The organism is Arthrobacter sp. Cr_A7 (assembly GCF_029222765.1).
Taxonomy (GTDB): domain Bacteria; phylum Actinomycetota; class Actinomycetes; order Actinomycetales; family Micrococcaceae; genus Arthrobacter.
Genome location: NZ_JARHXQ010000059.1, coordinates 1 through 41,269 on the forward strand (window position 1 = coordinate 1; position 41,269 = coordinate 41,269).

At 65.3% G+C, this 41,269-nt stretch carries 38 protein-coding genes; 20 read left to right on the forward strand and 18 right to left on the reverse strand.

The genetic code is table 11. The features are described 5' to 3' along the window. Positions 1–129: 129 nt before the first annotated feature. Positions 130–1,176 carry a beta-propeller fold lactonase family protein gene (locus P2Q66_RS03325; protein ID WP_275725547.1) on the reverse strand — a complete coding sequence of 349 codons (1,047 nt, stop codon included), beginning with the start codon at positions 1,174–1,176 and terminating at the stop codon, positions 130–132. A 195-nt stretch (positions 1,177–1,371) separates the two neighbouring features. Between P2Q66_RS03325 and P2Q66_RS03330 the strand changes: the two genes are divergently transcribed. Then, positions 1,372–2,208 (forward strand): putative protein N(5)-glutamine methyltransferase, encoded by an 837-nt coding sequence (locus P2Q66_RS03330; protein WP_275725549.1) that lies wholly within the window; start codon positions 1,372–1,374, stop codon positions 2,206–2,208. A gap of 260 nt (positions 2,209–2,468) precedes the next feature. Here P2Q66_RS03330 and P2Q66_RS03335 read toward each other — a convergent pair whose 3' ends face one another. Continuing rightward, positions 2,469–4,790, reverse strand: coding sequence for a DUF222 domain-containing protein (locus P2Q66_RS03335; protein ID WP_275725550.1), 2,322 nt, complete (start codon positions 4,788–4,790; stop codon positions 2,469–2,471). Between the two features lie 264 nt (positions 4,791–5,054). Between P2Q66_RS03335 and P2Q66_RS03340 the strand changes: the two genes are divergently transcribed. Next, the gene (locus tag P2Q66_RS03340; RefSeq protein ID WP_275725552.1) at positions 5,055–5,612 is read left to right on the forward strand and encodes a DM13 domain-containing protein; all 558 of its coding nucleotides are present in this window, start codon (positions 5,055–5,057) and stop codon (positions 5,610–5,612) included. 160 nt (positions 5,613–5,772) lie between these two features. Here P2Q66_RS03340 and P2Q66_RS03345 read toward each other — a convergent pair whose 3' ends face one another. The 7 genes from P2Q66_RS03345 to P2Q66_RS03375 form a co-directional block, all read right to left on the reverse strand. Next, a complete protein-coding gene (locus tag P2Q66_RS03345) occupies positions 5,773–6,345 on the reverse strand; it encodes a hypothetical protein (protein WP_275725554.1) in 573 nt (190 codons plus the stop codon). Between the two features lie 113 nt (positions 6,346–6,458). Next, positions 6,459–6,725: a GlsB/YeaQ/YmgE family stress response membrane protein gene (locus P2Q66_RS03350; RefSeq protein WP_079598656.1), complete on the reverse strand. Its 267-nt coding sequence runs from the start codon at positions 6,723–6,725 to the stop codon at positions 6,459–6,461. A gap of 133 nt (positions 6,726–6,858) precedes the next feature. Then, positions 6,859–7,692: an aldo/keto reductase gene (locus P2Q66_RS03355; RefSeq protein ID WP_275725557.1), complete on the reverse strand. Its 834-nt coding sequence runs from the start codon at positions 7,690–7,692 to the stop codon at positions 6,859–6,861. A gap of 28 nt (positions 7,693–7,720) precedes the next feature. Next, positions 7,721–10,273, reverse strand: coding sequence for a rhamnogalacturonan lyase (locus tag P2Q66_RS03360; RefSeq protein WP_275725559.1), 2,553 nt, complete (start codon positions 10,271–10,273; stop codon positions 7,721–7,723). Positions 10,274–10,420: 147 nt separating this feature from the next. Beyond that, complete coding sequence (locus P2Q66_RS03365; protein WP_275725561.1) at positions 10,421–11,446, reverse strand: NAD-dependent epimerase/dehydratase family protein; 1,026 nt, start codon at positions 11,444–11,446, stop codon at positions 10,421–10,423. Next, complete coding sequence (locus tag P2Q66_RS03370; RefSeq protein ID WP_115524061.1) at positions 11,440–12,411, reverse strand: aldo/keto reductase; 972 nt, start codon at positions 12,409–12,411, stop codon at positions 11,440–11,442. The genes P2Q66_RS03365 and P2Q66_RS03370 overlap by 7 nt, the downstream gene beginning before the upstream one ends. 69 nt (positions 12,412–12,480) lie before the next feature. Continuing rightward, entirely contained in the window at positions 12,481–13,302 is an 822-nt protein-coding gene (locus tag P2Q66_RS03375) for an aldo/keto reductase (RefSeq protein ID WP_275725563.1), read from the reverse strand. 206 nt (positions 13,303–13,508) lie between these two features. Here P2Q66_RS03375 and P2Q66_RS03380 point away from each other — a divergent pair, with 206 nt between their 5' ends. Together P2Q66_RS03380 and P2Q66_RS03385 are read left to right on the forward strand one after the other, a co-directional pair. Then, complete coding sequence (locus P2Q66_RS03380) at positions 13,509–14,420, forward strand: helix-turn-helix transcriptional regulator (protein ID WP_275725564.1); 912 nt, start codon at positions 13,509–13,511, stop codon at positions 14,418–14,420. A gap of 128 nt (positions 14,421–14,548) precedes the next feature. After that, positions 14,549–14,767, forward strand: a complete 219-nt coding sequence (locus tag P2Q66_RS03385; protein WP_275725566.1) for a hypothetical protein — start codon at positions 14,549–14,551, stop codon at positions 14,765–14,767. An 85-nt stretch (positions 14,768–14,852) separates the two neighbouring features. Here P2Q66_RS03385 and P2Q66_RS03390 read toward each other — a convergent pair whose 3' ends face one another. The 6 genes from P2Q66_RS03390 to P2Q66_RS03415 all read right to left on the reverse strand — a co-directional run bounded on the left by P2Q66_RS03390 (position 14,853) and on the right by P2Q66_RS03415 (position 21,887). Continuing rightward, positions 14,853–15,065: a dodecin gene (locus tag P2Q66_RS03390; RefSeq protein WP_275725568.1), complete on the reverse strand. Its 213-nt coding sequence runs from the start codon at positions 15,063–15,065 to the stop codon at positions 14,853–14,855. A gap of 139 nt (positions 15,066–15,204) precedes the next feature. Then, a complete protein-coding gene (locus tag P2Q66_RS03395; RefSeq protein ID WP_275725569.1) occupies positions 15,205–16,506 on the reverse strand; it encodes a pectate lyase in 1,302 nt (433 codons plus the stop codon). A gap of 36 nt (positions 16,507–16,542) precedes the next feature. Further along, on the reverse strand, positions 16,543–18,555 hold the full coding sequence (locus P2Q66_RS03400) for a pectinesterase family protein (protein ID WP_275725570.1): 2,013 nt from the start codon (positions 18,553–18,555) through the stop codon (positions 16,543–16,545). A gap of 102 nt (positions 18,556–18,657) precedes the next feature. Further along, positions 18,658–19,563: a carbohydrate ABC transporter permease gene (locus tag P2Q66_RS03405; protein ID WP_275725571.1), complete on the reverse strand. Its 906-nt coding sequence runs from the start codon at positions 19,561–19,563 to the stop codon at positions 18,658–18,660. Between the two features lie 10 nt (positions 19,564–19,573). Continuing rightward, complete coding sequence (locus tag P2Q66_RS03410) at positions 19,574–20,527, reverse strand: sugar ABC transporter permease (RefSeq protein WP_275725573.1); 954 nt, start codon at positions 20,525–20,527, stop codon at positions 19,574–19,576. A gap of 55 nt (positions 20,528–20,582) precedes the next feature. Then, entirely contained in the window at positions 20,583–21,887 is a 1,305-nt protein-coding gene (locus P2Q66_RS03415) for an extracellular solute-binding protein (protein ID WP_275725576.1), read from the reverse strand. A 292-nt stretch (positions 21,888–22,179) separates the two neighbouring features. Here P2Q66_RS03415 and P2Q66_RS03420 point away from each other — a divergent pair, with 292 nt between their 5' ends. From P2Q66_RS03420 to map, 4 genes are all read left to right on the forward strand, one after another. Then, on the forward strand, positions 22,180–23,064 hold the full coding sequence (locus P2Q66_RS03420; RefSeq protein WP_275725577.1) for a DUF6807 family protein: 885 nt from the start codon (positions 22,180–22,182) through the stop codon (positions 23,062–23,064). Then, positions 23,061–24,638, forward strand: coding sequence for a glycoside hydrolase 43 family protein (locus P2Q66_RS03425; RefSeq protein ID WP_275725579.1), 1,578 nt, complete (start codon positions 23,061–23,063; stop codon positions 24,636–24,638). Before P2Q66_RS03420 ends, P2Q66_RS03425 begins: the two co-directional genes overlap by 4 nt. 17 nt (positions 24,639–24,655) lie before the next feature. After that, positions 24,656–25,681: a LacI family DNA-binding transcriptional regulator gene (locus P2Q66_RS03430; protein WP_275725580.1), complete on the forward strand. Its 1,026-nt coding sequence runs from the start codon at positions 24,656–24,658 to the stop codon at positions 25,679–25,681. Between the two features lie 64 nt (positions 25,682–25,745). Next, on the forward strand, positions 25,746–26,513 hold the full coding sequence (gene map, locus P2Q66_RS03435; protein WP_275725581.1) for a type I methionyl aminopeptidase: 768 nt from the start codon (positions 25,746–25,748) through the stop codon (positions 26,511–26,513). 94 nt (positions 26,514–26,607) lie between these two features. On the opposite strand, the gene P2Q66_RS03440 is transcribed toward map, so the two are convergent. After that, the gene (locus P2Q66_RS03440) at positions 26,608–27,312 is read right to left on the reverse strand and encodes a FadR/GntR family transcriptional regulator (RefSeq protein WP_079598642.1); all 705 of its coding nucleotides are present in this window, start codon (positions 27,310–27,312) and stop codon (positions 26,608–26,610) included. Between the two features lie 171 nt (positions 27,313–27,483). On the opposite strand from P2Q66_RS03440, the gene P2Q66_RS03445 reads away from it, so the two are divergent. The 7 genes from P2Q66_RS03445 (at position 27,484) to P2Q66_RS03475 (ending at position 34,299) form a co-directional block, all read left to right on the forward strand. After that, positions 27,484–28,980, forward strand: coding sequence for a four-carbon acid sugar kinase family protein (locus P2Q66_RS03445; protein ID WP_275725582.1), 1,497 nt, complete (start codon positions 27,484–27,486; stop codon positions 28,978–28,980). Positions 28,981–29,010: 30 nt separating this feature from the next. Continuing rightward, positions 29,011–29,913 carry an NAD(P)-dependent oxidoreductase gene (locus tag P2Q66_RS03450; protein WP_275725583.1) on the forward strand — a complete coding sequence of 301 codons (903 nt, stop codon included), beginning with the start codon at positions 29,011–29,013 and terminating at the stop codon, positions 29,911–29,913. 136 nt (positions 29,914–30,049) lie between these two features. Continuing rightward, on the forward strand, positions 30,050–31,516 hold the full coding sequence (locus tag P2Q66_RS03455) for a GntP family transporter (protein WP_275725585.1): 1,467 nt from the start codon (positions 30,050–30,052) through the stop codon (positions 31,514–31,516). Next, positions 31,516–32,367: a class II fructose-bisphosphate aldolase gene (locus P2Q66_RS03460; RefSeq protein WP_275725586.1), complete on the forward strand. Its 852-nt coding sequence runs from the start codon at positions 31,516–31,518 to the stop codon at positions 32,365–32,367. The genes P2Q66_RS03455 and P2Q66_RS03460 overlap by 1 nt, the downstream gene beginning before the upstream one ends. Before the next feature lie 58 nt (positions 32,368–32,425). After that, the gene (locus P2Q66_RS03465; RefSeq protein ID WP_275725588.1) at positions 32,426–32,845 is read left to right on the forward strand and encodes a DUF1304 domain-containing protein; all 420 of its coding nucleotides are present in this window, start codon (positions 32,426–32,428) and stop codon (positions 32,843–32,845) included. 82 nt (positions 32,846–32,927) lie between these two features. Further along, the gene (locus P2Q66_RS03470; protein WP_115524074.1) at positions 32,928–33,254 is read left to right on the forward strand and encodes a GNAT family N-acetyltransferase; all 327 of its coding nucleotides are present in this window, start codon (positions 32,928–32,930) and stop codon (positions 33,252–33,254) included. Between the two features lie 88 nt (positions 33,255–33,342). After that, the gene (locus P2Q66_RS03475; protein WP_275725591.1) at positions 33,343–34,299 is read left to right on the forward strand and encodes an NAD(P)/FAD-dependent oxidoreductase; all 957 of its coding nucleotides are present in this window, start codon (positions 33,343–33,345) and stop codon (positions 34,297–34,299) included. 75 nt (positions 34,300–34,374) lie between these two features. Here the strand turns inward: P2Q66_RS03475 and P2Q66_RS03480 are convergent, their stop codons facing one another. Together P2Q66_RS03480 and P2Q66_RS03485 are read right to left on the reverse strand one after the other, a co-directional pair. Then, positions 34,375–34,758, reverse strand: coding sequence for a hypothetical protein (locus P2Q66_RS03480; RefSeq protein ID WP_275725593.1), 384 nt, complete (start codon positions 34,756–34,758; stop codon positions 34,375–34,377). A gap of 217 nt (positions 34,759–34,975) precedes the next feature. Next, positions 34,976–35,320, reverse strand: a complete 345-nt coding sequence (locus P2Q66_RS03485) for a hypothetical protein (RefSeq protein WP_275725594.1) — start codon at positions 35,318–35,320, stop codon at positions 34,976–34,978. A 274-nt stretch (positions 35,321–35,594) separates the two neighbouring features. Between P2Q66_RS03485 and P2Q66_RS03490 the strand changes: the two genes are divergently transcribed. The 5 genes from P2Q66_RS03490 to P2Q66_RS03510 all read left to right on the forward strand — a co-directional run. Next, entirely contained in the window at positions 35,595–37,193 is a 1,599-nt protein-coding gene (locus P2Q66_RS03490) for an aspartate aminotransferase family protein (RefSeq protein WP_275725599.1), read from the forward strand. Further along, positions 37,190–38,557 (forward strand): lysine N(6)-hydroxylase/L-ornithine N(5)-oxygenase family protein, encoded by a 1,368-nt coding sequence (locus P2Q66_RS03495; RefSeq protein ID WP_275725595.1) that lies wholly within the window; start codon positions 37,190–37,192, stop codon positions 38,555–38,557. The genes P2Q66_RS03490 and P2Q66_RS03495 overlap by 4 nt, the downstream gene beginning before the upstream one ends. Then, on the forward strand, positions 38,554–39,123 hold the full coding sequence (locus P2Q66_RS03500) for a GNAT family N-acetyltransferase (protein ID WP_275725597.1): 570 nt from the start codon (positions 38,554–38,556) through the stop codon (positions 39,121–39,123). Before P2Q66_RS03495 ends, P2Q66_RS03500 begins: the two co-directional genes overlap by 4 nt. A gap of 20 nt (positions 39,124–39,143) precedes the next feature. Continuing rightward, a complete protein-coding gene (locus tag P2Q66_RS03505; RefSeq protein ID WP_275725601.1) occupies positions 39,144–41,000 on the forward strand; it encodes an IucA/IucC family siderophore biosynthesis protein in 1,857 nt (618 codons plus the stop codon). A gap of 45 nt (positions 41,001–41,045) precedes the next feature. Next, a partial coding sequence (locus tag P2Q66_RS03510; protein WP_275725598.1) for an SDR family NAD(P)-dependent oxidoreductase occupies positions 41,046–41,269 on the forward strand: 224 nt, incomplete at its 3' end.

A 41,269-nucleotide genomic window follows, 5' to 3' on the forward strand; every position in this document is an offset into this window, starting at 1 on the left:
ATAACTCCAGCGTTTAGGCAATGACCTTCCGCGGTGGGATACTCACCAGTGTTGAGCGTGTTTCCAGCCCTTCGGGGCCATCGGCACGTGTGCTTTCAGCGCCGTCCGGACCAGCGGCAGGGCGGGCAATCAGCCGGCGGGCACCAATGCGGTGGGCGATGGCGCGTGCACATCGTGGATCACGGGACCGGGCAGTCCGGTGACCGGGTCCAAGGCGAAGGTGGCAACGTTGTCTGAGCGTTCATGGGCCACATGCAGCCACGTTCCCCGCACCAGGTGATGACGAGGCCAGTCGCCGCCGCTGGGTGTGTCCTGCACAGGCAGCAGTTCGGTGCCGCCGGCGCCGACCTCCAGGGTGCTGATGATGTTGGTGCCGCGGACGCCGGCATAGGCGTAGCTGCCGTCCTGGCTGAGGCAGATCTCGGCCGCGGAGTCGCCCTGCTGGCTGCCGCCCGATGTGGCCGGGCCCCGGAATACAAGTTCGAAGGTGCCCGCTTCGGGCCGGACGATGAAGACCTCCACGGAGTACTCGGAGACCACAAAGACGCTGCCGCTCGAGTGCTGCACAAGGTGCCGGGGGCCGCTGCCGAACGGGAGGGCCACTTCGTGGTCTGCGACCAGGCCTCTGCCGGGCACATAGTTCCAGACGCGAAGGATGTCATGGCCCAGATCAGTGGTCATGATGCGTCCATCCTGGAGCATCAGGCTGGCATGCGCCCGGCTTTGCCGTGGTTCGCCGGGAGAAAGGCTGGCATGCGGGTCCGCCGACGGTGGGGCGGGGAAGCGCCCTGTTATGCCGCCGTCGGAATCCAGCTCGTAGAGAAGGACCTGGCCGTCGCCCCAGCAGGCGGCGGTGACGAAGCGTCCATGTGGGTCAACGGCAACATGGCAGGTGGCCTCGCCTGCCGGCTGCGGTGCCCCATGGGGCTCCAGGCCAATTTCTCCAGCCCTGCGGTAGGCCTGAACCATCTTCCGCTGCTCCGCCACGGCGTACACAATGGGCACCGTGGGGTGCACGGCAACGAACGACGGCGACTGCGCGGCCACCGCGGTGCCCAGCCATTCAAGGCTGCCGTCCTGGTGCGCGCGGAGGGCGCCGATGCCCTCGGCCCGGCCACCTCCGTCCGGGGTGTAGGTGCCGGTCCAGATGATGGTGTTGTCCGTGGCGGAGGTCATGGTTCCATCCTGCCAATAATTCTGCTTCCTTCGGGTGCAACCCGGCGTCCGTTAGCATGGAATTTCCAGCCACGGCAGAAGGAGGTGAGTCCGATTACCGCTGTACCAGTTTCGGGTTCACCCTTCCACCGCTGTCCGGTCCGCTTGGCCTAGATCATGTGCGGGGTGCCCATCGGCTCACCGAAAGGGCGTTCCATGCCGGCTCCTGAATCATCTACCGCTTCCCCTGCTTTTGCCCGTATCGTCTCCGAACTGCGGCGCGCCGGCTGCGTTTTCGCCGAGGAGGAGGCGGAACTCCTCATAGCTGAGGCTTCCGACCCAGTGGAACTTGAGGGCGATGTCCGGCGCAGGGCCGCCGGCATCCCGCTGGAGTACATCCTGGGCTGGGCCTGGTTTGCCGGACGGCGCGTCATGGTGGAACCCGGCGTTTTTGTGCCGCGCCGCAGAACCGAATTGCTGGTGAACGAGGCCGTCGTAATTCTCGAGGCCGCTGGTGCTTCGCAACCCCGTGTGGTGCTGGACCTCTGCTGTGGATCCGGGGCGGTGGGCGTCGCCCTTGCCATGCGTGTCCCGGGGCTCGAGCTGCACGCCACGGACATCGACCCTGTCGCTGTCAGGTGTGCCAGAGGAAACGTCGAGCCTATGGGCGGCCACGTACACGAGGGCGATCTCTTCGGAGCACTCCCGCTGCTGCTCCGCGGCCGCGTGCAAGTGCTCGCCGTAAACGCACCGTATGTTCCCACCAGGGCCATCCGGACCATGCCGCCGGAAGCCCGGCTCCATGAATCAAGACTCTCCCTTGACGGCGGTGCGGACGGTCTCGATGTCCACCGGCGGGTGGCCGCTGCTGCCCCCGAATGGCTTGGTCCTGCAGGTCATCTGCTCATCGAAACGAGCGAGCAGCAGGCCTTGGCAACCGCCTCGATTGTGTCTGCTGCGGGCTTCACAGTGAGGATCGTCCGCTCAGAGGAGTTGGACGGCACGGTTGTTGTTGGGGTGCTGCCTGACTTTGCCGGAGCACTGCCGCGCTAGTTCCGGGGTTTCCTCCCGGCAGTGTTCGGTACATGTCCTCCGCGCACACCTATTCAGGGAGGGGCATCTCCTCCGCATATCCAAGGAGCGGCATCGGTTGGAGTTCAGCTCCCCGGATAACATGTCACGCTCGCTCTCCCATGACCGCCCACTTGGGATGATTCCGGTGCCGTGCCTCAACGCACGCCTTGGCGGTCTGCGGAATCAGTCTTTTGCTTCGGTGCGCGACGTCAGCCCACTGCTCCTTCGGGTTCCCCGCTTTATTCCCTGGGGTGGGGTGGTGGTGGGGGTTTGAAGTAGTGATTTTGTTGAGGTTTTTGGGTGGGGTCGATGTGGGGTGGGGGGATGAATGTTGGGGTGCCGTGGGTGGTGGTGATGGTCCATTGTTCTTTGTGGATGAGGTGGTGGTGGTGTGTGCAGAGGAGTGCGCCGTTGGTGGTGGTGGTTGGTCCGCCGTGTGACCAGTAGGTGATGTGGTGGGCTTCGCACCAGGGTGCTGGAATGGTGCAGTTGGGGAAGGTGCAGCCTTGGTCGCGGGCGGTGAGGGCGAGGCGTTGGGCGGGGGTGAAGAGGCGTGTTTTGCGGCCGAGGTCGAGGATTTCGCCGTTGGTGCCCAGGAGGGCGGGGATGATGTCCGCGTCGCAGGCGATTTTGCGCAGGGTGGCGGCCGCGACGGGTCCGGTGAACACGAACGCCCCGGTCCCGGCCCGGGCGCTGGTGTAAGCGCCCGTTTCACTTCCGGCCCCGGTTGCGTTGCTGGTCTTACCTCCGGTGGCGGCACCTGTCTCTTTTCCGAACCTCGTCTCATCGCCGGCGCCGGTTGTGTTGTTGGTGTTTGTCGTCGTGCTGGTGGCCCTTGCGCCGGTGTCTGTGGGTGTTCCGGGGCGTGAGGTGGTGCGGGGTCCGGTGGCTGTGTCTGTGGTTGACCAGGGGTTGTTGGTGGGGTTGGGGAGGTGGGGGAGGAGGTCTTGGTAGTTAATGGTCGCGATGATTTGGGGGCGGTTGCCGCCGGTGGTGGGCAGCAGGTTGGTGGTGAGGGCTGCTTTGACGGCGGAGACGAGTCCGTCGAGTTGTTGCTGTGCCCGGGTGCGTCGTTCCAGGTCCACTCCGGCTTCCCGGCCCAGGTCCACGCTGGCCTCCCGCCCGGGGTTGGCGCGTTCGTCCGGGTCAGGGTCCGGGGCAGGGTCGGGGTTTGTGGTGCTGGTGTTGGGGGTGGCGGTGCGGGGGTTGGTGGCGGTGTTCATCACGGTGAGGAGGTGTTCGTATTGGTCGGTGGTGGCGAAGATTTCGAGGCGGTGCAGGCCGTGACGGGGTTTGCGGATGAACGCGCCTTGGGTGTGGCGGAGGGCTTCTTCGGTGGGTTCGGTGCCGTCGGCGTCGATGGTGTCGTTCCAGCGTTGGGCCAGGCGGGTGAGGAAGTCCGGGTCGGCGGTGACGGCGGTGGTGGTGAGGTGCTGTTCGATCCGGTCGAGGGTGTCGGGGGTGGTGTGGTGCTGGAGCCGGTCCAGGGTGGCGGTGATGATGGTCGCGGCGTGTGAGGAGAGCACCGGCCCCGCGATCATGCCCGGATCAGTGGTGGTGTGGGCGGGTTCGCCGGTGGTGGTGTTGGTGGGGGTGAGGGCTGTGGTGAGGTGTTCGCGTGCCGGCGGGAGGGGTTCGCCGGTGAGGCTGGTGCCGGGCAGGGCCTGATGGGCGAGGGTGAGGCGGCGGCGGGCTTCGCGGAGGGGGATCCGGAGCCGGAGCCTCAGGAACTCGGCGGTGTTCCTGCACCCGTCATCGGCCGGCGACGTCACCACAGGCGCTGTCACCACCGACGAGGTCAGCACGGGGCGGTCGATCCCGGCTGCGGGTGTGGATCGATGAGCCGCTGCGGCGCCGCTGGTGGTTGCGGGGTCGCTGGTGGGTGCGGGGCTGCCGGTGGGTGCGGGCCAGTTCGCGTCGGTCTCGTTCAGTGTCTCGACGCCGTTGGCGTCCCAGCCGGTTACCCAGCCCCGGCCCGGTCGCCCAAGTCGGCCCGCCCTGGCCTGGCTGGTGCGGGCAGCGTCCGCGGCGGTAATGGCCTGAGTCCGGGTGCGGTCCACGGCAGTGGCGGCGAGAAGTTTCAGATACTCCACTGTCCGGGAAAGGTCCTCGACCTGCCCGGCGAAATTGGCCGCTGAAACGTAGTCCGCCCTGGCCAGTTCATCTTGGGCGGCAACAGCAGCCGCCACCAGCAGGGCTCCGATCCCGGCCAGGCCAACCGGATCTTCGACGATGGGTGCAGGGGTGGGATCGGGTGCGCTCGGTGACCTGTATGTCCCAGTGCCAGCGGATGCCGAAAAAGGGGCGGTTTTGGATTCAGTCGCAGCGCTGCCGGGGTCAGGTTCGGAGGCAGTTGGGCCGGCGCCGGGGCAGGGGCGTGGGCCCGGAACGAGAATGTCAGGAGCCGTCGTGGCCGGGATGGCGTGAAGGCGCCCGGACAGCCTCAGCGGGGCGTCGCCGTCGTACCCGTCATGCCGGGAACCACCGCCAGGGTGGAGAACCCGCGGGAGCGCGCCGGCGGGACTGCCGAACTCCGCAAACTGCTCCCCAATGGCCTCCATGGGACAACTCTGCCAGTGACCACTGACAAAACATCCGGCCCGAAGCCGCTATGTGGAAAACCGGATGCATCCGGCTGTCATCCCTCCGTCACTTCACCAGAACTGACCGGATTGCGAGAGCAGCGGGTCCTAAATCTGTTGGTGTGGCCGTTTGAATCGCTGGTTGGACCATCGTGGCCTCGTTGCTTCAATGAACCAATGCGCGGACCATGAAGGCATGCGCAGAACCAATAGTCCTGGCCGCCGGCGGCTGGGGCGCTGACAGTGGCGGTTGCCAGCCTGGGCGTGGTGATTGGGCTTGTGGTGTTCAAGCCCTGGCTCCTCTTCGTGGATGTGCGCGTGGATGAGCAGCTCCCGATCGCCGCGAGTGCGCCTGCCGGGACGCAATCCGCCGTTGCCGAACCGGTGCCGCCTGCCACAACTCCGGCTGGTTCTGCTGACACTGCGCAGGGGTCCTCGCCGCCTGCCGGTCCGCAGCAACTGGCGGTGGGCGCGTTGGTCAGTCACGAACACACGACGACGGGCACGGTGCGTATCGTCCAGCAGCCGAATGGCTCCCGCTTCCTTACGCTGGAAAACCTCGACACCTCTAACGGGCCCGATGTGCACGTCTGGTTAAGCGCGGCCCAACTGGTCGAGGGGCCGGACGGGTGGTTCACAGCAGGCTCTGCCGAACATTACGACCTGGGCCTCATCAAGGGAAACCAAGGTAACCAGGTTTATGAGATACCCGCCGGAGTGGACCTCTCAAAATACCGGTCAGTGGATCTATGGTGCGTGCAGTTCAGCGTATCTTTCGGTGCTGCTGAACTGGGGGCCTGAGGACTGGGAAACCCGCGCCCAGTCAGCGGAAACGCCGCCGGCCGCCGCGTCCCCCAAGGATCGCGACGGCCGACAATGCGATTCAGTTGTAACACAGAGTTCCAGCAGCCCCCGTGTCAAGAAAGGCTTCCGCGTCATGAAACGGAAGCCGTGGCTTCAACTAGGGCTTGGAGCCAGCTTCACCGGAGGTGCCCAAGTTGGTTGTTTCCGGGTGGGTGCTGTGGGCGGGGATGTGGTCCTCGCCAAGCTCGCTGTCGTCGCTGAGCGTTCCGGAGGTCCCGGCCGCACCGGTAGTCCCGGCGGCGGACGTGCCAAGGGTGCCCGACGTGCCAAGGGTGGCTGACGTCCCGAGCGTATCCGTAGTGCCGGCAGTGCCCGACGTGCCGAACCCGCCCGATGTACCTGAAGTACCAGCAGCACCGGTGCCGGAGGCACCCGCGGAAGTGGCGTCGTCGGAGGTTGTGGACTTGGCGCCGCCCGGGGAGCTGTCACGGTGCATGGCAGAGCCGATGACGGTGCCTGCCCGCCGTGCCGCCTCGGTCAGCTGGTCGGCAACATCAGGTGCCTTTTCCTTGATGGCTTCGGTTGCAACAGCTACTTTGTCCTGGACAGGCTTGCTGTCCCAGATGCCCGCTGCCCGCGCCTTGAGCTTGTCGTAAGCGGCGCGGCCGGACCGCGATCCGAGGACGTAGCCTGCGGCAATTCCAACGCCCAAAAGAAGTTTGTTTTTCACGATGAACTCCTGCTCCGTGAGAAGGTTTTCAGTTCCGGCCTCGTGGCCGGGAAAGTGAAAACCGGCCTGGGGGATTGTGGTCCCCAGGCCGGTTTCCTGGCTTGCGCGCCGTGTTAGCCGCGCACGCTGCGCTTGGTGATCATGCCGTACACCAGCAGCACGATGAGCGCGCCACCGATGGCCAGCAGCCACGTCTGCAGGGAGAAGAACTCCTGCAGTCCGGTGCCGAAGATCATGCCGCCGATCCAGCCGCCGAGGAGGGCCCCAACGACGCCGAGCACGAGGGTGATGAGCCAGCCGCCACCCTGCCTGCCCGGAAGGATCGCCTTAGCGATCGCACCAGCAATAAGTCCGAGAATCAGAAATGCAATAAATCCCATTTTTCGTTCCTCTTCCTAAGTAAAGGAGGCCTCCGGATCCCGGAAGCACTTCATCCTTCTGCATCAATAGTAATCATGCTTACTATCTCTTTGCCAACCCCGAAGATAACAAAAAGCGCACTTCAGGCCTGTTTTAGTGCCCGGTTACGTCGGAATCATTGCCGGCCCCGGGACCCTCGTCGAGGATGGACAATTCCGCGAGATCCTGCGGATCCAGGGCGAAATCAAAGATGTCCAGGTTCTCCCTCATCCGGTCCGGATCAGCAGTTTTCGGAATCGTTACAAGTCCATGCTGAATATGCCATCTCAGGACCAGTTGGCCGGGCGTTTTTCCATGCTTTTCAGCGAGCTGCGTCAGGATGGGAGCGCCCAGCAGCCTGGCCCCGGATCCGCCAAGCGGGCTATAGGACTGGGTGACAATCCCATGCTTTTCGTGGAACTCCCGCTCGGCGGCCCGCGTAATGGCCGGAGTGAGCTGAATCTGGTTGACCGCCGGGACCACGTTGGTCTCCGCCATCAGCCGTTCCAGGTGGGCGGGCTTGAAGTTTGAGACCCCGATGGACCGGACTTTACCCTCCGCCTGCAGCCGTTCGAATGTTTTCCACGTGGAGATGTACTCATCCCGTGCAGGCAGCGGCCAATGGATCAGCAGCAGGTCCACGTACTCCAGCCCAAGCCGTCTCAGCGAGCCCTCCAGGCCCTCCACCGCCCTGTCCTTGCCCTGGAACTGGCCGTCCAGCTTGGTGGTGACGAAGACGTCAGATCGGTCCACGCCGCTGGCACGGATGCCGTTGCCGACACCGCGTTCATTGCCGTACTTCACGGCGGTATCGATGTGCCGGTAGCCGGCTTCCAAGGCCTGCACGACGGCGGTGGCCGCCTGATCGTCATCCAGCGGCCAGGTGCCAAGACCCAGCTGCGGGATGGAGTATCCGTCATTGAGTTTGATGAGCGGTGCAAGTGTCATTTGAACAGTCTCTCCCGTAGAAGGCGTCCTAGCCCCCAAAAGCCCGGAGAATATTCTCCGCATTGTGGTTCAGCACCACCCGGGCAGTGTCCGATACCGTGTCCGGACCCTTCTGCTGGGCAAGGAAGTCCACAAAGCGCTGGACGGTCCGGGCGGCCTTACCGGCGTCGCCATCCTCCACCGCCTTGCCTGCCTGCTGCACGCTGGCAGCCAGCTGGCTGGCCACCGGTCCGGCAACATCACCTGAATCCACGAGGTCCTCCAGGACGTGCTCCAGTGCCTTGACGCTGCCGGGCAGCCAGGCGGCGCGCAGCGGGACGTTGGCGAAGTCCATATCGGAGGCGAAATAGAAGTCGGTGTAGGACGGCTGGTTGTAGGTGGTGTTCTGCCGGGCAACTTCGGCGCGGTACTGCGGATCGTGCATGAGCGTGTACAGCTTGTGGCTGGTCACTTCCGTGCTCATGTACATCCGCAGGGCGGAACTGTCGGCAGTGCGGACCAGCATTTCCTCGCGCCAGTCGCCCACCACGTCCGCCACCAGGCTGGGCGTGCCCTTGGTGCCGTTGTTGGTCCGGGTGCCATCCGCGGTCAGCAGCCGGCCGCGCTTCCAGTCGTCGATGGTGGGGGTCTGGTCTCCGGAGCCGTTGATGATCTGGGTGGTCATGTCCGCCGCCCACTTGATGCTCATGTTGGTGCCGGGCCCGGTGGAGGAGAGCTTGTCGCCGTCGGCGGACTGCATGCCGATGGCCCAGTTCTCGATGCCGGGTACGGCCGGATCCACGTCACCGATCATGCCGCGGCCGGTGTCCTTTCCGGAGTAGGCACCGAACAGCACTTCGCCGTTGGCGGCGTCGCGCATGGCGTAGCCGTAGGGCGCGTAGGTGGCGCCCTCGTGGACCGTGAAGATCTCCTTGCCGGGCCGTGCCGGATCGATGTCCGTCACGTGCATCGCATCGCCGTGGCCCAGCCGCGCCTCTTCGCCGGGCGCGGCGCTGCCGGCCGGCAGGGTGCCGAACGAGCTGTACAGCAGCGAGCCGTCGTCGTCAATCGTTGCGGAGCCGTAGACGATCTCCTGCTTGCCGTCGCCGTCCACGTCCGATGCGCTCAGCGAGTGGAAGCCCTGCGTGGTCAGCTTCCCGTACTCCGGATCGGTTCCGTCGCGGCCGTGCGGCGAATCGTTGAATGGGTTGGTCATGGGTGTCCAGCCCGAGTCGATGTTCCACACGGGGGAGAGGTTCGTCCCGTCCCAGGTGTAGGCGGCCAGGGTGGTGCGGGTGTAGTAGCCCCGGGCGAAGACCGCCGCGGGCTTCTTGCCATCAAGGTAGGCCACGCCGGCGAGGAACCGGTCCACGCGGTTGCCAGGCTCGATGCGGCCCATGGCGTAGTCGCCCCACATCAACCCGTCGTCATGCCTGCCGGGCTCGTAGGCTACCGTCTTCAGCTCCTTGCCCGTGGCACCCTCGAAAACGGTGAGGTACTCCGGCCCGGACACGATGAAGCCCTCGAAAGCGCGCAGGTTGTTCCGGGCGCTGCGCGAGGGGGCATAGACGTCCATGAAGTGGTTGGTCAGCGCCTCCGCGTCGGCCTTGGACAGTGGGTATTGGTACTGGGGAGCGATGCCGAACGCCTCCTCCAGTGTGGCGGGCCAGTTGCCGGCCTTGACCTCCGGGTGCTCGGTCCAGCCTTGGAACGTCTTGACCATGTGCTGGTAGTAGTCCGCCGCGCTCATCCGGTAGTCGTCCGTGTTGGCGTAGCCGGCGTCGACGTCGGACTGCAGCAGGGTGATGAACGCGCTGGAGGCAATGCTGCCGTCCGCGTTGTAGTTGGTGCTCTTGGTTCCAGGTGCGGTCTTCATCATCATCTCGGCGCGCCCGTCGCCGTCGAAATCGTTGACCAGCAGTTGCGTGTAATGCGCGCCGGAGCGGATGTTCACGCCCAGGTCGATCCGGTGCAGGAGCGTGCCGTCCGCTTTGTAGGTGTCCACGTAGGTGTTGCCCGTGTAGCCTACCTGTGAGACGTCCTTGGAGTTGTTCGGGTCCCATTTGACGATGAACTCATACTGGCCGTCGCCGTCCACGTCGCCCACCGACGCGTCATTGGCCGCGTAGGTGTAGGCCTGTCCGGACGGCGTGACACCGTCGGCCGGCGTCTTCAGCGGGATGTCCTTGAAGTTGCCGCCCCAGGATGTGGCGGTTGCGCTGCGGTCCAGTTCAACGCCCCCGACGACGGCCCGCACCTGGTACTCCGACGCTGCGGTTCCAGCGGGGTCAAGGTAGTTGGTGCTGTCGGTGACGGTGGCGAGCTTCTGGCCGTCACGGTACACGTTGAAGTCGGTGCCGGTAAGGCCGGTGGCTGAGGACCCGGTGGCTTCATGCCCCAGGAGGCGCCAGCTCAGGAAGACGCCCTCGGACGTTTCGGCGGCCACCAGTCCACGGTCGAGGTGGTCCAGCTGGACGGCGGGGTTGGCGGGCTTGGCGGAAGGTCCGACGGCGGACGCAGGGGCGGCGAGGCAGCCGATGGTCAGTGCGAGGCCGACGGCCCCTACCGAGAGAAGGCGCAGGGGAGTCCTGTGGGGATTCATCGATGAATCCTTTCAATCGTGAGACGGGAAAACGCTTCCCCAGTAACTTAGAGTGGGGGAGGGTACAAAACAAGCCCTTGCCAGAGTTGCCGGAAGAGGGTATTTAGAACGTTGTAGAAACGCCCGATACCAAGCCCGGAGTCGCCCTTATACTCCCTTGCGGGCCCACCCGGTAAGGCGGTCGCTGAGGTCCATGTAGCTCCGGTCCACCACCTGCAGTCCGGGGTTGGCGTCATACCAACGAACAATTTCGCGTGCACCGTCCGCGAAGGGGATGGTGGCCGTGTAATCCGGAACCAAGGATTTGATCTTGCTGTTATCGAAAATTACCGAATGGGACCGGTCGCCGAGCAGGTTGGAGCCAAGTTCAGGGCTGTGCGCAGCGATGGTTTCGGACGCAACGTGGACGAGGTCAGGCTCAGGGGTGCCCGCGGCCCGCGCGAACAGCCGGTAAATCTGGTTCCAGGGCAAGTACTCGTCCGACGTGATGGTGTAGCTCTCACCCACCGCCTGCGGCCTGCCGAGCAGCCCCACGAAAGCCTTGGCGAAGTCGCGGCTGTGGGTGAGCGTCCAGAGGGATGTGCCGTCGCCGTGCACCATGACCGGCAGCCCGGAGCGCATCCGGTGGATGTCGGTCCAGCCGCCCACCATGGCGATCTTGGTGCGGTCGTAGGTATGCGAGGGACGCACCACCGTGAGTGGAAAGTCTTCCTCCCGGTAGGCCCGGTAGAGCAGTTCTTCGCAGGCGATCTTGTCCCGCGAATATTGCCAGAAGGGATTCTTCAGCGGCGTGGACTCCCGGATCGGCAGGCGGGAGGGCGGCTTTTGGTAGGCCGAAGCGGAGCTGATGAAGACGTACTGCCCCGTCCGGCCCCTGAACAGGTCCAGGCTGGTTTGCGCCTGATCCGGAGTGTACGCAATAAAGTCGGCAACGGCGTCGAACTCCCGCCCGCCCAGCACGTCCCGGACGGAGGCTGCGTCACGGACGTCGGCGGCCAGGACCTCCACCCCTTCCGGGACAGGCCGCGTGGACCGGCCCCGGTTAAGGATGGTCAGCCGGTGGCCCAGCGCGGCGGCCCGTTCGGCCGCCGCCGTGCTGATGACCCCGGTGCCGCCGAGAAACAGGATTGTCCTCGGCGCCACCGTATCGGCTGCGTGCAAAGGGTCTACCACGCGTAGTCTTCCGGGGCCGTCCGGTGCCCGGGGAAGATGTCGTCCAGCCGCTTGAGGGCGTCGGCGTCCAGGGTGACATCAAGGGCGCGGATGGCGGCGTCCAGCTGTTCCTGCGTCCGCGGACCCACAATGGGCGCCGTGACCGCAGGCTGGTGCAGCAGCCAGGCCAGGGCCACGTCCCCGGGTTCGTGCCCCAGTTCGTCCGCAAAGTCCTCGTATTGGCGGATCTGGTCCTCATGCTTCTTCAGCGTCTCCGCTGCCCGTCCCTCGGTGCGGCGGACGCCGTCGCGCTCTTTCTTCAGCACCCCGCCCAGAAGCCCGCCCTGCAGCGGTGACCATGGAATAAGGCCGAGGCCGTACTGCTGAGCGGCCGGGATGACCTCGAGTTCCACCTGGCGCATGAACAGGTTGTAGATGGACTGTTCGCTCACCAGCCCGGTGTAGTGCCGCCGGCGGGCAGCTTCCTGGGCCTGGGCGATGTGCCAGCCGGCAAAGTTGCTGCTGCCGGAGTACAGGATCTTGCCCTGCTGCACCGCCACTTCGATGGCCTGCCAGATCTCGTCCCAGGGGGTGTCCCGGTCGATGTGGTGGAACTGGTAGACGTCGATGTAGTCCGTCTGCAGCCGCTTGAGGCTGGCATCCAGGGCGCGGCGGATGTTGAGCGCGGACAGCTTGGACTCATTGGGGCGGTCAGTCATGGTGCCGTAAAGCTTGGTGGCCAGCACCGTGTGTTCACGGCGCTCGCCGCCCTTGGCGAACCAGCGCCCGATGATTTCCTCGGTCCACCCGCGATGCCCGGCACCGCCGTAGACGTTGGCGGTATCGAAGAAATTGATGCCGTTGTCATGGGCGGAATCCATGATGCTGTGGGCGTCCGCCTCCTCGGTCTGCGGCCCGAAGTTCATGGTGCCCAGGCAGAGTCGGGAGACTTTCAGGCCGGAGCGGCCCAGATGGGTGTACTGCATTGTTGGATCCTTTCGGTGGTACTGCCTGTTACTGCCTGCCGAACCGGTGGCTGAGCTTCCCGAAACCGGCTAAAGCTGGCTGAAGGAGGCGACGGCGGGATCGGAACCGAGGCGTGCCCCCGACTCGAGGGCGGTGATGGCCGCGAGCTCCTCGCCGGAAAGCGTGAGGGACGAGGCCGCGAAGTTTTCCCGGATGCGGGCCGGATCGACGGACTTCGGGATGACGATGTTTCCGGTGGCGAGGTGCCATGCGAGGACTACCTGGGCGGTGGTGGCGTTGTGCGCGTTCGCGATGGTGGTGACGGCGTTTCCGTTGAGGTCGGCGCCCCGGCCCAACGGACTGTAGGCCTCCACCTCGATGCCCAGGCTCCGGCACTTTGCTGCCAGGTCCGCCTGCTGGTAGCTCGGGTGGAGTTCGATCTGGTTGACGGCGGGGACGATCTCGGCGGACTCAAGCAGGGTGTCCAGGTGTTCGGACAGGAAGTTGGAGACTCCGATGGCCCGGATCTGGTTGTTCTCGTAGAGCCGCTCCATCTCTTTCCACGCCTGGACGTACAGGCCCTGCGAGGGGACCGGCCAGTGGATGAGGTAAAGGTCCACGAAGTCCAGGCCCAGCGCCTTGCGGCTGTTCTGGAAGGCCTCCTGCGCCCGGCCCTGCTCGCCGTTCCGGAGCTTGGTGGTGACAAAGATGTCCTCACGCGGGATGCCCGTAGCGGCAATGGCCGCGCCCACGCCTGCTTCATTCCGGTAGCCGGCGGCGGTGTCGATGTGCCGGTAGCCTGCTTCGAGGGCGTCTTCCACGATCCGCTGGGTGTCCTCGGGCGGGACCTGGAAAACGCCGAGGCCAAGCTGGGGGATGGTGACGCCGTTGTTGAGTGTCAGCTCTGACATGGGTGCTCCTTGCATAGTGCTGGTGCTGTGCTGCTGGGAAGGTGCCGGTTGGTCGACGCCGAGAAAGCGGTTTCCGCTGGCTCATCATTGAGCCTATGCAGTTTTTGTCCCATAGTCAGCAGGTAAGGCTGATTCTGCTTTTCCTAGGATTGCCAGTCCTACCTTCGTTGTAGAAGGGACCACTCTTGCCGGGCACAATGGTCACCATGGGTCAAAGCGCCGAGTTCGGAAAGTTCCTCAAAGCCATGCGGTCCCGGCTAAGCCCGGAGGACGCGGGAGCGGGCCCCACCTCCGGCGCCCGCAGGGTCCCCGGCCTGCGGCGCGAGGAGGTGGCCCGGCTGGCAGGGGTCAGCACCGATTACTACGTCCGACTGGAACAGGGCCGGAATATCCACCCCTCACGCGCCGTGCTCGAGGCCGTGTCACGGGCGCTCCGCCTGGACAGCAGCGAGCATGCGCACATGATGGACCTGCTGGAGAACTGCGCGAACAATCCCCGCACCCCCGGCAGCCCGTCAGTCCAGGGTGTCCGGCCGGCGCTGCGCCACCTCCTGGAGGCTGTGGGCGATGTGCCGGCCATGCTGCTGGGACGTCGCAGCGACGTCCTGGCGGGCAACCGGATGGCGTTCCTTCTCTTTACGGACTTTGCGGCGCTTCCCGCCGGGGAACGGAACCTCACCCGCTGGCTGATCCTCGATCCGGCGGCCAGGACCTTGTTCCGCGATTGGAAAACCGTCGCGGCGGAAGCCGCCGGAGCCCTTCGGATCGACGTAGGGCGGCACCCCAACGACCCCCAGACGAACCAGTTGGTGGGCGAACTCGCGGTGAACAGCGAACACTTCCGGCAATGGTGGGCAGGGCACCGGGTGGCAACCCGGTCCGCCGGCACCGTCAGGCTGCACCACCCGGCCGTTGGCGACCTGGAACTGAACTTTGAGAACCTTGCCCTTCCCGACGAGCCCGACCAGACGCTGCGGGTGTACTCCGCCCGGCCTGGATCGCCGTCGTCGGACGCCCTCGCGCTGCTGGCCAGCCTGGGCGCCGGCCCCGCCCCGGTTGGGGAGCGCAGTATTTCCAGCCCGGATGCGGCGGTCGTCGAACGGGGAGAGGTGTCCTGAGCGCGCCACTCCTGCTGTGCATCTGGCCAAGCCAATACGCCAATTCTGGCCAGCCGTCCATTGGTTGACGATCGTCCTGTTCCTAGGCTGGAGAAACAAGCTTTTCGCCACCAAGGATGGTCTCAACGATGAAACGCATCGCACTGCTCAAGGAACGCCAGGCGGGTAACGCCGGCGCCGCCTCCTCCACGGCCACCGGCTCGCATTGCCCGGTGTCCGGCCTTTGGAGCCCGGACCACGACCCGCACACCGTGCTGTCCTTCTTCGAAGGGCACGTGTTTCCCGCGTTCGACGGCGTTCCCACCGTGTGGCGCCGCCGTTCAGCCGGCACTGTCTCGGCCAACTAGCGCCGCCTTAACCCAAACTGACCCGCAGCCAACCCCGTCAAAACCAGGTTTTGCGACGTTTGACTGCGGGTCAGTTGGCGGGTACTTAGTGCTCTTCGAGCCGGAAACCGAGCTTGATGGTCACCTGCCAGTCAGCGATCTGGCCTTCTTCCAGGTGGCCGCGGATTTCCTTCACCTCAAACCAATCGAGGTTGCGGAGGGTCTGCGATGCCTTGGCGATGCCGTTGCGGACGGCGTCATCCACTCCCTGGGTCGATGTGCCGACAATTTCAGAAATGCTGTACGTGTGGTTGGACAACTTCGCTCCTCTTGATCATCGTTGCTCCCGGTTGCGGGCCGTTCTTGAAGACTAGTAGCACTCCAAGAGCCCTGACCAGCCCTTATCCGCCTGCCCTTTGTGGATATGACGTGGTGTCGTTTCTCCTATGAGGATCGATTCAGTGCGTGACGGATGAATCCAGCTGCCCGGATCCGGCTCCCCGTTCAACCCGTTCTTGTGCGGCCGGTGCGGGTTCAATGGGCAGATGCGGGCCGGGTATGCCCGATACTTCCGGAGCCAGTGATTCGACCGGATTGGCCGCGTTATAGGCGTCCAGTACGCTGACATGGCGCCCGTTCACCCATGTGCCCTCTTCATCTATTCCAGTGCCACCAAAGTTCCGGATGACCTGAGCAGGAGGAATGCCCGCCGCCAGCTCAAAGGTATTGTTCCGCGCGATGATGCTGGACTCCACGCCGACGCCCCAGGAGTACTGGTAGCGGTCAGGGCTGGTTACCCTGTACGCGTTGTTATATACATGGGCCTGCCCAAACCGCACCCGGGGTGCGCGCTGATCAAGATCAATCAATTCGTTGTGGTGCAGCGTAACGCGGAGGCGGCCACGATCGCCGATGGCACCGTCGCCATTGCCCCACAGCAGGGATTTGTCATGCCCCACCATCCTGCTCCACGAAATGGTCACCAGGTCTGCCTGGCGGACGACGTCCAGGAGACCGTCGTGCCGCAGGAAGGGCTCACCAAAATACTCGGGCTGCTCAGCGTCGGCTGTCCCGCCGTCATCCAGTGTCAAGTGGTCCAGCCACACGTGGGTGGAGCCTGACACCACCAGGTTGTCCCACTCCGTTTTCCAGGTGTCCCCGTTCCAACCCGGGAAGCAGTCATAGGCGTCGGACAGGCGGAGATTGCGGACAATCACGTTGTCCACCCCATCAATGTTCAACGTAAAGCCCGTGAGCTGGACATCGCCCAGGCCAACAATGGTTGTGTTGGCGCCGACGTCGATCCGGATTTGCTTCCGCTGGTTTGCGCTTGATGCCTTGCGGGCATCTTCGAGGGGGCCGGATGCCTGCCCCGCCCAGTGTGCCGGATCGAAAGCTGCGAGGTAGGCGTCCAGGGAGTAGCCGTCCACGCCGTAGTCTTCGCAGGCAATCGGAGTCCCGTCCGGGGCGGTATTTGCGTTGATGTGCTGTTCTACGTACACAATCTTGGGCTCGTTTCCGGCCACTGCCGCGGCAAGTTCATCCCTCGTTGAAACCTTGTGCACGGCTTCCGGCGCTGCATTGGCACCCCCGGTGGTGCCGCCGTCGGCAGACGCCCATCCGTCACCTGCCGCAAGAGTCTGCCTCCCCAGCTCGGTGGAAATCGGGTTGCGGTCAGCGGCATGCGGCGCTGGTGCGGGAACTGACGAACTGAGGGCAAGACCGGTGGCAATGACGATGGACAGGGGGAAGGACATCATCGTCGATGCTCCTTGGGGTGTTTGCTGCCGGCCATCTCAACCACGTCCCGCCGGGGTCCAGTCGCCAAGGAAGGTTTCCTTGGTGAATTTCGGGGCGTCTTCCGGTGGGAGCTGCGGGTGGAATTCGTTCACATGGGCGCCCGGCCCTGAGTTGTTGTACTCGGCAAACCGTCCCTCCTTCCAGGAGTGGCCGCTCATGTCCGCCCAGCCCTGGACGGCAATATGGCTGCCCAGCACCGAATCCCGGATGACCCCCATGGGGTGCGCCTGCGGATCGCTGCTCGCAAACCATGGGCGGCCCAGGCTGACGGTGCCGGCCGCCGCGTCAGAGGTGAGGGTGCTGTTGATGATCAGGATGCCGTGGGGGTTGGAGTTCTTGGTGCTTGGAGCCACGATGTAACCGTTGTTCGTGCTGCTGCCGCGGTCCAGGGAGTGGACGGTGCAGCCGTCCAGGACAGCAGTTCCCCGGCCGTAGATGAAGTCCACGTCACCTTCGATGTAGCAGTCCTTGAGGTAGGTGCGGGCAGTGGCGTCCCGCCCTGTGGTGTCTGCGAGGTAGGTGTCCTGATTGCCCAGGAAGCGGGTGCCGTCGAACGTTACACGGTCCGCCACGCTCCGGACCGCAAGTGCCTGGCTGCCGCCGTTGGCGGCTTCGTCGTAGGCGTTTTCCACCGTCAGGTTGCGGACGGTGGTGCCCTCGGCGAGGACGTTGAGGGTGGCGCTGCCGCCCGCGCCCCAGGTGCCGCCGAAGAACTTCACGCCGTTGGCCGGAAGGTCGTAGGTGATGACGACGTCGGCCGGGTTGGCTGTTGCGCCCTGGATGGTGAGGTTGGGCCGGTCAGCCCAGATATTGACGGATTCCCGGTACGTGCCGGGCTTGACCGTGATGGTGCGCGGCAGCGTGCTGCCGCTGGGGATCGAGCCGATGGCGGCCTGCAGGCTGCCGAAGTCCCCGGTGCCGTCCAGGGCAACGGTGATCTCCGTCGTCGTATTCGGGGCGCTGTTCCCGCGGGGGCCCGCTCCGGCTGCCACGATTTCCGGCACCCGGGCGGCGTCGTCCTTCTGGTAGCTGTAGTTCTGCGTCGGATCGAAGGCGGATCCCACGTTGTCCTTGCGGCCGCGGGTGCCGTTGAAGACGTTGTCCCGGTTCACTACTTCGGTGGCGGGGTCCTTGGCGACGATGGGGTCCTGCACGGCGCTGAAGCTGTTGCCTTCGAGGACCACCTTGGCGGCGTTGCGGCCCATCATGCCGTACTGGCCAATGTCCTGTAGGAAGTTGTTGTAGACATGCGCCGCCGCAGTGTTGTCCAGGCTGAAGTTGCGCTGAGTGGTGTTCCGGATCCAGTTGTGGTGGATGGTCATCCGGGTCACGGCGTTGGCGGTCCAGCCCACGCCGAGAGCCTTGTTGTTGTCCGCGAACACGTTCCACGAATAGGTGACCAGGTCCGAGTCCTTGCGGGTGTCGATCAGTCCGTCGCCCATCCGCTGGATGGCCATGTGGTCAATCCAGACGTGGTGGCTGGTGTCCAACTGGATGCCGTCGCGGTCGTTGTCCGGGCGTTTGCCGTCCCAGTCGCCGGGGATGTAGGAGTCCCGGATGGTGAAGTTCCGGAAGATGACGTTGGAGACGTTGATGAGTTTGAAGCCGGCATTCACCACTTCCGCGCCCGCCCCCACGCCGATGAAGCTCTTGTTGGCGGCGACGGGAATCTTGACGTAGTCCGTGGCGGCAAGGCTGCCGCTGATGAAGATGACCAGGGGCTCGTCGGCCCCGGCATAGTCCTTGAGTTCCTGGATGGTGGACGCGGTGACCATCCTGCCGGCCTGGCCGCCGGTTGTTCCCGGCAGCCCGTATCCGGGCAGCGCCGCGAAACCGTCCGGCGTCTGCTTCCAGAGCGCTTCCGGAGTGCCTTCTGCCTGGGTGGCGGTAGCGGCAGGCGTGCCGGCTTCCTGTCCGGGACCGGGCGGTGCTGCCTGGGCTGGTGCCGCCGTGAGGCTTCCCAGCATAACGACGGCGGCAGCCGCGCCGAATAGACGTCGCAAACTCATGCAAAACTCCTTTGTTTTGTTCCCGGGCAGCCTCCAGCCCAGGGTTCAATAGGGTGTTCAGTGATGCGCGCGGAAGGGAAAGGGGCTTGCGTCAGCCCCGGGCTATTTCAAACCTGTGGTGGCGATGCCGTTGATGAGGTATTTCTGGCCCGCGATGAAGAAACCAATGATCGGGGCGATTGATACCACCGACATGGCGAACATGGGACCCCACATACTTTGGCCTTCCGAGTCCATGAAGGCGCGCAGCGCCAGGGGAACGGTGTAAAGGTCCTGGTTCTGGATATAGAGCAGCGGACCGAAGAACTCGTTCCAGGTTGAAATGAACGTGAAGATGGCGGTGGTTGCCATGGCGGGAACGCACAGCGGCAGGATGACCCGGAGGAACGTGCGGAAGGGCCCGCATCCGTCGATCTGCGCGGCGTCGTCCAGCTCTTTCGGCAAGGCCTTCATGAACTGGACCATCAGGAAGATGAAGAACGCGTTGGTGGCCATGAAGTTCGGCACGATCAGGGGCAGGTAGGTGTCCAGCCAGCCGAGTTGGGAGAAGATGATGTACTGCGGGACCAGGAGCACATGGCCGGGCAGCATCAGGGTGCCCAGCATCAGTGCGAAGAAAAGCTTCCGGCCCGTGAACTCCATGCGTGCGAACGCATAGGCGGCCAGGGCACAGGAGAAGATGTTGCCCACGATCGAGAACACCACCACGATCATCGAGTTGATCAGGTACACGTGGAACGGCTGGTTCAATGCCGTCCAGCCCTGTTCGTAGTTGCTGAAGTCCCAGTTTTCCGGCCACAGCCCCAGCTGCCGGAAGATGTCATTGCTCGGCTTGAAAGAGCTGGAAACCAGCCAGAGCAACGGGTACAGCATCACCAGGCCAACCAGGCACAGGATCAGGTGGCGGGAAAAGCGGGTGCTGGGTGTCCCCGCCAGGGCGTCTTCCGGGTCCTTCGGCTTGGCGGGCTTGTCTTGTTTGCGCTTCGTGGGTAGTTCGAGGAGTGCCATGGGGGTTGCCTTAATTGTCGTAGAAGACCCAAAACTTGGATGCGATGAAGTTGATGGCGGTGAAAATCGCAATGATCATCAGCAGCAGCCAGGCCATCGCGGAGGCATACCCCATCTCGAATTCCGTGAAGCCCTTTTGGTAGAGGTACAGGTTGTAGAACAGGGTGGAATCCGCCGGTCCGCCGGTTCCGCCGCTCATCACGTAACCCTGCGTGAAGGTCTGGAAGGACCCGATGAGCTGCATGATCAGGTTGAAGAAGATGATGGGGCTGATCAGCGGAATGGTGATGCTGCGGAACTGCCTCCACCTGGACGCACCGTCAATCGAGGCTGCCTCGTAGTACATGGTGGGGACCTGCCGCAGCCCTGCCAGGAAGATCACCATGGGCGAGCCGAAGGTCCAGACATTCAGCACAATAAGGGTGCTCAGCGAGAAGTCGGGGTCAGTGACCCAGGCCGGGCCGGCAATCCCGAACAGGCCCAGGAAGCCGTTGACGATGCCGTCATTCCCGAAGATGTAGCGCCAGAGCATCACGATGGCCACGCTGCCGCCCAGCAGTGAAGGCAGGTAGTAGATGGAACGGTAGATGGCCAGCCCCTGCAGCCCCCGGTTGAGCACCAGGGCGATCAGCAGGGCAACGGCCAGCGAGATGGGCACGGACACGAACGTGTAGATGAACGTGACTTTCAGTGACTGCCAGAGCCGGGGGTCTTCGGTCATGGCCTGGAAGTTCGCCAGGCCCACGAAGTTTGGCTCGGTGAACAGGTTGTAGTCCGTGAACGCCAGGTAGAGGGATGCGAAGAACGGGATGATCGTGAACAGCATGCCCAGGAACCAGGGCAGCAGGAACAGGTATCCCGAGCGCTGGTTCTTCCGCCGGGCAGTTGCCCTCCTGAATTTGCCCGGCCCTCCGGCGACCAGGGCGGCGGCCGCGCCGGGAGCTTGTTTGGTCAGCACTGACATGCGTCAGGCTCCTATCTGCTTCTGGTGGTGCGCTGTCCGGACGGAATGGCCCGGATTACTTGTTGATGGCTGCATTGCTCTTCTCGAGGAAGGTCTTGGCGGCGTCCGCCGGAGTGACACGGCCGAATTCAACCTCGGTGGCAAGCTGCTTGAGGGTGTCAGCCACCACGCTTGCGCCCTTGGGGTACACGTAGGCCGGTGCAAGCTCGTCTTCCTGGATGGCGGCAACCATATCCACGAAGGCGGTGTCGTCCTTGCCAAGCTTGGGTTTGATGGCATCGGCCACATCAGGGTTGATGGGCACGCCGCGCTGGGTAAGCGTCTCCACCGCTCCGTCCGCGTCATTGATGAGGAAGTTCAGCAGTTTGGCAGCTTCCTTGGGGTGCTTGGACTTTGCGGCGATGGACCACAGCATGCTCGGGTCAGCGGAGTAGCCGCGGCGCTCGCCGGTGGTTTCGCCGGGCATGCGGAGCAGCACCAGGTTTCCGCCGGACGCCTCGTTGTAGCCCTTGAAGTTGTTGATGGGAATGATCTGGGAAGCCACCGTTCCCTTGGCAAGGTAGGACTGCGCGGGCGAGCCGCCGATTTGTTCGAAGAAGCCCGCCGGGGGATAGCCGCCGGCATTCCGCAGGTCCACGCTGTACTGGAACCACTCACGGATGGTTTCCTCGCTGACACCGAGCTTGTTGTCCTTGGTGTAGAAGTCCTCGCCGCGCTGCCGGGCAAAAAGGATGGGTCCGGTTTCAGTGGCGACGTCGTACCCGGCCCCGTAGATCTTTCCTCCCGTTTTTTGGGTCACCTCGGTGGCAAATTTTGCGTAATCTTCCCAGCTCCAGGTCTTGTCGTCGGGGATGGTGACGCCGGCCTGGTCCGTGATGGTCTTGTTGACCACCATGCCGATGGTGGTGACGCCGGTGGCCAGCCCGTACAGCTTGCCGTCCACCTCACCACGGCTCTGGATGGTGGCGGGAATGTTGGCGAGGTCGATCTCAGGCAGGGACTTTAGGTCAGCCAGCGTGCCGCGCTGGGCATACTCAAGCAGGCTGCGGTTCGCCATGTTCAGCACGTCCGGCGGGTTGCCGCCCGCGAACCGGGTAGCAAGCTTGTCCGCGTAGGGGCCGCTGTCCTGGTATTCGCTCTTGACGGTGATGCCGGGGTTCTTCTCTTCAAAGATCTTGATGGCCGCGTCGGTCATTTTGGCCCGGTTGGAGTCGCCCCAGTAGACAAAGTTCAGTTCCACGTTCCCGCCTGCCGACGGGGACGACCCACCGCCGCAGCCGCTCAAGGCCAATCCGGCGGCTGTTATGGCCGCGCCCAGGAAGATCCTGCGCGGGACCCCGGTGGTTGCTGTCTTCTTCATTGAATGACGCCTTTCTGTGGCTGCCCGGTGATGGGCAATCGGTACATCCGAACGGAAACTTTCTGATTCTCTTGCGCGAGACACCGCTGAGTTACGGTTGCGGAGCGCGGGTTTTCGGCAAGAGGAAAAGGTGAGTAAACGATTTCTAGCAAGGAAGGACTGTGACTGTCAACACAATTTTCCAAAGCTGCATCACTCCAAATCAGAAACTTTCTTTAGCTATTGCTGATTGTTTCCGCGATGCCTATGCTGTTCTCCATTGCCACGCAGCAACTCAGAGGAAGGAGGCCTGATGGCAGAACGAACTCCCAATCTCAATACCCTGGTGGGCCGGCATAGCGGCCGGGACTTTCCCGGGCACAGCTCACCCCGGCCATACCTTCATCCGGTCCGTTCCCTGGCAGGGGCCATGCTTACGGAGGTGGCACCGGAAGACCATCCTCACCATCTGGGCCTATCGATCGCCTTCGCCGACCTCAACGGCACCAATTTTTGGGGCGGCTCCACCTTCACGCCGGACGGCCCGGCCATACTGCCCAACCATGGGCGCCAAGTGCCCTCGGGCTGGACCGACTCCCCAACCGAAGCTTCCCCAACCGGGGCCGCCGGCACGGTGGTGTGGCGCTCGGAGCAAGGGGTGGACGTGGCCGTTGAACAGCGGAACATCCGCTGCTTCAGCCACCCGCAGCCGGGGACCTGGAGCCTGTCCGTGGAGTCGGTGATGGTTCCCGCCGGCAACGTCGGCCGCCTGGAGGTCTCGTCGTCGGCCGTTAAAGGACGGGCGGGCGCCGGCTACGGCGGGATCTTCTGGCGTTTCCCGGCCCCACGCTCCCAGCCGTTGGTGCTGTCAGCCAACGGTGAAGGAGCTGCGGCTGCCCACGGAAGCCGTTCGCCCTGGCTGGCCATCAGCACCACCGTCGACGGCGCCCCGGTCAGTGTTGTCCTGGGCCAGGGCGGCAGCCTCCGTCCCTGGTTCGTCAGGACAACCGGCTACCTGGGCGCGGGACCTGCCGTCGCGTGGTCTGAAAAGGCCGTCGCCGACGCCGCCAGCCCACTGGCCCAGTCCCTGCATGCCGTCATCCACGACGGGCTGGTGGATACACCAACACAAGCCGTGGAACTCCTTCAGCACCATCCCGGAATCCCGGCCCTCAGCCCTCCCGACAGGACACCATGACATCCCGAAACGCCGTCCCCGTGTACACCAACCCGATCCTCAATGCCGACTGGCCGGACCCGGACGCGGTCCAGGTCCGGGGTTTCTACTACCTCATCGCCTCCAGCTTCAACCGGGTGCCAGGACTGCCCGTCCTGCGTTCCCGGAACCTTGTTGACTGGGAGCACGCCGGGCACGCCCTTCCCCATCTGCCGCAATGCAGCCATTACTCCTTGGTCCGCCATGGCGGCGGGGTGTGGGCTCCCTCCCTGCGCTACCACGACGGGCGCTTCTGGATCTTCTATCCCGATCCGGACCACGGCATCTTCGTCCTGAGCGCCGAAAAGGCGGAAGGCCCGTGGACCGAGCCGCACCTGCTCTACCCCGGACGCGGGCTCATTGACCCGTGCCCGCTCTGGGATGACGACGGCCAGGCGTACCTGGTCCACGGTTGGGCCCACAGCAGGGTGGGGGTCAAGAACCGGCTCACGGTCCACCGCATGAGCCCGGATGCCAGCCGCCTGCTGGACCACGGCACACACGTCATCAACGGCGCGGACCTGCCCGGCTACACCACGCTGGAGGGGCCGAAGTTTTACAAGCGGGACGGCTGGTACTGGATTTTCGCTCCGGCGGGCGGCGTGGCCACCGGCTGGCAGTCGGTGTTCCGCTCCCGCTCCCCGTTCGGTCCCTACGAAGGGCGCCGCGTCCTGGAGCAGGGGGATACCGCGGTGAACGGTCCGCACCAGGGGGCCTGGGTAACCAGTCCACGTGGCGAAGACTGGTTCCTGCATTTCCAGGACCGCGGGCCCTACGGCAGGGTGGTCCACCTGCAACCCATGGGCTGGGATGACGACGGCTGGCCATGGATGGGCGCGCGGGCGTCCGACGGCGGACCGGGCACCCCCGTCTCCAGCCACCCCTACCCGGCGGGTACTTCGCCGAAGGATGCAGCGCCACCTGCCAGCGACGATTTTTCGACGGCGACGCTGGGGCCGCAGTGGCACTGGCAGGCGAATCCGGAGCACGGCTGGGCGCACCAGTGCGGGGGTGGGCACCTTGTGCTCAGGCCAAAAGCCAACGATCCGGTGAACCTGAGGGAGCTTCCCAACGTGCTCGGGCAGATCCTCCCGGGCACGCCCTCCACCTTCACCACGTCCCTTGAACTGCAGGATGTTCCGCTAGGAACGCGTGCCGGCGTGGTGGTACTGGGCCAAAAATACGCCTGGCTGGGAATTGTGCGGACGTCCGAGGGGTACGTCCTGGGAAGCGGCACCGGGGGAGACGGGCCCCACGAGCAGGCGCCGGGCCGGAGGATTGTGCTGCCGGGTTCGAGGATCGAGCTCCAGATCCGCACGGACGGAACACCCCGGTCCACCTTTGCCTGGCGCACCGGCCCGGGTGAGCCGTGGGAAGTCCAGGGCTGGAATTTTGAGGTGGTGGAAGGGAGGTGGATCGGTGCCGAGCTAGGCATCTTCGCCACGTCACCCCTGGGATCGCAGGAAGGCGGCAGTGTTATCGTGGGACCCGTGCGGGTGGACACCGCGCCCGTGCGCCGGGCCACAGCCCCGCAACTCGCCGCCGCAACCACATGACCCCAAGGACTGCACCGTTGACCGCCACCCCGCGTCCCAAGATCGCTGACGTCGCGGCGGCTGCCGGCGTCTCCGTGCCCACCGTGTCCAAGGTGCTCAATGGACGCACCCACGTCTCCGAGGCTACCCGCGCCAAGGTGCAGCAGGCGCTGGAGGAACTCGACTACTCCAAGCGCAACACTCCGGCGGGCCAGCCGGGAATGCTGCAGCTGGTGGTCAACAACTTCGATTCGCCCTGGATCCTGGAAACCATGGCCGGCGTGGAAGCCGCGGCGGACCGCCTGGGCTACGCGGTGGCGTATGCCCGGGCGGAGCACGCCACGGCCGAGCGCTGGCGGAAGCTGCGGGAACCATCGGTGAACCGGCTGGACGGGGTGCTGCTGCTGGCTCCCAGGAAGGGATCCATGCTGGTGACCACCCTTCGGACGCTGAAAATCCCGGCGGTGGCGATCGATCCGGAGGGTGCCGAGGGCCTGCCCATCCCCAGCGTCAGCCCCGCGTCCTTCTCCGGTGCGCTGACCGCCGTCGGACATCTGCTCGAACAGGGCCACCGCCGCATCGGCATCATCACGGGACGGAAACACAGCCCCGGGCACGGCCGTGCGCGGTATGCGGCCTACGCGGCAGCCCTGCACGAGGCAGGCCTTCCCGTGCTGCCCGAGCTGGTGCGGGACGGCGACTTCAGCATTGAGTCCGGCATGCGGCTTGGCGCCGACCTACTGGATCTGCCCGAGCCGCCCACGGCCATCTTCACGGGCAGCGACCTGCAGGCCATGGGAGTGATGAACGCGGCGGGGCAACGCTCGCTGCGGGTCCCGCAGGACCTGAGCATTGTGGGCTTTGACGACATCGCCCAGGCGGCGCTGACATCGCCGCCCCTCACCACCGTCCGCCAGCCGCTGGCGCAACTGGCCTCCATGGCGGTGGGCATCCTGGCCGAACAACAGGACCAGCAGCTTGCCCAGCTGCCTTCTGCCCTCGAAGTGGCAACGGAGCTGGTGGTCCGCGGAACAACGGCCCCACCCGGGCGGCAGGCGCCGTAACGCATCCGGGCCGGCCGATCCGTATGGTTGGAACAGCTATTGGTTGCGTAAGGAAGGCCGCCGCATGATCGAGATCCTGAACCCCGCCGAACTGCTCAGGGCCAAGGAGACGGGCTCGCTGGTCGCCAACATCCTGCAGACCCTAAAAAGCCGGAGTGCGGTGGGCACCAACCTCCTGGACATCAACCGGTGGACCAAGGCAATGATCCTCGACGCCGGAGCGCAGTCCTGCTACGTGGACTACGAGCCCTCCTTCGGACGCGGACCCTTCGGCCACTACATCTGCACGGGCGTCAACGATGCCGTGCTGCACGGGAAGCCGCACGACTACACGCTTGCCGACGGCGACCTGCTGACCCTCGATCTCGCCGTCACCAAGGCCGGAGTTGCTGCAGACGCTGCCATCAGCTTCATCGTGGGCGAATCAAGGCCGGCGGAGAGCGTCGCCCTGATCAGCGCAACCGAACGCGCCTTGAGTGCAGGAATAGCCGCAGCCGGGCCCGGCGCCCGCATCGGCGACATCTCCCATGCCATCGGCTCCGTCCTCAGCGAGGCGGGGTACCCGATCAACACCCAGTTTGGCGGTCACGGCATCGGATCGACCATGCACCAGGACCCCCATGTTCCCAACATCGGACAGCCGGGCCGGGGATACAAACTCCGCCCCGGGTTGCTGCTCGCCCTGGAGCCCTGGGTCATGGAGGATACTGCACAGCTCGTCACCGACCCCGACGGGTGGACGCTCCGAAGTGCCACCGGCTGCCGGACGGCACACACCGAGCACACCATCGCCATCACCCCTGACGGAGCCGAAATCCTCACCCTGCCATAGCAGGCTGCATAAGCGGGCAAGCCATAACGGACCTGTCAGCATCCGAAACGCGCACAGCCCTATTCGCGCCAATCCCCGTTAGCGCCGCCACCGGTTATTTGGCGGGCAGCACCAGGTTCTTCAGGTCATCCAGGGTCTGCTGCATGTGCGCATCCATGGCCTCCCGTGCCCGTGTTGCATCCCGGGACTGGAGTGCATCCGCGATGTTCTCGTGATGCCCAATGGCATGGACCTGGATTTCCGGTACGGCCGAAGTTTCTGCCCGCCGCTTTTCCAGGACCCGGTGCAGCGGCTCGAACAGCACGGATACAAACACGTTGCCCGAGGCACGCAGGATCACGTCGTGGAAGGCAAGGTCGGCCTCGACAAAGGCGGCAACGTCATTGATGGCATGGGCTGCCTTCATGGCTGAAATGTAGGAAAACAGGGACGCGATGTCCGCCTCCGCGATCCTCCCGGCGGCCAGTTCGCAGGCGCCGGTCTCCAGCATCCTGCGGAGCTCGATGAGCTGGACGGAAGATTCGGCCTCGTTCTTGCCCTCGGACGCCGCCCGCAGGACGGCTTCCAGCGAGGTCCAGCGGTTCAGGGGATTGACGAAGGTGCCCCGGCCCCGCTCCACGCTGAGGATCTGCTGGGCCTGCAGGGTTTTCATGGCTTCCCGCACGGTCATCCGGCTTACCTCGTGCCGCGCGCTCAGTTCGTGCTCCCCGGGAACTGTGGCGCCAGGCGGAAATTCGCCTTCGATGATGCGGTCCAACAGCTCGTCGGCCACGACGCCGACCAAAGATTTCCTTGCCATGATGCCCCCGATTCCTGCCCGCGCCCTCGCCCAGCGGATATGTCGGACAAGTCTACTTGCGCGTCTTTATGTCCTATGCCACACTAGCATCAGATGCAAGATGTCAGACATCTTACAGATACATTTACATCAGGATCCGCCACCTCGGATCACTACACAACGGAGTGCACTGTGACGCTTGAAGCAGACCTTCTGGCCGCCTACCCGGCTGAAATCCAGATCCCGGCGGGGCTGGTTGCGGACACGCTGGCCGCGTCCAATGCAGAGGTTCCCCGGGTGCTGGTAGTGCTCGACGACGACCCCACGGGAACGCAGTCCGTGTCGGACCTGCCCGTGCTCACCCGCTGGGAGGTTGAAGACTTCATTTGGGCCTTCGGCCAGGCCAAGCCCGCCGTGTACGTCCTGACCAACACCCGCAGCCTCGATCCGGCCGAAGCAGCCGCCCGCAATACGGAAGTGGTCCGCAACGCCCTCTCCGCCGCCGGCTCGCCGGACGCACTGCGCCTGGGGTTTGTCAGCCGCAGCGATTCCACCCTCCGCGGCCATTACCCGCTGGAACCCGACGTCATCGCCGCCACCGTTGAGGAAGTCAGCGGCGAAACCACCGACGGCGTGGTCCTGGTCCCTGCCTTCCCCGACGCCGGGCGCGTCACTATCGGTGGCGTCCACTACATGCGGGGCACCGGTGACGCCGCCGGGACGCTCACCGCGGTCTCCGAAACCGAGTTCGCCAAGGATGCCACCTTCGGCTTCACCACCTCGGTGATGGCCGAGTACGTCCAGGAGAAGTCGCAGGGCCGCTTCGCGGCAGACTCGGTGATTGTCCTGGACCTCAACATCATCCGCGCTGGTGCCGCAGCAGGGAACCCCACCGAGAGCGCAAAGATCAGCGCCAACGCAATCGCCGACGCCATTGCCGGCGCCAGCCATTCCACTGCGATCGTGGCCGACATCGTCACCGAGAATGACCTCCGCGCCCTGGCCCTGGGACTGGAAGAATCAGAGCGCCGCGGCAAGAAGCTCCTCTACCGCGTGGGCCCGCCCTTCGGACGCGCCAGGATCGGCCAGGAAATCCGCGCCGAACTGACCGGAGCCGAGGCCTACGCCGGCAACACCCCTTCCCATGCGGGCGGCCTGATCGTCGTCGGATCGCACGTGGGAGTCACCACCCGCCAGCTCAAGGCCCTGACCGAACAGCACAGCTCGGCCCGGATCATCGAGATCGACGTCGAAAAGCTGCTGGGCGATGAAGCAGCCGCCGCCAACCACCTGAACCAGACAGTGGACGCCGTTGTGGAGGCCCTCCGCGGCGGAGACGTCATCGTCCACACCAGCCGCCTGCTCATCAAGACCAACGACCCCGCTGAAAGCCTGCGGATCGCCCGCACCGTGTCGGCCGCCGTCGTCGCCGTGGTCAACCGGACCCTGAAGACCTTCCCGCCGCGGTTCGTCATCGCCAAGGGCGGGATCACCTCCTCCGACGTGGCGGCCCACGGCCTGGAAATCCGCCACGCCATCGTCCGCGGCCCCATGCTCCCCGGCATCGTCAGCCTGTGGGAACCGGTGGACGGCCCCGCCAAGGGCATCCCGTACATCGTCTTCGCCGGCAACGTGGGCGATGACCAGTCCCTCGCCGACGTCACCCGCAAGCTCAGCAACACCTTCTAAAAGTCCCGCCAAAATTCAATGGAGAACACCATGACCAGCAACTACACCGTCACCGTCCTGGGCCTCGGCGCCATGGGCCTGCCCATGGCCACCCGCCTCGCCAGCCAGCTGACCGTCCACGGCTTCGACATCGCCGAACCCCGCCTGAAGCTCGCCGAAGAAGCCGGCATCGCCACCTTCGCCACCGCCCGCGAAGCCGCCAAGGGCGCCGACGCCGTCCTGCTCGCCGTCCGCAACGGCGAACAGCTCAACGACGTCCTCTTCGGCGAGAACGGCGTGGCCTCAGTGCTGGAGCCGGGCGCCGTCGTCATCCTCGGCAGCACCGTGGGCACCGAAGCTATCCCCGCCACTGTGGAGAAGCTGGCCGAATACGGCGTGGAACTGGTGGACGCCCCGCTGTCCGGCGGCCCCAAGCGCGCAGGCGAAGGCGACCTGCTGATCGTGGTGGGCGCTTCCCCCGAAGCCCGCGAAAAGGCTGCTCCCGCCCTTGAACTCCTGGCCTCCACCCTGACCGTGGTGGGCGACAAGCCCGGCGATGGCCAGGCCCTCAAGACCGTCAACCAGCTCCTCTGCGGCGTCCACATCGCCGCCGCCGCCGAGGCCATGGCCCTCGCGGACGCGCTGGGACTGGACCAGGCCAAGACGCTCGCCGCCCTCGAAGCCGGTGCCGCCGGATCATTCATGCTCTCCAACCGCGGCCCGCGCATCCTCGAGGCCTACACAGAGGAAGGCGCCGAGGTCCTGTCCCGCCTGGACATCTTCGTCAAGGACATGGGCATCGTGGGCAAGGCCACCCGCGCGGCCGGACTGGCAGCCCCGGTTGCCGCCGCTGCCGAGCAGCTCTACCTCCTGGGCCAGGCCCAGGGACTGGCCGCGGCCGATGACTCCGCCGTCATCAAGGTGGTTGCCCCCGCCAAGCGGACCAAGCAGTAAGCCGCCTTCCCCATAACGTACGACGACGGCGGTCCCCCCTTCGCCGTCGTCGTACCTCCAGCGTTTCCCCCTTAGAAAAAACAAGCGCCTGAGTGCCCGTCTTCTGGAAGACTGGCTCGTCAAAGGAGACACCCTCATGAACCACCTGATAAACCCGCTGATACTGCGGGCGGCCGACGCCCCGGCCATCAAACCCGCAGTTGAGCTCGGCACTCCGCTGCTTCTGACCATCGCAGCCCTCGGCATTGCCGTGCTGCTGGTGATGATCATCCGCTTCAAGATCCAGGCCTTTGTTGCCTTGCTGACCGTCAGCATCATGGTGGCAGTCGCCGCCCAGATCCCGCTCAAGGACGTCTTCACCGTTGTGGCCAACGGCGTGGGCAGCACCATGGGCAAGGTGGCGCTGCTGATCGCACTCGGCGCCGTCCTGGGACGCATGATCGAGGTGTCCGGCGGCGTCCAGTCGCTCGCCTCCCACTTCACCGAGAAGCTCGGCGCCAAGCGCGTGGCCGTGGCGCTCACCGCCGTCGGCTTCCTGGTGGCCATCCCCGTCTTCTTCGAGGTGGGCATCATTGTTCTGGTGCCCATCGTCTACGCCTTTGCCAAGATCGCCAACGTGCACCCCGTGAAGTTCGGCCTTCCCATGGCCGGCATCATGCTGGCCATCCACGTCGCCGTCCCGCCGCACCCCGGCATCGTGGCAGGCGCCGGCGTCTTCGGCGCCGACATCGGACTCATCACCCTCATCTCGCTGGCAATCTGCGTGCCCCTGGGCTTCCTGTCCTACTGGGTGGCGAGCATCATGAACCGCAAGGAATACGAGCTCCTCCCGTCCGTCAAGGCCCAGGTCGAGGAATTCGGCTCAGACTCCCTGGTCAAGGTTGGCCACGACGGCCCCGGTGCCGCCGCGATCGCCCCGCCGCGTCCCGGCCTGATCATCTTCCTGATCGCCGCACCCATCGTGCAGATCCTCCTCGGCACCCTGGGCACCCTCACCATTCCCAAGGACAACTCCTGGTACGGCCTGGCCGCGTTCATCGGCAACCCGTTCTTCGCGCTCCTGGTGGCCGTGGGCCTCTCCTTCTTCCTGCTGGCCGTCCGCCGCAACTGGTCGCTGAAAGAAACCGGCGAAATCTTCGAAGGCGCCCTGCCTCCCATCGCCTCCATCCTGATGGTGGTGGCCGCCGGCGGCGTGTTTGGTGAAGTGCTGCGCACCTCCGGCATCGGCGCCGCGCTCTCCCAGACCCTGGACCACTTGGGCCTGCCCGTCATCGCGCTGGGCTTCGTGATCTCCCTGGCCCTCCGTGCAGCGCAGGGTTCGGCCACCGTTGCCATCGTGACCACCACCGGCCTGCTCACCTCCGCGGTGATGGAAGGCGGGTACAGCCCTGCCCAGATCGCGGTTATCGTGATCGCCATCGGCTTCGGATCGCTCGGCCTGTCCCACGTGACCGACGCCGGATTCTGGACCGTGGTCCGCTACTACGGCCTCACCGTCTCTGACGGCCTGAAGACCTGGACCGTCCTGACCACCATCCTCGGCCTGGCCGGCTTCGCGCTGACCTTCGTCGCCTGGATCCTGGTGGGAGGCCTGGGCGTCTGATGCGCACCCGACTGGACCACCTCGTCACTTCCGCCCTGCAGCAGGGCTCAGCAGTCCCCGCCTTCACCTGCTACGACTTCACCACCGCCCTGGCCGTGGTGGGCGCTGCAGAGGAGTCCGGCCGCGGCGTCATCCTGTTGGTGGCCCCCAAAACCGCCGCCACCCCCAACGGCCTCCGGCTGATCGCCGCGCTCCGCGGCCTGGCCGACGCGGCCTCCGTGCCCGTGTCAGTGCAGCTGGACCATGCCTCGGACCTTGCAGTGATGGCCGACGCCGTCGCGGCCGGGGCGGATTCCGTCCTCGCCGACGGTTCCTCCCTTCCCTATGAGGACAACATTGCGCTGGTCCGGAAGGCCCGCGCACTGCTGGGCTCCGACGTCGTGCTTGAAGCGGAACTTGGCGGCCTGGCCGGCGACGAGGACCGCGCCTTCGGTGCGGATGAGGCCGGTGTTTCCGTGGCCGGCCTGACCGACTCTGCCCAGGTGGAAGACTTCGTCTCCCGCACCGGAGCCGAGCTCCTGGCCGTGGCCGTGGGCAACGTGCACGGCAAGTACAAGGGAGAACCGCAGTTGCGGTGGGACGTGCTGCAGGACATCGCCGTGCGGACCCACATTCCCCTGGTGCTGCATGGCGCCTCCGGCATCCCGGCGGAGGAACTGGTGAAGGCGGCGTCCATGAACGTGGGCAAGGTCAACTTCAACACCGAGCTCCGTACCGGCGTGCTGGCCACCCTGCAGGAACAGCTGCCCGCGCACCGCGCCGACGGCGAAAACCTGCAGGCACTGCTGGGCCACTGGAACCGGTCTGCAGGAGGATTCGCCACGGCTGCGCTGGGCATGCTGACGCGCTGACGGACTGCACTGCGGCTACCGTAAGGGCGCCATAATGCGGGGAGGCTAGGATCAAGCAATGATCCTGGCCTCCCTCCTTTTTGCCTTCCTCGCTGCCGCCCTCCACGTTTTCATCTTCACCATGGAGTCCCTGACCTGGACCCGGCCGGCCACCTGGAAGCGCTTTGGGGTTGCCTCCCAGTCCGACGCCGAGACCACCAGGCCGCTCGCCTACAACCAGGGCTTCTACAACCTCTTCCTGGCCATCGGCGCCTTCATCGGCATCGGCTGTATCGCGCTGGCACCCGAAGGATCAGCGCAGTCCACAGCCGGGCAGTCCACAGTGGGTTGGACACTGGTCTTCGCCAGTTGCGGCTCGATGGTCCTCGCCGCACTGGTCCTCGCCCTGACCGGCAAAAAGTACCTCCGCGCGGCCGTGACCCAGGGCGCCACGCCGCTCCTCGCCGTCGTCCTGGGCCTCCTCGCGGTGGTGCGGTAAGCACCGGCATGCACTTTTTTCGTAGCCCTAGTCTTGCTGCGCGGGCATTGCCAGCAGGATGAAGTAGTGCCAATGTCGAACCATGACCGAGAACACGATGTCCACCGAGGATAAGTTCACGCCGGATGTCACGCTGCGGCGCAATGATGCGCAGCACCGCTACGAACTGCTGGTGGGCGGCACGCTGGCCGTCCAGTCCTTCTTCGAGGACCTTCCCGGACACATCGACTTCATCCGCACGGAAACGGGGCCGGACTTCGAAGGCCGGGGCCTGGGAAAAGTCCTGGCGCACTTCGCCCTGGATGATGTGGTGGCCACCGGCAAACGCATCGTCCCGCATTGCCCGTTCATTGCCGGCTACCTGCGGAAGCACGAGGGGTACGAACAGTTCGTCGACTGGCCTGAGTGAGCACAAAGCCTCCTCGCCGTTAGAGGCCTGCCCCACCGGGTAATCCATCTGCAGGAAATCAAGCCGATGGCAGACCGGGAGGTACAACATGGCTCACGGGGAACTGTTCGACGTGGCGATTATCGGCGGTGGCCCGGCGGGCCTGAGCGCGGGCGTTGCCCTGGCCAGGGCCTTGCGGTCCGTTGTGGTCATCGACGCCGGGGAACAGCGGAACCTGAAGGCCGAGGGAGTGCACGGTTTCCTCAGCCGCGAAGGCATGAGCCCGAAGGAGCTTGTTTCCGCGGGTCGGGAGGAACTTGCCCGGTATGGCGGGACGGCCGTTGAGGGATTCGTAACGTCCGCCAGCCGCTACGGCGGCAATTTCGTTCTCAGCCTCAAGGACGGCTCCACCATGAGCGCCCGGCGCCTGCTGATCGCGTCCGGGATCACCGACGAACTGCCGGAGCTTCCGGGCGTGGCGGAACGCTGGGGACGGGACGTCCTTTATTGCCCGTATTGCCACGGCTGGGAAATCCGGAACCAGCGGATCGGCATCCTGGCATCGGACTCCAATGCCGTTCCTGAGGCGCTGACCTTCCGGCAGTGGAGCCCCGACGTGACGCTGTTCCTGAACGGCGCATTGTCCCTGAGCCCGGAAGAGGAAGAGCAGCTGCGTGCCCGGGATGTCCGCGTGGTGGACGGAAGGGTCCAACGGCTGGAGACCGCCAGTGACAGGCTTGTGGGGGTGGCGCTCGACGGCGGTTCCGTTGTCCCGCTGGATGTGCTGGCCGTCAGTCCGGCAACCGTCAGCAAAGCGAATATGCTCCAGCGCCTTGGGCTTGAACCGTGCGGCTTGGACGAGGGGGAGGGCACCTGCCTGGAGACGGATGAATCCGGGCGCACGTCCTGCCCCGGGGTGTGGGCCGCCGGCAATGCCACGGACGTCTCGGCCCAGGTGATGACGGCGGCGGCAGCCGGCCTGCGGGCCGCCGCCGCCATCAATGCTGATCTGGTTCTTGCTGATACACGGCAGGCCGTGGAGGAGGCCAGGGCCTACGCGCGGTAGCCGCAGCGCCCGGGAACGGCGGTAGCCGCACAGTCCGGGAACAGTGCCTGCAGCTGCCGGTAGCTCCAGTGCCAGTCAGCTGGCCAGGGCGTGACCGCCCGCCGCCGGGTTGAACGGGGTTGAAGTGAATTCGGTTGCGTTGAATTCGGTTGCGTTGAAGCAGGCGGCATCAGCTGCGGGATCATCGATGGTAAAGCCGCAGGCGCAACGGTAGGTCACGACGTTGCCGGCGGCGGCACCTGCACCGAGGGGAACCACTCCTGTCCCGTCAACGTAGACAGGCTGCCGTACGGGCAGTTCGTCGGGATCGATGCGCTGCATCGGGGTGCGGCAATGCATCCGCGAGTTCAGGGTAAACAGAAGCCCCACGTCCACGGGCCCGTTGGTTCCGACGGGAGCCAGTGCTCCCTCTGTGCGTTCCCCGAACGCCGTCAAGTGATCTTCTGTAACGCTGGTCATGATGTTCATCCTTGGGCTTCTTCACGAAGCTGCCGGCGTTGGCAGCTCCGCCGCGAACTGCTTGCGGAGGTTCATTTACCCCAATACCTAAGCATGCTTACTAATCGTCACGCAAATCAGCTTGTGGTCCAGGGCACACCCCGCGTTAGCGGATCCGGTGTCACGCCGAATGGGTTTTGGTGACGTGTCTTGCGGGTGGCTGCGTAGGCTGCTTTACCTATCCGTGCCGCTTCTGCCACTGCAGCGCGTGCCAGAACAGTAGGCACAACAGTGCTGCGATTCCGAGGAGAATAGCGTAGGGCGCGTTGGTCAGGACCAGGAACGACACGGGCACCTGCCCGTTCGGGGAGAACTGGTTGCCCATGCCGTAGAAGAAAGCCGCAGTGCCACCGGCAATGAGCCCACTGGCGAACAGCCACAGCACCACAATGAATGGATTCACGGCCGCCCACGCGCCGGGCGTCCATGCAGGAGGCTCTGTGGCCCCGGTTTCATGCGGCAGCGGGTTCCCGTCGCGGTCCACTTCCCGGAATCCGGTGGCTCCGGATGGCGGCTGATTCATGCTTCCCCCTTGCATTTCAGCGTTCCGGCCAAGCTGCCGGAAATTCCAGCCTAGCCGAGAGTCTTCCGGCCTTGGGCAGTTGCGGGGTGAAGGGCATTTTGCAGCAGAACGCTCACGCCCGCCAGTCAATAACCTCTTTGGGACTTCAAAAACCCCGGGTTTCTGCGGCTCCAGCGAAATACAACACAAAAGTTTGATTAAAAGGTTCGCCTAAGTAAGGCTTGCCTTTGCAATCCAAGAAAAACCGCTGACCGAAGGATGACCAGTGTCGCTGATGCCCCGCCTTGACGAGTTACACGTGCATGACCCGCACACCAGCGAAGTCCATGCCAAACAGGATCCGCCGGGGCAGGATTTCGGCTCGCGGGTGGAGCTCGCGCTGGGGGCAACCAACCATCTCTTCAACGCCAGGAACTCACCCCGCTACGTGGCGCAGGTGCTGCAGGGCGTCACTGCCGTGGCAACCAAGCTGGAACGGACCACCCGGCCCTTTACCGGCGTCGGGCCTTCCGAGATGAAGGCGCGCGTGGGCGCCGTGGACCTGGACACCCCGCTGCCGGACACGGCGGCCGCGCTGCAGGAACTCGAAGCCGTCTACCTGCGGGACGCCATCTACTTCCATGACGCAAAGTACGCAGCCCACCTGAACTGCCCGGTGGTAATCCCCGCCCTGGTGGGAGAGGCCATCCTGTCCGCCGTGAACTCCTCCCTGGACACCTGGGACCAGAGCGCCGGGGCCACCATGATCGAACGGCGCCTCATCGACTGGGCAGCAGAGCGGCTGCACCTCGGTGACAACGCGGACGGCATCTTCACGTCCGGCGGCAGCCAGTCCAACCTCCAGGCCCTGCTGATCGCGCGCAACCACGCCGTAGCCGGCCTCCGCCGGGACCCCGCCCGCAGCGGCCTCCGCCTTCCGGCCCTGCTGGACACGCTGCGGATCTTCACCTCCGAAGACAGCCACTTCAGCATCCAGAAGTCCGCCTCCATGCTGGGCCTCGGCTTCGACGCCGTCATCACCGTCCCCTGCACGTCAGACCACCGGATGGACCCGGCCGCGCTGGCCGAGGCCATGGCGTCAGCCAGGGATGCCGGCCTGACACCGATGGCCGTGGTTGCAACCGCCGGAACCACCGATTTCGGCGCCGTGGATCCGCTCGCCGACCTCGCCGCACTGGCCCGCGCCTACGGAGCTTGGTTCCACATCGACGCCGCATATGGCGGCGGGCTGATGGTCTCCGGGCGCTACCGTCGCCTGCTGGACGGAACCCGCCTGGCGGACTCAGTCACCGTTGACTTCCACAAGACCTTCTTCCAGCCGGTAAGCTCAAGCGCCCTCCTGGTCCGCGAGTCCGCCATGCTGCGCCACATCACTTACTACGCCGATTACCTGAACCCGGAAAGCGCGGCACTGGCGGACATCCCCAACCAGGTGGACAAGAGCATCCAGACCACCCGCCGGTTCGACGCCCTGAAACTGTGGCTCACCCTGCGGATCATGGGTGCCGACGCCATCGGCGCGCTGTTTGACGAGGCGATCGACCTCGCCGCCCGCGTCGGCTCGCTCCTGGCTGCCGACGACGACTTCGAACTTGCCGCTGCACCCCAGCTGAGCACCCTGGTGTTCAGGTACCGTCCCGTCGTCGACGGCGTCCGGCTCCCGGAAGATACCGCCGACGTCCTCAACCCGGCCATCCGTGCCGCCGTTTTCGCCTCCGGTGAGGCCGTGGTGGCCGGCACCAAGGTGGGCGGCCGCCACTACCTGAAGTTCACCCTCCTCAACGCCGAGGCCACCCTCGAGGACATCGCCGAGATCATCGGGCTCCTGCGCCGCACCGGCGCGGACCTGCTGCAGAGCGAGGTGTCCGCATGAGCCGCATCCACGACTTCGCTGCCATCGGCGCCGGGCCCTTCAACCTGGGCCTCGCCGCCCTCACCGAACCGCTGGAGGACGTGGACGGCATCTTCCTGGAACAGCGGGCGTCCTTTGACTGGCACCCCGGAATGATGCTGGAGCCCGCCCACCTCCAGGTTCCGTTCATGGCGGACCTGGTCACCCTGGCGGACCCCACCTCGCCCTACTCGTTCCTGAACTTCCTGAAGCAGACCGGGCGCCTGTACCGCTTCTATATCCGGGAGAACTTCTACCCGCTCCGGGCCGAGTACAACCAGTACTGCCAGTGGGTGGCCGGCCAGCTGCCGTCCGTCCGTTTTGGCACGGCTGTGCTGGATGTAACGTACGACGCCGGCGTGTACCGGCTGGCTGTCTCCGGTCCGGACGGGCAGGAGGTGCTTTTGGCGAGGCGGCTGGTGCTGGGCACCGGCACATCCCCCTATGTTCCGGAAGCGGCTGCCGGAATCGTTGCCGGCGCAGCGGCAGGGCGCGGGGGAGTGGTCCTGCACAACGCCGACTACCTGGCGCGGAAGGCCGAACTCCAGCAGCAGCGCAGCATCACCATCCTGGGCAGCGGCCAAAGCGCCGCCGAGATCTACTACGAGCTCCTGCAGGAGGCCGACGCCCACGGTTACCAGCTCAACTGGGTCACCCGCTCCGGCCGGTTCTTCCCGCTGGAATACACCAAACTGACCCTCGAAATGACATCCCCCGAGTACGTGGACTACTTCCACGGCCTTCCGCAGCACCAGCGCGACCACCTCAACAAGACGCAGAAGAACCTCTACAAGGGGATCAACTCCGATCTCATCGACGCCATCTACGACCTGCTCTACACCAAGAGCCTTTCCGGCATGGTGGACACCCAACTGCTGACCCACTCGACCCTTACCGCAGCACAATGGGATGCAGCGGCCGGAACGCACATCCTGCACCTGCACCACGGCGAGCAGGGCAGCTCCTACACCCTGGACAGCGAAGCGGTCGTCCTGGCCACGGGCTACGGCTACCGGGAGCCCGGGTTCCTCGCCGGCGTGCAGGACCGGATCTCCCGGGACAGCGCCGGACGGTTCGCCGTGGACCGGAACTACAGCACGGGCGTCGAACCCGGCGAGATCTTCGTCCAGAACGCCGAGCTGCACACCCACGGCTTCGTCACCCCGGACCTGGGCATGGGCGCATACCGCAACTCCTGCATCCTCCGGGAGATCACCGGCCGCGAGGTCTACCCGGTGGAGCAGAGCATCGCGTTCCAGCAGTTCGGATCACCTACGGGTATTGGCGCCCGGGCGGACGTGGGGACAAGCGCGGACGTTAGCGTTGCGGCAGGGGTGTCCGCATGAGGTTCACGTTCCGCTGCCTTGACGCGAAGGCCGACGCACCGCTCCTGCACAGCTGGGTGACCCAGCCGTACGCCTCGTTCTGGGGAATGCTCTCCGCCGGCGTGGAGGATGTGGTGGAGGAATACGCCAGGATCCAGGCCAGCGGGCACCATCACGCCCTGCTGGGGCTCGACGGCGGCGTCCCCGCCTTCCTGATGGAGGAGTACCTTCCGGAGTCCTCGCCGCTGGCAGGCCTGTACGCCGTCCAGCCCGGCGACGTGGGCATGCACCTGCTGGTGGCGCCGCCGTCGGAAGGCCCGGAACCCGGGTACACCACGGCGGTGATGGACGCCGTCCTGGACCACCTGTTCGCCAGGCCGGAGGTGCAGCGCGTCGTGGTGGAACCGGATGCGCGGAACACCAAAATCCACGCACTGAATGAACGGCTTGGTTTCCAACCCGCAGGCATCGTCACCCTGCCGGACAAGGACGCCCTGCTGAGCTTCTGCAGCCGCTCCGACTACCAGGCCGCCCGCGCCGCACTCGACACTCTGTCCACACCCGTCCCGCAGGGAGCTGCACTGTGACCGTCCACCTCGATTCCGCCGTGTCCGCCCTTGCCGCGGGCCCTGCCACCGCCGGCACTGCCAACGCCGCACCCCACCTCGCAGGAGACCGGTGGGACCAGGCCAACCGGCACCTGCTCCGCAAGGCGCTCGCCGAGTTCTCGCACGAACGGATCATCGCTCCGGAACTCCTGAGCGGTGCACCGGGGGACGAGGGGACCGGCAGCTACCGGCTCCGCAGCGGCGAGGGCTCGCACGAGTACCGCTTTTGCGCCCGGATCCTGGAACTTGACCACTGGTCCATCGACGCCGGCTCCATCCGGTGGTTCCGGGACGGCACCGAAGCGCCGCTGGACGTGCTGGAGTTCATCACGGCGTTCCACACCACCCTGGGCATCACCATCCAGATGCTCCCGGTCTACCTGGAGGAGGTCAGCAGCACCCTGGCCAGCCACGCCTACAAGCAGTGGGCCGGGCAGCCCTCCGCCGCCGAACTCGCGGCCGGCGTCACGGGCGGGCGCGATGCCGCCGCCGATTTCCAGGCCATCGAACGCAGCATGACCGAGGGCCACCCCTGCTTCGTGGCCAACAACGGCCGGCTGGGCTTCGGCATCAGCGACTACCATGCGTTTGCTCCCGAGACGGGCGCCCCGGTCCAGCTGCAATGGATCGCCGTCCACCGCAGCCACGCCGTGTTCACCTCGAGTGCAGGGCTGGACTACCGGGCGCATCTGGACGCCGAACTCGGCCCGCTGGCCGGCGAATTCACCAACGACTTGCAGCTCCAGGGCCTGGACCCCGAGCAGTACTTCTATATGCCCGTCCACCCGTGGCAGTGGGAGAACAAGCTGACGGTCACGTTCGCGGCTGAAATCGCCCGCCGGCGCATCGTGTACCTTGGCACCGGGACGGACGTGTACCAGGCCCAGCAGTCCATCCGCACCTTCTTCAACACAAGCGCCCCGGCCCGGAACTACGTCAAAACCGCCATGTCCGTCCTGAACATGGGGTTCATGCGCGGGCTGTCGCCGCAGTACATGAAGGCAACACCGGCCATCAACGACTGGTTGCGCACCCTGATCGAGGATGACGGGGCGCTGCAGCAGCGCGGATTCACCATGATCGGCGAAATCGCCGCCCTTGGCTACCACAACGGGTACTACGAGGCGGGGTCAGCGCCCGGTTCCCCCTACCGCAAGATGCTCTCTGCCCTGTGGCGGGAAAGCCCCCTGCCGCTGCTGCGGGACGGGCAGCAGCTGGCCACCATGGCCTCCCTCCTGCATGCCGATGCGGCGGGCAAACCGATGGTTTCCGCGCTGATCCGGCGCTCCGGGCTGGCGCCGGCGGACTGGCTGCGCCGCTACTTCGAGGCCTACCTCGTTCCGCTGGTGCACTGCCTCTACCGGTACGAGCTGGCGTTTATGCCGCACGGCGAGAACGTCATCCTGGTCCTCGAGGACGGCGTTCCCGTCCAGGCCATCATGAAGGACATCGCCGAGGAGATCGTGGTGATGGGGGACCGGCTGGACCTTCCCGAGGAGGTGTCCCGGATCCGGGCTGCCATCCCGGACGGGGAAAAGGTGCTGGCCATCTTCACGGACATCTTCGACTGCATCTTCCGCTTCCTCGCAGCACTCCTGGAAGAGGACGGGATCCTGGGCCAGGAGGAGTTCTGGCGCACGGCAGCAGCGGCCATCAGGGACTATCAGGGCCAGCACCCGGAACTGGCGGACCAGTTCGCCCGCCACGACCTGTTCGCCCCGGACTTCGAACTGTCCTGCCTCAACCGGCTCCAGCTCCGCAACAACCAGCAGATGCTGGATCTCGCGGATCCCTCGGGCGGGCTGCAGATGGCCGGGCGCCTGGCCAACCCGCTGGCGAAGTTCGCCGGGCGGTAAGAGCCGGGAACATCCGCCGGAGGTCAAAGTGGCTAGGCTGGCAGCATGATGCCAACCACTTCCCGAACAACCGCACTCGTCACCGGGGCCAGCGCGGGGCTGGGCGCCGAGTTCGCCCGCCAGCTCGCTGCCCAGGGCACCAACCTGGTCCTGGTGGCGCGGAACCGGGCCCGCCTTGAACATACGGCGGCGGACCTGGAACGGCGCTACGGAATCATGGCTGAGGTGCTTCCCGCGGACCTGACCGACGACGCCGGCGTGACCGCCGT

Bases quoted from the DNA above. Each gene is read 5' to 3' on its own strand.
- P2Q66_RS03325 (WP_275725547.1), bottom strand. From the start codon at position 1,176: ATGACCTCCGCCACGGACAACACCATCATCTGGACCGGCACCTACACC.
- P2Q66_RS03330 (WP_275725549.1), top strand. From the start codon at position 1,372: ATGCCGGCTCCTGAATCATCTACCGCTTCCCCTGCTTTTGCCCGTATC.
- P2Q66_RS03335 (WP_275725550.1), bottom strand. From the start codon at position 4,790: ATGGAGGCCATTGGGGAGCAGTTTGCGGAGTTCGGCAGTCCCGCCGGC.
- P2Q66_RS03350 (WP_079598656.1), bottom strand. From the start codon at position 6,725: ATGGGATTTATTGCATTTCTGATTCTCGGACTTATTGCTGGTGCGATC.
- P2Q66_RS03355 (WP_275725557.1), bottom strand. From the start codon at position 7,692: ATGACACTTGCACCGCTCATCAAACTCAATGACGGATACTCCATCCCG.
- P2Q66_RS03360 (WP_275725559.1), bottom strand. From the start codon at position 10,273: ATGAATCCCCACAGGACTCCCCTGCGCCTTCTCTCGGTAGGGGCCGTC.
- P2Q66_RS03370 (WP_115524061.1), bottom strand. From the start codon at position 12,411: ATGCAGTACACCCATCTGGGCCGCTCCGGCCTGAAAGTCTCCCGACTC.
- P2Q66_RS03375 (WP_275725563.1), bottom strand. From the start codon at position 13,302: ATGTCAGAGCTGACACTCAACAACGGCGTCACCATCCCCCAGCTTGGC.
- P2Q66_RS03380 (WP_275725564.1), top strand. From the start codon at position 13,509: ATGGGTCAAAGCGCCGAGTTCGGAAAGTTCCTCAAAGCCATGCGGTCC.
- P2Q66_RS03385 (WP_275725566.1), top strand. From the start codon at position 14,549: ATGAAACGCATCGCACTGCTCAAGGAACGCCAGGCGGGTAACGCCGGC.
- P2Q66_RS03395 (WP_275725569.1), bottom strand. From the start codon at position 16,506: ATGATGTCCTTCCCCCTGTCCATCGTCATTGCCACCGGTCTTGCCCTC.
- P2Q66_RS03400 (WP_275725570.1), bottom strand. From the start codon at position 18,555: ATGAGTTTGCGACGTCTATTCGGCGCGGCTGCCGCCGTCGTTATGCTG.
- P2Q66_RS03405 (WP_275725571.1), bottom strand. From the start codon at position 19,563: ATGGCACTCCTCGAACTACCCACGAAGCGCAAACAAGACAAGCCCGCC.
- P2Q66_RS03410 (WP_275725573.1), bottom strand. From the start codon at position 20,527: ATGTCAGTGCTGACCAAACAAGCTCCCGGCGCGGCCGCCGCCCTGGTC.
- P2Q66_RS03415 (WP_275725576.1), bottom strand. From the start codon at position 21,887: ATGAAGAAGACAGCAACCACCGGGGTCCCGCGCAGGATCTTCCTGGGC.
- P2Q66_RS03420 (WP_275725577.1), top strand. From the start codon at position 22,180: ATGGCAGAACGAACTCCCAATCTCAATACCCTGGTGGGCCGGCATAGC.
- P2Q66_RS03425 (WP_275725579.1), top strand. From the start codon at position 23,061: ATGACATCCCGAAACGCCGTCCCCGTGTACACCAACCCGATCCTCAAT.
- map (WP_275725581.1), top strand. From the start codon at position 25,746: ATGATCGAGATCCTGAACCCCGCCGAACTGCTCAGGGCCAAGGAGACG.
- P2Q66_RS03440 (WP_079598642.1), bottom strand. From the start codon at position 27,312: ATGGCAAGGAAATCTTTGGTCGGCGTCGTGGCCGACGAGCTGTTGGAC.
- P2Q66_RS03450 (WP_275725583.1), top strand. From the start codon at position 29,011: ATGACCAGCAACTACACCGTCACCGTCCTGGGCCTCGGCGCCATGGGC.
- P2Q66_RS03455 (WP_275725585.1), top strand. From the start codon at position 30,050: ATGAACCACCTGATAAACCCGCTGATACTGCGGGCGGCCGACGCCCCG.
- P2Q66_RS03460 (WP_275725586.1), top strand. From the start codon at position 31,516: ATGCGCACCCGACTGGACCACCTCGTCACTTCCGCCCTGCAGCAGGGC.
- P2Q66_RS03465 (WP_275725588.1), top strand. From the start codon at position 32,426: ATGATCCTGGCCTCCCTCCTTTTTGCCTTCCTCGCTGCCGCCCTCCAC.
- P2Q66_RS03470 (WP_115524074.1), top strand. From the start codon at position 32,928: ATGACCGAGAACACGATGTCCACCGAGGATAAGTTCACGCCGGATGTC.
- P2Q66_RS03475 (WP_275725591.1), top strand. From the start codon at position 33,343: ATGGCTCACGGGGAACTGTTCGACGTGGCGATTATCGGCGGTGGCCCG.
- P2Q66_RS03480 (WP_275725593.1), bottom strand. From the start codon at position 34,758: ATGACCAGCGTTACAGAAGATCACTTGACGGCGTTCGGGGAACGCACA.
- P2Q66_RS03485 (WP_275725594.1), bottom strand. From the start codon at position 35,320: ATGAATCAGCCGCCATCCGGAGCCACCGGATTCCGGGAAGTGGACCGC.
- P2Q66_RS03490 (WP_275725599.1), top strand. From the start codon at position 35,595: ATGCCCCGCCTTGACGAGTTACACGTGCATGACCCGCACACCAGCGAA.
- P2Q66_RS03495 (WP_275725595.1), top strand. From the start codon at position 37,190: ATGAGCCGCATCCACGACTTCGCTGCCATCGGCGCCGGGCCCTTCAAC.
- P2Q66_RS03500 (WP_275725597.1), top strand. From the start codon at position 38,554: ATGAGGTTCACGTTCCGCTGCCTTGACGCGAAGGCCGACGCACCGCTC.